The 57,671-nt window shown below is 32.9% G+C and carries 50 protein-coding genes (1 of these 50 running past the window's edge); 1 reads left to right on the top strand and 49 read right to left on the bottom strand.

Annotation, left to right across the window (positions count from 1 at the left end):
• Positions 1–160: 160 nt before the first annotated feature.
• The 3 genes from IDG66_RS02090 to IDG66_RS02100 form a co-directional block, all read right to left on the bottom strand.
• Positions 161–1,027 carry a 2-oxoacid:ferredoxin oxidoreductase subunit beta gene (locus IDG66_RS02090; RefSeq protein WP_000190138.1) on the bottom strand — a complete coding sequence of 289 codons (867 nt, stop codon included), beginning with the start codon at positions 1,025–1,027 and terminating at the stop codon, positions 161–163.
• On the bottom strand, positions 1,028–2,788 hold the full coding sequence (locus IDG66_RS02095) for a 2-oxoacid:acceptor oxidoreductase subunit alpha (RefSeq protein WP_000804317.1): 1,761 nt from the start codon (positions 2,786–2,788) through the stop codon (positions 1,028–1,030). It lies immediately after the preceding gene.
• 139 nt (positions 2,789–2,927) lie between these two features.
• Positions 2,928–3,725, bottom strand: coding sequence for a TIGR00282 family metallophosphoesterase (locus IDG66_RS02100; protein WP_001222105.1), 798 nt, complete (start codon positions 3,723–3,725; stop codon positions 2,928–2,930).
• Between the two features lie 173 nt (positions 3,726–3,898).
• On the opposite strand from IDG66_RS02100, the gene IDG66_RS02105 reads away from it, so the two are divergent.
• Complete coding sequence (locus IDG66_RS02105) at positions 3,899–4,114, top strand: hypothetical protein (RefSeq protein ID WP_000026308.1); 216 nt, start codon at positions 3,899–3,901, stop codon at positions 4,112–4,114.
• A 296-nt stretch (positions 4,115–4,410) separates the two neighbouring features.
• Here IDG66_RS02105 and rny read toward each other — a convergent pair whose 3' ends face one another.
• From rny to ylqF, 46 genes are all read right to left on the bottom strand, one after another.
• A complete protein-coding gene (rny, locus tag IDG66_RS02110) occupies positions 4,411–5,970 on the bottom strand; it encodes a ribonuclease Y (RefSeq protein ID WP_001050913.1) in 1,560 nt (519 codons plus the stop codon).
• Between the two features lie 353 nt (positions 5,971–6,323).
• The gene (recA, locus tag IDG66_RS02115; protein WP_000368166.1) at positions 6,324–7,367 is read right to left on the bottom strand and encodes a recombinase RecA; all 1,044 of its coding nucleotides are present in this window, start codon (positions 7,365–7,367) and stop codon (positions 6,324–6,326) included.
• 164 nt (positions 7,368–7,531) lie between these two features.
• Positions 7,532–8,683, bottom strand: a complete 1,152-nt coding sequence (locus IDG66_RS02120; protein WP_000020361.1) for a CinA family nicotinamide mononucleotide deamidase-related protein — start codon at positions 8,681–8,683, stop codon at positions 7,532–7,534.
• A 226-nt stretch (positions 8,684–8,909) separates the two neighbouring features.
• A complete protein-coding gene (pgsA, locus tag IDG66_RS02125) occupies positions 8,910–9,488 on the bottom strand; it encodes a CDP-diacylglycerol--glycerol-3-phosphate 3-phosphatidyltransferase (RefSeq protein WP_001025093.1) in 579 nt (192 codons plus the stop codon).
• A 33-nt stretch (positions 9,489–9,521) separates the two neighbouring features.
• Positions 9,522–9,914 carry a helix-turn-helix domain-containing protein gene (locus tag IDG66_RS02130; RefSeq protein WP_000859443.1) on the bottom strand — a complete coding sequence of 131 codons (393 nt, stop codon included), beginning with the start codon at positions 9,912–9,914 and terminating at the stop codon, positions 9,522–9,524.
• Between the two features lie 18 nt (positions 9,915–9,932).
• Positions 9,933–10,760, bottom strand: a complete 828-nt coding sequence (locus IDG66_RS02135; protein ID WP_000214890.1) for a YmfK family protein — start codon at positions 10,758–10,760, stop codon at positions 9,933–9,935.
• A 104-nt stretch (positions 10,761–10,864) separates the two neighbouring features.
• On the bottom strand, positions 10,865–11,569 hold the full coding sequence (ymfI, locus tag IDG66_RS02140) for an elongation factor P 5-aminopentanone reductase (protein ID WP_000646231.1): 705 nt from the start codon (positions 11,567–11,569) through the stop codon (positions 10,865–10,867).
• Positions 11,569–12,855, bottom strand: coding sequence for an EF-P 5-aminopentanol modification-associated protein YfmH (gene yfmH / locus IDG66_RS02145; RefSeq protein WP_000664780.1), 1,287 nt, complete (start codon positions 12,853–12,855; stop codon positions 11,569–11,571). Before yfmH ends, ymfI begins: the two co-directional genes overlap by 1 nt.
• Positions 12,855–14,120, bottom strand: coding sequence for an EF-P 5-aminopentanol modification-associated protein YfmF (gene yfmF, locus IDG66_RS02150; protein WP_000089951.1), 1,266 nt, complete (start codon positions 14,118–14,120; stop codon positions 12,855–12,857). The genes yfmH and yfmF overlap by 1 nt, the downstream gene beginning before the upstream one ends.
• Before the next feature lie 30 nt (positions 14,121–14,150).
• Positions 14,151–14,864 (bottom strand): GntR family transcriptional regulator, encoded by a 714-nt coding sequence (locus IDG66_RS02155; RefSeq protein ID WP_001293306.1) that lies wholly within the window; start codon positions 14,862–14,864, stop codon positions 14,151–14,153.
• Positions 14,865–14,868: 4 nt separating this feature from the next.
• Positions 14,869–17,238: an FtsK/SpoIIIE family DNA translocase gene (locus tag IDG66_RS02160; RefSeq protein ID WP_000035773.1), complete on the bottom strand. Its 2,370-nt coding sequence runs from the start codon at positions 17,236–17,238 to the stop codon at positions 14,869–14,871.
• A gap of 256 nt (positions 17,239–17,494) precedes the next feature.
• On the bottom strand, positions 17,495–19,168 hold the full coding sequence (rnjB, locus tag IDG66_RS02165) for a ribonuclease J2 (protein WP_000052590.1): 1,674 nt from the start codon (positions 19,166–19,168) through the stop codon (positions 17,495–17,497).
• Between the two features lie 235 nt (positions 19,169–19,403).
• The gene (gene pnp, locus IDG66_RS02170; protein WP_000076693.1) at positions 19,404–21,500 is read right to left on the bottom strand and encodes a polyribonucleotide nucleotidyltransferase; all 2,097 of its coding nucleotides are present in this window, start codon (positions 21,498–21,500) and stop codon (positions 19,404–19,406) included.
• A 367-nt stretch (positions 21,501–21,867) separates the two neighbouring features.
• A complete protein-coding gene (gene rpsO / locus IDG66_RS02175) occupies positions 21,868–22,137 on the bottom strand; it encodes a 30S ribosomal protein S15 (RefSeq protein ID WP_001018328.1) in 270 nt (89 codons plus the stop codon).
• A 114-nt stretch (positions 22,138–22,251) separates the two neighbouring features.
• A complete protein-coding gene (gene ribF, locus IDG66_RS02180) occupies positions 22,252–23,223 on the bottom strand; it encodes a riboflavin biosynthesis protein RibF (RefSeq protein WP_000864192.1) in 972 nt (323 codons plus the stop codon).
• Between the two features lie 14 nt (positions 23,224–23,237).
• Entirely contained in the window at positions 23,238–24,155 is a 918-nt protein-coding gene (gene truB, locus IDG66_RS02185) for a tRNA pseudouridine(55) synthase TruB (RefSeq protein WP_000282305.1), read from the bottom strand.
• Positions 24,156–24,324: 169 nt separating this feature from the next.
• Positions 24,325–24,675, bottom strand: coding sequence for a 30S ribosome-binding factor RbfA (gene rbfA / locus IDG66_RS02190; protein ID WP_000097322.1), 351 nt, complete (start codon positions 24,673–24,675; stop codon positions 24,325–24,327).
• A 385-nt stretch (positions 24,676–25,060) separates the two neighbouring features.
• The gene (infB, locus tag IDG66_RS02195; RefSeq protein WP_000043632.1) at positions 25,061–27,178 is read right to left on the bottom strand and encodes a translation initiation factor IF-2; all 2,118 of its coding nucleotides are present in this window, start codon (positions 27,176–27,178) and stop codon (positions 25,061–25,063) included.
• Between the two features lie 4 nt (positions 27,179–27,182).
• Complete coding sequence (locus IDG66_RS02200; protein WP_000020853.1) at positions 27,183–27,500, bottom strand: YlxQ family RNA-binding protein; 318 nt, start codon at positions 27,498–27,500, stop codon at positions 27,183–27,185.
• The gene (gene rnpM, locus IDG66_RS02205; RefSeq protein ID WP_000727423.1) at positions 27,497–27,781 is read right to left on the bottom strand and encodes an RNase P modulator RnpM; all 285 of its coding nucleotides are present in this window, start codon (positions 27,779–27,781) and stop codon (positions 27,497–27,499) included. Before rnpM ends, IDG66_RS02200 begins: the two co-directional genes overlap by 4 nt.
• A gap of 20 nt (positions 27,782–27,801) precedes the next feature.
• Positions 27,802–28,977 (bottom strand): transcription termination factor NusA, encoded by a 1,176-nt coding sequence (nusA, locus tag IDG66_RS02210; RefSeq protein ID WP_000097457.1) that lies wholly within the window; start codon positions 28,975–28,977, stop codon positions 27,802–27,804.
• A 20-nt stretch (positions 28,978–28,997) separates the two neighbouring features.
• Positions 28,998–29,465 carry a ribosome maturation factor RimP gene (gene rimP / locus IDG66_RS02215; RefSeq protein WP_000036631.1) on the bottom strand — a complete coding sequence of 156 codons (468 nt, stop codon included), beginning with the start codon at positions 29,463–29,465 and terminating at the stop codon, positions 28,998–29,000.
• A 289-nt stretch (positions 29,466–29,754) separates the two neighbouring features.
• Positions 29,755–34,065, bottom strand: coding sequence for a PolC-type DNA polymerase III (locus IDG66_RS02220; RefSeq protein ID WP_001820550.1), 4,311 nt, complete (start codon positions 34,063–34,065; stop codon positions 29,755–29,757).
• A 263-nt stretch (positions 34,066–34,328) separates the two neighbouring features.
• Positions 34,329–36,032, bottom strand: coding sequence for a proline--tRNA ligase (locus IDG66_RS02225; protein ID WP_000814108.1), 1,704 nt, complete (start codon positions 36,030–36,032; stop codon positions 34,329–34,331).
• Positions 36,033–36,051: 19 nt separating this feature from the next.
• Positions 36,052–37,338 carry an RIP metalloprotease RseP gene (rseP, locus tag IDG66_RS02230; RefSeq protein WP_000121122.1) on the bottom strand — a complete coding sequence of 429 codons (1,287 nt, stop codon included), beginning with the start codon at positions 37,336–37,338 and terminating at the stop codon, positions 36,052–36,054.
• Positions 37,339–37,549: 211 nt separating this feature from the next.
• Positions 37,550–38,332, bottom strand: coding sequence for a phosphatidate cytidylyltransferase (locus tag IDG66_RS02235; RefSeq protein ID WP_000868413.1), 783 nt, complete (start codon positions 38,330–38,332; stop codon positions 37,550–37,552).
• 6 nt (positions 38,333–38,338) lie between these two features.
• Entirely contained in the window at positions 38,339–39,109 is a 771-nt protein-coding gene (locus IDG66_RS02240; protein ID WP_000473705.1) for an isoprenyl transferase, read from the bottom strand.
• 372 nt (positions 39,110–39,481) lie between these two features.
• Complete coding sequence (gene frr, locus IDG66_RS02245) at positions 39,482–40,036, bottom strand: ribosome recycling factor (RefSeq protein WP_001280006.1); 555 nt, start codon at positions 40,034–40,036, stop codon at positions 39,482–39,484.
• An 18-nt stretch (positions 40,037–40,054) separates the two neighbouring features.
• Complete coding sequence (gene pyrH, locus IDG66_RS02250) at positions 40,055–40,777, bottom strand: UMP kinase (RefSeq protein WP_000057330.1); 723 nt, start codon at positions 40,775–40,777, stop codon at positions 40,055–40,057.
• Positions 40,778–40,913: 136 nt separating this feature from the next.
• Complete coding sequence (gene tsf, locus IDG66_RS02255) at positions 40,914–41,795, bottom strand: translation elongation factor Ts (protein WP_000201387.1); 882 nt, start codon at positions 41,793–41,795, stop codon at positions 40,914–40,916.
• Between the two features lie 34 nt (positions 41,796–41,829).
• Positions 41,830–41,943, bottom strand: coding sequence for a hypothetical protein (locus tag IDG66_RS02260; protein WP_001789890.1), 114 nt, complete (start codon positions 41,941–41,943; stop codon positions 41,830–41,832).
• 33 nt (positions 41,944–41,976) lie between these two features.
• Positions 41,977–42,744, bottom strand: a complete 768-nt coding sequence (gene rpsB / locus IDG66_RS02265) for a 30S ribosomal protein S2 (protein ID WP_000268484.1) — start codon at positions 42,742–42,744, stop codon at positions 41,977–41,979.
• A gap of 198 nt (positions 42,745–42,942) precedes the next feature.
• On the bottom strand, positions 42,943–43,035 hold the full coding sequence (locus IDG66_RS02270) for a hypothetical protein (RefSeq protein WP_031788481.1): 93 nt from the start codon (positions 43,033–43,035) through the stop codon (positions 42,943–42,945).
• 50 nt (positions 43,036–43,085) lie between these two features.
• Entirely contained in the window at positions 43,086–43,859 is a 774-nt protein-coding gene (gene codY, locus IDG66_RS02275; RefSeq protein WP_000055337.1) for a GTP-sensing pleiotropic transcriptional regulator CodY, read from the bottom strand.
• A gap of 24 nt (positions 43,860–43,883) precedes the next feature.
• Complete coding sequence (gene hslU / locus IDG66_RS02280) at positions 43,884–45,287, bottom strand: ATP-dependent protease ATPase subunit HslU (protein WP_000379054.1); 1,404 nt, start codon at positions 45,285–45,287, stop codon at positions 43,884–43,886.
• A gap of 65 nt (positions 45,288–45,352) precedes the next feature.
• Positions 45,353–45,898: an ATP-dependent protease subunit HslV gene (gene hslV / locus IDG66_RS02285; RefSeq protein WP_000072681.1), complete on the bottom strand. Its 546-nt coding sequence runs from the start codon at positions 45,896–45,898 to the stop codon at positions 45,353–45,355.
• A complete protein-coding gene (gene xerC, locus IDG66_RS02290; protein WP_103143660.1) occupies positions 45,895–46,791 on the bottom strand; it encodes a tyrosine recombinase XerC in 897 nt (298 codons plus the stop codon). The genes hslV and xerC overlap by 4 nt, the downstream gene beginning before the upstream one ends.
• A gap of 416 nt (positions 46,792–47,207) precedes the next feature.
• Positions 47,208–48,515, bottom strand: a complete 1,308-nt coding sequence (trmFO, locus tag IDG66_RS02295; RefSeq protein ID WP_000195254.1) for a methylenetetrahydrofolate--tRNA-(uracil(54)-C(5))-methyltransferase (FADH(2)-oxidizing) TrmFO — start codon at positions 48,513–48,515, stop codon at positions 47,208–47,210.
• 155 nt (positions 48,516–48,670) lie between these two features.
• Positions 48,671–50,746: a type I DNA topoisomerase gene (gene topA / locus IDG66_RS02300; protein WP_103143724.1), complete on the bottom strand. Its 2,076-nt coding sequence runs from the start codon at positions 50,744–50,746 to the stop codon at positions 48,671–48,673.
• A 173-nt stretch (positions 50,747–50,919) separates the two neighbouring features.
• Positions 50,920–51,792, bottom strand: a complete 873-nt coding sequence (dprA, locus tag IDG66_RS02305) for a DNA-processing protein DprA (RefSeq protein WP_000593192.1) — start codon at positions 51,790–51,792, stop codon at positions 50,920–50,922.
• Positions 51,793–51,964: 172 nt separating this feature from the next.
• Entirely contained in the window at positions 51,965–53,209 is a 1,245-nt protein-coding gene (fmhC, locus tag IDG66_RS02310; protein ID WP_000672867.1) for a FemA/FemB family glycyltransferase FmhC, read from the bottom strand.
• A gap of 27 nt (positions 53,210–53,236) precedes the next feature.
• Positions 53,237–54,355 carry a LysM peptidoglycan-binding domain-containing protein gene (locus tag IDG66_RS02315; protein WP_001041666.1) on the bottom strand — a complete coding sequence of 373 codons (1,119 nt, stop codon included), beginning with the start codon at positions 54,353–54,355 and terminating at the stop codon, positions 53,237–53,239.
• A 226-nt stretch (positions 54,356–54,581) separates the two neighbouring features.
• On the bottom strand, positions 54,582–55,490 hold the full coding sequence (sucD, locus tag IDG66_RS02320; protein WP_000110251.1) for a succinate--CoA ligase subunit alpha: 909 nt from the start codon (positions 55,488–55,490) through the stop codon (positions 54,582–54,584).
• Between the two features lie 21 nt (positions 55,491–55,511).
• Positions 55,512–56,678, bottom strand: a complete 1,167-nt coding sequence (sucC, locus tag IDG66_RS02325; protein WP_103143722.1) for an ADP-forming succinate--CoA ligase subunit beta — start codon at positions 56,676–56,678, stop codon at positions 55,512–55,514.
• Positions 56,679–56,786: 108 nt separating this feature from the next.
• On the bottom strand, positions 56,787–57,554 hold the full coding sequence (locus IDG66_RS02330; RefSeq protein WP_000176387.1) for a ribonuclease HII: 768 nt from the start codon (positions 57,552–57,554) through the stop codon (positions 56,787–56,789).
• Positions 57,538–57,671: the 3' end of a ribosome biogenesis GTPase YlqF gene (gene ylqF, locus IDG66_RS02335; RefSeq protein WP_000236715.1), read on the bottom strand. Its footprint extends 751 nt past the window's final position; only the last 134 of its 885 coding nucleotides appear in the window; its start codon lies off the right edge, out of view — the gene reads right to left on this strand; it ends in the stop codon at positions 57,538–57,540. The genes IDG66_RS02330 and ylqF overlap by 17 nt, the downstream gene beginning before the upstream one ends.

The raw sequence follows: 57,671 nt of genomic DNA on the forward strand, positions 1-57,671 counted from the left end.
AATTGGAGCCGTTCTTATGGACCTACATGATGAATGGATTTATTCTTCAAGAAAATACATCAATTTTGATAAGTAGAAATGGTAAAAACATTGTATAGCATTTTACACAGGAGTCTGGACTTGACTTTATAAATACATTTATACGACTCAGTTTTAATTATTAAATAAATTGTTCAGTTAATGCATTGAAGGTGTCTTCAGTAATTTTGATATCTCTTTTAGCAAGTGGTGTATCATCTAACTCTTTAATTTGAGATTCATATGATGGTGTTTCTTTATCTTGATAAACAATACCAGTTACTAAAGATTCATGTTCAATAACAGTTTTAGTCGCTAATTGTTTATCTGTAGAATCATAATTTTCAATGTCATCAACACTTGTTAAATGTTCTTTAAACCAATCGTATGTGTTAATTTTATTATAAGTCACACATGGTGAAAAGACATTAACGAATGAAAATCCATCATGATTAATTGCATCTTCAATTAGTTTTGTTAATCCTTTAATATCGCTTGAAAAACCTTGGGCTACAAATGTGGCACCAGATGATAATGCTAATTCTAAAGGCGCAACATTTTTTTCTATATTACCTTTTGGCGTTGTTTTAGTAACAAATCCTACTGCTGATGACGGCGATGTTTGTCCCTTTGTCAAACCATAAATTTGATTATCCATGACTATATACGTCATGTTCATATTTCTTCTTAAAGCATGGATTGTATGCCCCATACCTATAGCATAACCATCACCATCTCCTCCAGATGCAATAACAGTTAAATCTTTATTCGCCATTTTTACACCTTGAGCTAAAGGTAATGCACGTCCGTGAATAGAATGAACGCCATAAGAATTAATATATCCTGAAAGACGGCCAGAACATCCTATACCGGTGATGATAGCTACTTCTTCAGGTTCTAACCCTATATTTGCGGCTGCTTTTTGAATTGCAGCTTGTACTGAGAAATCGCCACATCCAGGGCACCAGTTAGGCTTAACATTATTTCTAAAATCTTTAAATGTCGCCATCTATACCATCTCCTTTATTTCAGTAGCAATTATTTTGCCTTTTACTTCGATTTCATGTGGTAGGAAAGGTGTCCCATCATACTTTGTATAATTTTCAATCTTATCATGAATATTGACATTCATTTTTATAATACTAGCCAATTGTCCTTGATAATTGTGCTCCACTACAACGACTTTCTTCGCTTTATTAACTGCATCTTGAATAACGCTTGTTGGGAATGGATGCAATTGTCTAATTTGTATAGTGTTAACTTTTATGCCTTGTTGATTCAAACGGTTACTACCTTCTTGAATTGCACCTTTTGTAGAAATAAAACCGATATAAAGAATATCTGCATCTTCATGTTGTAAGTTAGCTTCTACTGGCGATTCAATTAGTAACTGCTCAATTTTACGCATTCGTTTTTCCATTTGTTGTTGTCTATTTGATGCAGATTCACTAGGTTTACCTTCTTCATTGTGTTCCACACCAGTTATATGATGAATACCTCCTTTAATACCGGGGATAGGTCTAGGAGAAACACCATTGGATGTTAACGCATAACGCTTGAAATAACCTTTATCATCTTCTTCACGTTCAATATCAGATTGAATGATTTCACCACGTTTAATTTCAATGCGATTATAATCTAATTTTTCAACAGTTTGTTTACCTAAAGATAATTGCAAATCACTTAAAACTATAACAGGGCATTGATATTGTTCTGCTAAATTAAAGGCTTCCATAGTTAAATAAAATGCATCTTCTGCATCAGTTGGTGCTACAACTATTTTTGGAATATCACCATGTGTACCATAAATCATTTGCATTAAATCTGACTGTTCTTGTTTCGTAGGTAATCCAGTAGAAGGTCCACCTCGTTGAGTATTAATAATGACTAATGGCGTTTCAGTCATACCAGATAATCCAATTGCTTCCATCATTAAAGATAAACCTGGACCAGCACTAGCCGTAAACGCTCTGACTCCACCATAATTTGCACCAATAGCCATAGTTACAGCAGCAATTTCATCTTCTGTTTGAATAACCGCTCCGTTTACTTTAGATATATTGGCAATCATATATTCCATAACTTCAGACGCAGGTGTAATAGGATATGCCGCCATAAATTGCGAACCTGCAGCAATTGCACCTAATCCAATGGCATCGTTACCAATCATATATAGATGTGGTAGTGCATCTGTTGACTCTAATTCAAAGTCCCCGTCGATTTCAGGTAAGCGGGATTGCATTAATTGATAACCTTCGTTTAATGCTTGGATATTGACTTCAACTACCTTGTCACCTTTTTTAGAAAACATATTAGTAATAAGTTCTTCAAATGTATTTGTATTCAAATTCATCAATGCGCTAGTAGCACCTATTGCAACCATGTTTTTCATTAATGCTGTACCTAATTCTTTAGCGGTTGCTGTAAAAGGTAATTCAATAAGCTGTGCATGACATCCTTCTGGTTTCACAGGTTTAGCCTTGGCATCAGCTAAAATAATACTGTCTTCTCTCATTTCATGATGGTTAACATCAATTGTTTCTTGGTCAAATGCAATCAAAATATCTAAATCATCACTAATTGCATGAACAGGCGTCGTAGAAACTCTAATTTTATTATTCGTATGTCCACCTTTGATACGACTTGAAAAATGTCTATATCCATATAAATAATATCCTTTTCTATTCATAGCCGTAGCGAAGATTTCCCCAGTTGATTCAATACCTTCGCCTTGTTGACCGCCAACTTTCCACGATAATTGTGGTTTCATAGTTATATGCCTCCTATGGATATATTTCATATTAAATGATAACAAAAAGAACCACCGATTTACTATGTAAACAGTGGTACTATATTAAATTCATACTAATGGACGATAGGGTCCAATTCGAATGTTTACTTACGTAATTTTAAAATGTTGAAAATGGATGGTCATCATTTATCAATATACGTTCGATGTGCTTTGTTTTACCTTCTTTGTCTAAATCAATAACAACACCAGATAATACACTTCTACCTTCATTTGGAACAACATGTCTTTGTGGCAAACTAGTGATAAAACGCTCAATTACCTCTGTTTTATTTATTCCTAAAATGCCGTCATAAAAACCTGTCATACCAACATCCGTTATATACCCTGTCCCCTTTGGTAAAATACGTTCATCTGCTGTTTGAATGTGTGTATGCGTTCCAACAACAGCGCTAGCTCTACCATCTAAATGCCATCCCATTGCATACTTTTCAGAAGTTGTTTCTGCATGAAAATCAACAAATATAAACGGAGTTTGTTCTTGTGCTTCCTTGACTAATTGATCTGCCTTTTTAAAAGGATCATCAATATCTGGCATAAACGCTCTTCCTTGCAGATTAATAACTGCAAGTTTAATATCATTAATTTGTATAAATCTCATACCAATTCCCGGCGCTTCATCCGGAAAATTCGCTGGTCTTACTAGACGTTTTGCTTCATCTATAAAATCATAAATTTCACGTTGACCATATGTGTGATTACCCATAGTCATGAAATCTACACCATTTCTTAGTAATTGTTTATATATTTTTTCAGTCAAACCTTTACCATGTGCTGCATTTTCAGCATTTACAATTGTAACTGTTGGTTTATACTTTTGCTTCAGTTGAGGTATGTACGTTTCAATTGCGTCTCGTCCAATTTTACCTACGATATCCCCTATAAACATTATTCTCATGTTTTGTTCATCCTCTCATAAATACTAGTTTAATTCATACGTTCTAATATTTAAAGTAAATATTAAATTCTTTGAATTATTTTTCTTCAATTATAAAGAGACATTACTTTGTCTGAAAACTTCAATATGTTAGTATTAAGACATCAAAATAAATAGGAGTTGTAAATAAATACATGTCTATTAATATTGATCCAGAAAAATTTGCAGAATTAGTGGTTATGTCTAACCCATCAAAATTCGAAGATGCAGAGGATATAGCTAAAGAAAGTTTAAAGCTTTACATTAATGCATATCGTTTAGCAGAGAGATATTCAACAATTGCAACAAATTGTTATGATACTGCAGAAGTTATAAAAGAATTAAAGAAAACAGATTTACAATTAAAATAACTCAACTTAGAAATAAATCCTAATTAATATTGCAGAAGAGAAGATGTGTTACATCTTCTCTTCTTTTTTATTGGATAGAAAAGCAATCATCTTTATAGGTTTACATAATATAAATATAGTAATTACGAAGCCTAAAACATTTTTATTAAAAGCAATAACTTCTTATTTAATATAAGGTCCGTCTTACTTTCAAATAACTACTGTTTAATATAGTTATTACCGATAAAGTGCTGTCTAACTAGATTAAGACTACAACTTAAAAAAGCTCCCTCACTAATTTGTGAGGGAGACAAAAATTATTTCGCATATTCTACTGCTCTAGTCTCTCGAACAACTGTCACCTTGATATGACCAGGATATTGTAATTCATCTTCAATCTGATTTTTAATATCTCTAGCCAATCGATAAGATTTTAAATCATCAATTTCTTCAGGAGATACAATCACTCGGATTTCTCTACCTGCCTGAATCGCAAATGCTTTTTCTACACCATCATAACTTTCTGATAACGTTTCTAAACGTTCTAATCGACGAATATAATTCTCTAATGTTTCTTTTCTTGCACCTGGACGAGCCGCAGACAATGCATCTGCAGCAGCAACAAGGATAGATATAATAGATGTAGGTTCAACATCACCATGATGAGAATGGATTGCATTAATAACTGTTTCATTTTCACCATATTTTTTCGCTAATTCTACACCGATTTCAACATGACTACCTTCTACTTCATGATCAATTGCTTTACCAACATCATGTAAAAGTCCAGCTCGTTTCGCTAATGTCTCATCTTCGCCTAGCTCAGCAGCTAACATACTAGCAAGATGCGCAACTTCAATTGAATGTTTAAGTACATTTTGACCGTAACTCGTACGATAGTTTAAACGCCCTACAATTTTTACTAAGTCAGGATGCATATTATGTGCGTTCACTTCAAATGTAGCTTGTTCACCTGCTTCTCTAATAATATCGTCTACTTCTTTTCTAGCTTTTTCGACCATATCTTCAATTCTGCCTGGATGAATACGTCCATCAGATACTAAGTTAACAAGTGCTGTTCTAGCAATTTCTCTTCTTATTGGATCAAAACCAGATAATATAACCGCTTCTGGTGTGTCATCAATAATTAAATCAATGCCAGTTAAAGTTTCAAGTGTGCGGATGTTTCGTCCTTCTCGTCCAATGATTCGACCTTTCATCTCATCATTAGGTAAGTTAACTACTGATACCGTTGATTCACTTGTGTGATCTGCTGCTAATCTTTGTACTGCTGTAGCTAATAATTCTTTTGCTGTTTTATCAACTTTTTCTTTAGCTTCTTTTTCTTTTTCTTTAACAAGTACTGCAATATCTTGTGACAGTTCTTCCTCAACTCTTTGAAGTTGCTCATTAATAGCTTCTTCTTGAGTGAGACCGGAGATGCGTTCTAATTCTTGTTCATGCTTCATTATTAACGTTTGAACACTACTCTCTTTTGCATCTACTTGTTGTTGTTTTTCTTCAATTTTTGATTCTTTTTGCTCTAAAATCTCATCTTTTTTATCTAATAGATCAGATTTACGCTCTAAGTTTTCTTCTTTTTGAAGAAGTCGGGTTTCTTGTCTTTGAAGTTCACTACGTCTTTCACGTAGTTCTGCTTCAGTTTGTTCTCTTAGGATTTGGTTTTCTTCTTTTGCCTCAAGTAATTTCTCTTTTTTGATATTGTCAGCTTCTTTATGTGCTTGATTTACAATATCTTCGGCAGTTTGTCTAGCTTGTGATTGCTTTTGAAGCAACAAATTTCGGGCAACAACATACCCTCCAACAACTCCTAGAATGATCCCCAGCAAAATGAGTAGGAGGCTTAATAAATTCACACAAACACCTCCTTTTCTAGGGTTTGCTCTTTATATGAAATTCAATATGACTTTATGAAATTATATATAAATCATACAAATTAATTGTACGGTTTATAGGAGATAAGTGTCAAGTTATCAATTTGCACTTTTGCACTATATTGAATGCTATTTCTACTATTTTCTAAAGTTTTGAAGCTCGATTATAAAACTATTGATAATGTAATAATAAATAAAATAAAAAACCTTATAGTCTCGATTTGTAGTGTATCCCATAAAGTTAGATATTATTCTAGCTTTATGAGATGAATATCACTTTCAATCAATCCTATAAGGATATTTGCTAAGTTTAACTATAGATATAAATTTGTGTACTATTCTTCGTCAAATAATGACTTTGGTGCATCTTCTGTTTCTTCAACATCACCATCAGATATACCTAATTTTTCTCTCAATTTACGATCAATTTCTTCTTTAATTTGTGGATTTTCTTTCAAGTACATTTTAACATTTTCCTTACCTTGACCCATTCGTTCGCCATTGTAAGAATACCATGCTCCTGATTTATCAACGATGTCGTTTTCAACACCTAAATCAATAAGTTCACCCTCTTTAGAAATACCTTGTCCATACATAATGTCAACTTCAGCTACTCTAAATGGTGGTGCCACTTTATTTTTAACGACTTTAATTTTAGTTCTATTACCTACAATTTCTTGTCCTTGTTTAAGCTGTTCTGCACGACGTACTTCTAGTCTTACTGAACTATAGAATTTTAATGCACGTCCACCTGGTGTAGTCTCTGGATTACCGAACATAACACCAACTTTTTCACGAATTTGGTTGATGAAAATAGCAGTTGTATTTGATTTAGAAATAGCACCTGAAAGTTTACGTAACGCTTGTGACATTAAACGAGCTTGTAAACCAACGTGAGTGTCTCCCATTTCTCCTTCAATTTCAGCTTTAGGTGTTAAAGCAGCAACTGAGTCTACAACTACAATATCAACTGCACCACTTCTAACAAATGCTTCGGCGATTTCAAGACCTTGTTCACCATGATCCGGTTGCGATAAATATAAATTATCGATATCTACGCCTAATGCTTGAGCATATTCTGGATCTAAAGCATGTTCAGCATCGATAAATGCTGCCACCCCGCCATTACTTTGTACTTCAGCAATAGCGTGAAGCGCTACTGTTGTCTTACCAGAACTTTCAGGACCATAAATTTCAATAATTCGTCCTTTAGGATAGCCACCTACACCTAGCGCATTATCTAATGTAACTGAACCAGTTGATGTAGTTGAAACTCGGCGACCTATATTGTCACCCAACTTCATTACGGCACCTTTACCGAAAGATTTCTCCATATTTTTAATTACTGTATCTAAAGCTTTTTGACGATCGTTATCCAAAGCGAGACCTCCTAATTGAAATTGCTATCTTTTAATTATCTTACCAATACTATACAAGGATTCAAAATAAAATACAAGTGTTTTGCGAATATTTGTTCGTATAAAATCTTGAAATCAAAACGCAAAAACGAACAAACGTGCTTATATTTTTATCGATAATACAATTAATTTGTTGTTCTAAGCCAATTTAATAATCTTATGAGCGCATAATTTTGACTTCTGTTCTTTAATAAATTTCTAGATTTAGACATTTTAAATTGCTCAGTTTTAAATTCAAAGTTATTATCATAGCCTATATGGACTACACCATCATACTCTAATAGAATAATTGCTGATGACACATTAAACAATTTATTAACAAATTGCACTGCATCTTTTAATTGCTGCTCAATAGGTTTATTAATATCAACAAAGTTTTCATTGTGATTAATCATACCCTTTAGAACATCGTTTAAATCCACTTCTTTCAATCGATGATATAAAGCACCATTAGTAATACCATCATATATTACAAAAGGTTCATGAATTTTCTTTATTACAGCTTGCTCAATTAATGTGTCATCTGAACCATAATAATATTCTCCAATACGATCAAGAATTTCTTGTTTAACAGGTTGAATCAATGATTGTGCTTGTTCTTTTGAGTCGGCATTTGCAGTCAATCTAATATATACTTCATGACTTCCCGCCAAAGGCGCAATCGTAGGATTAGTCTGTTTATCGATAAGATCTATTAATATTGTTTCTACTTTAGATTCACCTATTCCCGCAAATCTTAATAGTTCAGAATGTATAATTCGATTATGGTTTATAAAATGTGACAACAATTCATTTTTCACCATTGGTTGCATTTCTTTCGGTGGACCTGGTAATAAAATAATTTGTTTGTTTTCAAAATTCACCATCATTCCTGGAGCCATGCCATGATGATTTGTTAATACAGTTGAACCTTCAATTACTAAAGCCTGTTGTTTATTATTAGGTGTCATTTCTTGTCCTTGTTCCTCAAAATAGCTTTCAATATATTTTAAAGAAGGCTCATCAATAACTAAATCTTTACCAACAATCTGGGCCACTGTATGCTTCGTTAAGTCATCTTTCGTAGGACCTAAGCCACCTGTTAAAATAACAGTATCATATTTTTCTAGCGCATGACGTACACTTGATTCTAAACGTTTTTTATTATCTCCAATAACTTTATGTTCTAATACATTTTGTCCAATTTCATTAAATACTTTAGATAGAAATTGTCCGTTGGTATTAGCGATTTGACCTAGCAATAGTTCTGAGCCTACAGCAATAATGGCAATTGACATTTATATCCCCCTTGTATCGTTTAATTCATTTTTTCATGTATTTCATTTAAAAATTCACATCAATTTTAGATTCAATGTATCAGATGCTACTACAGATTTTCCCTAAAAAAATGAACGAATATTGTTTTACAATATATCATTATAAACAATTGCGTGGCTAATTTCTAAAATTGGGATTAAAAAAACTAGATTCCATATGAAAATGAAATCTAGTATAAACAAATATTTATTTTTGTTTAAAAACATCTCTACCTTTATAAAAGTATTCAATACCAGATAAGATAGTAAAAATAACGCCAATGTATAATAAAATTTGTCCTAATGACAAACCAATCAATGTTGCCAATGGATCACCTAATAACAACCAAGTAATTGCTACCATAGTAACTGCTGTTTTAATTTTACCTAATTGACCAGCTGCACTTACGAATCCTTGTTCAATTTGTAGTAAACGTAAACCAGTTACGGCAAATTCTCTGGCAATAATAATGATTGCTACTACAGAATTTGTTAGTCCTAGTTGCACAAGTACAATTAAAGCACTTGCAACTAATAATTTATCCGCTAATGGATCCAAAAATTTCCCCATATTTGTAACTAAATTCCATTTTCTAGCTAAATAACCATCAACAAAATCGCTAAGGGAAGCCAATATAAAAATAAAACCACTGATTAATAACTCAATTCTTATTTCATATCCTCCTAGAAATGACACATTGCCAAATCCAAAATCAACTAACGCAAACAATATAAAAACTGGTATTAACACTACTCTAAAAACCGTAATCTGGTTCGGAATATTCATTATACATCCTCATTTCTCACTAATTTATTTCTGTTAAAATATTAAAACTAACATGATCCATAACAATAAAGTTATTAAAACTGTAATACCCATGATTACTAATAATTGTATTGGCTCTTTTGATTTACTCTTATAATCTAAGTCTTTATTATTATTGAAAACTGTAATTACTTCGTCCCATTCGGCTTGGTTCGATGGAATTTCATCTTGATGAGCTTGAATTAATTGGTTAGGTTCAATATTTACTACGCTTGCATATTTTCTAATAAATCCTTCGCTGTAATTTTTATTCGGTAGTTGATCGAATTCATTATTTTCAATATGCACTAGCATTTCACGTTTAATTCCAGTACGTTGCTCTAATTCTGTTAAAGTCATTCCTAACCTTTCACGTCTACCTTTTAGCGCTTCACCGACCGTTTTCAATTCATAGCCTCCTTACACTTACTCGAAGAAACCAAAACCACCACCAAACGGATCTCCAAAATCTAAATTATTCTTACTTTGGACTGTCTGTTTCTTCATTTCTTCGTAATGTATTTCTTGATTTTCATTTTCTCTCAATTCGATAATATAGTCAAAATCTTCCATTGTACAAGTACTTGTTTCAACAAATAAATCTGGATGTTCAACGACTTTGATTGATGGTAACGTCATAACTTCGTTAACAAGCTCTTGATGTTTTGGATTAGATTCTCTGGCAGTAACTGCACCATCAATAATGTATACATGATTGGCATCATATTCCCCTTTAATTAGAGAGCTACGTACAGTTTGTTTTATTAAAGTAGAACTAATAAATAACCATCTCTTATGTGCACAAACACTTCCCGCAACAATTGATTCAGTTTTACCAACTCGTGGCATACCTCTAATGCCAATCAACTTATGACCTTCTTCTTTGAACAATTCAGCTAAAAAGTCTACTAACAAGCCTAAATCTTCACGCTCAAATCGAAAGGTTTTCTTATCTTTTGCATCTTGCTCAATATATCTACCATGTCTTACTGCAAGACGGTCTCTTAATTCTGGTTTTTTAAGCTTTGTTATTTCAATTTCATTTATACCACGAGCTATTTGCTCAAAACGTTCAACTTTTTCAAGATTGTCTGTTTTAATTAAAAGGCCTCGTTTACCTTGATCAACACCATTAATTGTAACAATACTTATACCTAACATACCTAATAAACTAGATACATCACCTAAAAGACCCGGTCTATTAATTTCAATTTCGTATTCTAGGTACCATTCTTTTTTCTCTGCAACTGTCATGGTGAACCTCACCCCTTGTTTAATTAACAAATTATGATTCATTGTAATATTCATATTATAACATCAATCATAAAAACATTTGCTCATAAAAATAGTTCTATATTTTAAATATACCAAGCACCATTAACTTTCTGTATAGTTCCAGTAACACTTCTAGCATTTGGGTGATATAAATAGGCGCATGTATGAGCAACCTCACTCGGTAAAATCAATCGCTGTTGTGGTAATTCAGTTATCATTGCTTGAAGTTCATCTTCTTGCCACTCACTTGCCATATTACCGGCTACAAATCCAGGTGCGATAGCATTTACTGTCACTGATGTTAGTGCAAGCTCTTGACTAAGCGCCTTAACGAAACCTAATTGTGCACTTTTCATCGTCGAATAAATAGTTTCCATACTAGCTCCTGTCTCACCCCAAATTGATGAAATTACAATAATTCTTCCATTGTCACTTTGACGTAAAACATCAACGAAATATCTACATAATCGAATTAATTGCAAGACATTTAACTGATAACATGCATCAATATCATGGTCTTTCATATCTTGTAAAACACCATATAAAGACTGACCACTTGCATATATTAAACAGTCTAATGATTTAATGTCACCAAATGTTTTGTCAATATCAATTGTTTGAGATAAATCCGCTTGTATAAAACGAACTTTATCATCATTAAATTTGCTAGTTAATTCATTTATATCAGTACGATAATATTGCACATAAACTTCAAATCCATCAGTTAATAATTGTTTGACTATCTCAGAACCAATTGAACCAGAACCACCTAATACTAATGCTTTCATTACTTTTTAATCTCCAAACGACTATCGACTTGCTGATCTAAATTTAAATATAACGATGACGTTTCGTTAATACTATCTAAGGTGATATTTTCAACAATGTCTAACATGTCAAACACGCTAACACCTTCAAAATACAATTTAGTATATTGATTAGCAATATATTCAGGTGAGTTTAAACTTGATATGAATTCACCTATAAATTGCTTTTTCAAAAGTTCAAATGCTTCTGCATCTTGGAAATTGCCTTTTTTATCACGCAACTCATCTAATAATAATTTTTTTAATTTATCTGGTTCTTCAGTAGCGCTTGTCACGATTGAAAAACTATAAGTCGGCTCTAGTACAAATTGATAACCAAATGTATCATCGATAAGTCCTTCGTTTAATAAATTCTGATAAAAATCTGTTTCTTCCCCAAAAATTAACTCAAAGAATAATGACATTTCTAAATCACGTTGTACATATTTTTGAGGCGCTTCTTGTAATGGTTTATTTTTAAAACCAAGCATTAGTCTTGGTGATTGAATTTTCATAGATTCAGTAACAAATGCTTCTTTAACATCCTCCGGTTCATTAACAAGTCCTCGTTCGATTTTGGGTTGGTTAACTTTATTACGAGCATCCTCGTGTTGTTTTACTATTCGACATATTGCTTCAGGATCCACATCGCCAACAACAAATAAAACCATATTTGATGGATGATAAAACGTTTCATAACATAGATACAAATCATCTTTTGTAATATCGTATATACTTTCTACACTACCGGCAATATCAACACGTATTGGATGTTGTTGATACATTGCACGCAATGTATTAAACATTAATTTATATCCAGGTTGCTCTTGATACATTTTTATTTCTTCTGCAATAATACCTTTTTCTTTATCAACAGTTTCTTTTGTAAAATAAGGCGTTTCAACCATTGTAAGTAAACGTTTAATGTTGTTTTCAATATTATCAGTTGCACTGAACAAGTAGCTTGTACGATCAAAGCTTGTAAACGCATTTGCTTGTGCATTATCTTCAGCAAATGCAGTAAATAAGTCTTCTTCTTCTTTTTCAAATAATTTATGTTCTAAAAAGTGAGCAACTCCATCAGGTACAGTAACAAATTGGTCTTGTCCGAGGGGTTTGAATTGATTATCTAATGAACCAAATTGTGTAGTGTAAGTGACAAATGTCTTTTGAAAACCTGGTTTAGGGATAACAAATAATCGTAAACCATTTTCTAATTCTTGTTCGAATACTCTTTCGTCTATTAATTCATAATAACGCTCTTTCATTATTTATCCCCTCCTTTTGTCAACACATAGATTGTATCTAAAAATGCTTTTTCAGCAACAGAAACAATATCTTCGCGACTTACCTTCTGTATATCATTTATAAATGTTTCTTTGCTTTGTGGTTGCTCTAATAATATTTGGTTATGCATAATCTCTATAATACTTTTCGGACGATCTTCAGATTCATATCGATGAGAAATGATTACTTTTTTAGCTAACTCTAATTTTTCTTCAGTGAAATCTCCTGCTTTTATTTTTTCAAATTCACTTATAATAGTGTCTTTTGCAGTTTCGTACTTATCACTTGAAACCCCACTCAAAACAAATAAATAGCCATTTTTGCCATCAATTTGTGAATGTATAGAGTACGCTAAACTTTGCTTTTCTCGCACTTCATTAAATAAAACAGATGAAGGATCTCCTCCAAACATCATGTTAAATACAACAAAAGCAGCATATCCACTTTGTCCATATTGTGTTGGAAAACGATATCCCATATTTAATTTAGCTTGATCCACGTCATCATATTCAACAATATAATCAACTTCTTCATCGTGTAAATGATGTGTAGAATGTTGGAATTGATGTTTATCGAATGGTTTAAGTGCAAATTTTTCACGTATTTGTTTCTCAACACTTTCAGGTTCTACATTGCCGACAACATAAACAGAACATTGATCATTATTAATCATTGATTGATATGTATGATATAGTGTTTCAGCAGTAATATGTGGGATTTGTTCTAGTTGTCCTGTAGATAAGTATTTGTATGCTTCATTTTCAAACATATGGTCGAGTAATTTTAAAAACGAATATTGTGCTTTGTTATCTACCATTGCTTCTATTTTTTTGGCTAATAATGTTTTCTCTTGGTTAACAAAATTATCATTGAATGCTTTATTTTCAATTAATGGATTCCAAATGATTTCTTGTAATAAATCTAATCCTTGATTAAATAATGATTCACCGTTTCTTAAATAACGTTCATTTACAATTTCTAATGAAAATGTAATGACATGCTGATCTTTGAATTTTGAAATTGTACTATTCACATATGCACCATATAAATCGGCTAAGTGATTATTAAACGACTTATCGGTTGGCCATTTCTTAGTTGCTCGAACTAATAATTTGCTTAATAATGATCTAGCTGTAGTTGTGTCATATTCTAAAGGTGCCATAAATTTAAAAACTATAGTAGTTGTTTTAAATTTAGTTGTTGGTGAAACTTTGATATGTATATTTGGTTGAGATTGTCTACTCAAATATATAGCCTCCTCTATATCTTCTTACATCTATATTTTTCTAGTGATTTTAAATTGAACTAAGCTATTTTTCATATAATTTAATGAATACAAAATAGGTTCATCTAATTCATTGTAGTGCGTAATTTTTAATAAAATCAAACCTTCGTGTGGCGAAGCATTCAGTACTTCGGATATTCGAGGTTCATAATTTACCGCTTCAATTTCTGTATCAGCGTAACAAATATTATGATTACTTTGTTCTTTTATCGCACTTAGTATCGATCCATTGCTCATTTGATACTCTGTACATGTTAATTCTTTTTTAGCAATTTTATCTAAACAATAGACGACCGGTTCTCCATCGGCAGTTCGTAATCGTTCTATAATGGTTACTGGATATCCTTCTTCAACGCTCAACAAATTTGCATCTAACATAGTTGCTGGTTGCTCATCAAAATTTAAGTATTCAGTTCCGCATTCAAATCCTGCATTTTTAATCATTTGCCCAATACTTATAAGTTCATTCAATGGATAAAAGAAAGGGGGCAGTGACTTAACACTTGTGCCCTCTTCAAAATTATCTTTAATGACTTGTTCAGTAATCAATGCCTGAATTGCTTCATAAACATCGTCGGTTTTTACATTTAATTCTCTGGCAATTGATAAATTACTTGGAAGTTGGTCACCATATTCCAATTTATTTTGCTTAATCAAATTTAAAATGTATTGTTTAACGTTATATACCGCATTCATTTCTGACATTTTTTTACACCTCGTCATTATTAAGATCTATTAAAACTTGTCTAGGCTTGCTTCCTTTTTGTGGACCGATTACCTGATTGCGTTCTAAATCATCCATCAACCTAGATGCTCTATTATAACCAATTCTAAATTGGCGTTGTAACAATGATGTACTTGCCTTTTGTTGTTCAACAACAAACAAATACGCTTCATCATATAAAGCATCTTCACTTTTCATTTCCGATTTATCCACTGGTGCATCTGGTTCCATTTCTTTTACATAATTTGCCTGTTGTTGTTCTACTACATAATTTACAACATCTTGCACCTCTTGGTCACTTAAAAACGCCCCTTGAATACGTGTTTGTGATGAATCACCATTTCCAACGTATAACATGTCACCTTTACCAAGTAACTTTTCTGCGCCGCCAGTACCAATAATAGTTCTTGAATCTGTTTGAGAACTTACAGCAAAAGCAATTCTAGATGGAATATTATTTTTAATGATACCTGTAATTACATCCACAGAAGGTCTTTGTGTCGCTACAATTAAATGTATACCTGCTGCACGTGCCATTTGTGTAATACGTTGAATCGCATTTTCAACTTCTTTACCAGCTACCATCATTAAATCTGCAAGCTCATCTACAATAACAACGATATAAGGTAATTCTGGTTGCTTCTCATCTAATTCTTGATTTTGCTTACGGATTAATTCGTTATAACCTTTAATATTTCTAGTTGATGAATGTTGGAATAAATCATAACGTCTTTCCATCTCAGCTACAATTTTTTCTAAAGCTTGAGCAGCTTTATGAGGATTTGTAACAACCGGAATTAATAAATGTGGAATTCCGTTATAAACATTTAGTTCAACCATTTTCGGATCGATTAACATAAGTTTAACTTCATGCGGCTTAGCATTTAATAAAATACTTGTAATAATACCATTTATACAAACAGATTTACCACTACCCGTCGATCCTGCCACCAATAAGTGTGGCATTTCATTTAGTGGAACAGTAATTGGATCACCTGATATATCTCTTCCTAATCCAACTTCTAGTTTATTATTAGACGGGAATTTTTCATCTAAAACTTCTTTTAGTGAAACTAATGAAATTTTCTCATTTGGCACTTCAATACCTACTGCAGAGCGACCAGGTATTGGCGCTTCGATTCTAACATCTTTTGCTGCTAAAGCTAATGCAATATCATTATGCAAGTTTACAATTTTACTCACTTTAACCCCTTGAGCTGGTTGAATTTCATATTGAGTTACTGCAGGACCAATTTTAATTTGTGTCACTTTTGCATTTACCCCAAAATCTTTTAATGTATTCTCTAGTACTTGTCCTTTACGTTGCACTTCAGCTTTAGATGTTGCTTTTTGTTTTGCAGGTTGATTAAGTAAAGTTAACGGTGGAACAACATACGATACATTCGTAACTTCACCAGCTTCTTCAATAGTGTTTTCACTTTCAACACTGTTATGAGTTTGTTCTGTTAATTGTTCTTGCTGATCTGCTTGATGATGATTTACGATGTTATTCGAACTATTCTCTGCATCAAACACTCGCTTTTTCCGACTTGGTTGACTCTGACTTTTACTTTCATTTTCAGTATGCCCATAAATTGGAATATCTCTTTCTTGAGGCACTTCCGTAAAATCACTCACATCTTTTATTTGTGGCTGTTCATTTTGACGTGCCTTTTGTTCTTCTTTAAGTCTCGCTTTTTCTTCACGCTTCAATTGTTTTTCTTGGTTTCTTTCCGACATTTTTTCATTAAATGAACCAAACCAAGCTTTTATATTTTCCAGTACAACTTTTGCGACTTCACGATGTTGATGGTTTGTTAATAAAATAACACTTGAGCATAATAATAAAATAGTAATAATACATACACCAAATAATGAAATTAAAGGTACGCTTAACTCTAATAAATAAAAGCCTAATACACCGCCACCAAAATTTGGGAAATGACTGTGTTGGTATGACTGATACACATAAGAAAGTACAGGTTCTCTTTCAGCTTTGATACCACTATTAAAATGAAAAACTAACTGTGATACAAATAGCAATGCAATTTGCAATACAATCGAACCAGCCGTTCGTCTAGTTTTAGGAATACGTTTAGAGTATGTAATAAAACCAGTTGCTAAGAGTACTAAAATATATGTTAAATATCTACTGTACCCAAATAAATAATTAAAGAAGCTGTCAATTAGACGACCTATTATTCCTAATTGGAAAACACCCAACACCATTAATACAACTACTAAAATAGCTATGACATAACGTATCGGATTATCATTCTTCTTTTTCCTCGAATTTGTTCTTTTTTTTGATGTTGTTTTTTTCTTAGCTGTCGATTTCTTTTTTGCTTGTGCCAATTGACGCACCTCCTTATGTTGCCTTAGTTAAAACGACGTTATTATATATAATTTCCTATTTGATGTTTAGAATATGTAGTCCAAACAGACGATGAAAGAGGTTAGAACAATATCATCTATGTATCAATTTACTTAAGATAACAGATTAATCGTTACCCCTTTCAATTGACCATCATAAAATATAAGTAAATTGTCCATGACAACCATTATATTTCAGTGACTTGTTCTGACCTCTTTTATGTTAATGACTTTTTGATTAAATTTCAGAAATTACTGGAATAATCATAGGACGACGTTTTGTACTTTCGAATAATAGTTTACTAATTTGATCACGCATATTTTGCTTAATTTCAGACCATTCTATGCGTTTTTCTTGTAAACCAGCCTCTACTATTTCACGTACTTTCTCTTCTGCTTCACGTAATAAGTCTTCACTTTCACGTACATATACAAACCCACGAGATTGAATTTCAGGTCCCGCAGCTATACGTCTATTTTTAGGATCTAACGTTACTACAGCAATAAAGATACCATCTTCTGCTAAAAGATGACGGTCTCTCAACACGATATTTCCTACATCCCCAATACCAATACCATCTATTAAAATATTTCCTGAATTTACCTTTTCATTTAATATCATATCTTTACCGTTGTAATTAATGACATCTCCTTTTTCCACAAGGAAAATCTTTTCTGGTGCAACACCTGCTTCAGCTGCTAGCTTCGCATGTGCTATCTGCATTTTAAATTCACCTTGTACAGGAATAAAGTATTCAGGTTTCATAATATTAATCATCATTTTTAATTCTTCCATGCAACCATGACTTGAAGCATGAATCTTCTTGTTATTTGGAATAATATGTGCGCCAGCACGTACAAGCTCATTTAATGTATTCGCAATGATAACTTCCATATTTGCAGAAGCCGTAATTGCTAAAAATACAGAATCGCCTTCTTCGATATTCATAATTTTATGCTTATGTTGCGCCATTTGACTTAAGGCTTCTACAGGTTCTCCTTGCATACCAGTAGCTATAATTATCACTTCATTTTTAGGATAATTATCAACTTCTGTTATAGGAATTAGCAAATCTTTAGGAATGTCGAAATACCCCATTTTACGAGCAATATTAAATGAACTTTCAAGTGATCTTCCTAAAAATGACACTTTACGATTTAGCTTGCTAGCAATATTTAAAACTTGCTGTATACGTATAAAGTTCGAAGCATAACATGAAACAATCAAGCGACCTCGCACTTTTGCAAAAGCGTCATACATATGATGTTCAATCACATTTTCCGGAGTATTATATCCAGGTTTCTCTGCCTCAGTAGAATCACTGATTAAGACAAATACACCTTCTTCACCAATCTCTGCCATACGTTTAATATCTGGTGCATAATGTCCATGTAAACTTTGGTCAAACTTAAATTCACCTGTATACACAATGGCACCATATGAAGTGTGAATACAAACACCTAGACTATCAGGAATACTGTGTGTCGTATTAAAGAAACTAATATTCACGTTTTTGAATCTCATAATTGAATCATTATTAACTGTGTAGTAGCGAACTTTTTTATCAATATTACGGGCTTTCATATTTTCTTTAATTAACGCTATTGTCAATTTAGATCCATATACTGGTGCATCTAATTGTTCTAAAACATAACTCACTGCACCAATCGCGTGCTCATGTCCGTGTGTAAGGAATATACCCTTCAATTTATCTTTATTTTCAAGTACGTATGAAATGTCTGGTATAACAATATCAATACCTAGCATTTCGTCTTCTGGAAACATAAGTCCAGCATCTAACATAAACATTTCATCGTCTACTTCAACGATATACATATTTTTAGCAATTTCGCCAACACCGCCTAATGGTATAATGCGAATATCTTTATTCTTTTTCTTTATTAAACTCAAAATCTTACCTCCTAAATTTGTTACCCGTCCATATATAAACTCACTATTCATTATAAGTTAAAAAACACTTGATGTACACTATTAATCACTATACATACAGGATAATTAACAGTTGCACACAAAATAATAAAGCGTTTTAAAATGTTCAATACAACAAATTCAAATTGGATCACTTCGTAAAAAATGGCATAAAAAAATCACATGACGATACATTGTCGTCATATGACTTTAAATATTATTCTTCTAATGCTCTGTGTGAAGCATTTACTCGACCTTGTTTATCAATTTCAGTAATCTTAACTTCAATTGTGTCACCGATTTTTAATACATCTTCCACTTTTTCAATTCTATTTTTTGAAATTTGTGAAATGTGAAGCAACGCATCTTTACCCGGGAATAGGCCTACAAACGCACCGTATTTTTCAATACGTTTAACAGTGGCTTGATAAGTTTGACCTACTTCCGCTTCACGTGTAATTTCCTCAATGATTTCACGAGCGCGATTTATCATAGCTTGATCAACGGCACCAATAAAGATAGTACCATCTTGTTCAATATCTAATTTAACGCCTGTTTCATCAATAATTTCGTTAATTTTTTTACCACCAGGTCCGATAACATCTCTAATCTTATCTGGTTTAATTGTCATAGTTACAACTTTTGGCGCGTAAGCACTTAATTCAGTACGTGGTTGATCAATTGTTTGTAACATATGATTCATTATTTCTAAACGACCACGTCTCGCTTGTTCTAGAGCCTCTTCGATAATTTCACGCGTTAAACCGTCAATTTTAATATCCATTTGGATTGCTGTAATACCTTCTTTAGTACCAGCGACTTTAAAGTCCATATCACCTAATGCATCTTCCATACCTTGGATATCAGTTAAAATCGTATAGCTATCTTCACGTGTAACAAGGCCCATAGCAATACCAGCAACTGGTGCTTTAATCGGTACGCCCGCATCCATTAATGCTAATGTTGATCCACAAATTGACGCTTGAGATGATGAACCATTTGATTCAAGTACCTCACTTACAATACGAATTGTATATGGGAAATCAGCAGTATCAGGAATAATATATTTTAATGCTCTTTCACCTAACGCACCATGTCCAATTTCACGACGACCTGGCGCACGTACTGGACCAGTTTCACCTACTGAAAAATTCGGGAAGTTGTAATGATGCATGAATCTTTTTTCTTCTTCAGGTCCTAAACCATCAATTAATTGATAATCGCCTAAAGCACCTAATGTTAAAACTGAAAGTGCTTGAGTCTGACCACGTGTAAATAGACCTGAACCATGCGTTCTAGGTAAAATACCAACTTCAGAATCTAATGGACGGATTTCATCAGGTTTACGGCCGTCTGGTCTAATTTTTTCATCTGCAATTAAACGTCGAACTTCTTCTTTCACTAATTCATTTAAAATTGCATAAACTTCTTTAATAAGTAATTCATTTTCTGGATCTTCTTCATCGATAAATTCATTGACGATTTCTTCTTTTAAGTTATCAAGATTTTCATCTCGTTGTTGTTTATCAAATGTTAAAACTGTTTCTTTAAGTCCCTTTTCTTCGGTTAAAGATTTTACACGTTCAACTAGCGCTTCATCACGCTCTACTGGAATAAATTCTTGTTTAACAGGTTGAATGTGGTCGACGATTTGTTGTTGGAAATCAACTAAACGTTGAATCTCTTCATGACCAAAGAAAATCGCCTCTAACATTTCTTGTTCAGTAATCTCACTAGCGCCTGCCTCTACCATGTTTACTGCATCTTTATGACCAGCTACTTCAAGGTCTAAGCGAGAAACTTCTTTTTCTTCTACTGTTGGGTTAATGATATATTTACCGTCAATATAACCCACATTTACACCGGCGATTGGCCCTTGGAATGGAATATCCGACACACTAAGCGCCATAGATGAACCAATCATTGCAGCCATTTGTGGTGAACAATCAGGATCTGCACTTAATACCATGTTCATAATTTGAACATCATGCTTATATCCTTTAGGGAATAAAGGTCTAATTGGTCTATCAATTAATCGCGCAGTTAATGTTGCATCGTCACCAGGACGTCCTTCTCTCTTTTTAAATCCACCAGGAATTTTACCCGCAGCGTACATTTTTTCTTCATAGTTCACTGTTAATGGGAAGAAATCTCCATCACGAGGTTCTTTTGATGCAGTTGCCGTCGATAACACGACTGTATCTCCATAACGAACCAATACAGCGCCATTTGCTTGTTTAGCTAATTGCCCTGTTTCAATCGTTAAAGATCTTCCTGCCCATTCAGTTTTAAAAACTTTCTTTTCTTGAGACATTATAAATCTCCTCTCTTGAATCTAATAGTTATATCATATCATTTATTATCGTATTTTAATATTAGTTATAAAATATTGAATTGGAAAAAAAGAGAGCGGGATATCCATCTATTATTTACAAAATAGACTTATCGTCCCACCCTTATCAGTATAAATATAAGTTATATTTTTTTAAAACATACTTTATTTTTAATATCTTGATTATTACTCTAGGTGTACTTATATCATATTTATCTCATTGTAACCTTATTATTCACTCAATATTAGCTTAACATATAATAAATGTTAATATTTGTAAAAAGCTTTTTTAATATAAATTAAGGTTGGAACATAAATATGCCCCAACCTCAAAGACGTTATATTAAGATTAACGACGGATACCAAGTGATTTAATTAATTCACGGTAACGTTGAATATCTTTACTACGTAAGTAGTTTAATAAATGTCTACGACGACCTACCATTTTTAATAATCCACGACGTGAATGGTGGTCTTTTTTGTGTGTACGTAAGTGTTCGTTTACTGCGTTGATTTCTGCAGTAAGTACAGCGATTTGTACTTCTGGTGAACCAGTATCAGTTTCGTGTACACGGTATTCTTTAATGATTTCGTTTTTACGTTCTTGTGAAATTGCCATAATCAATTTCCTCCTTAAAATGTTTGAATACTCCTTAATCCGAGTTAGGCGTTGGAGATTCGACCTACTAAGAAAAAGGTGTGGTATAGATTGTTTATATAACTATACGCAACTCTAGATATTATAAGCTACTTCATCACCAAAATCAACTGCTAATAAATATTTAGCACGCGATTTATCATCGTTCATTTGTTTAACTAATGGGTCGATACCATCAAATTTAATCTCAGGACGTAAGAAATGATGCCAATTCACGGTCACTCGTTCACCATAAATATTATCCTCAAAGTCAAAGATATTCACTTCGATGACAACTTCTGCTTTGTTAGGATCATGAAATGTTGGCTTTACACCTATGTTAGCTACCCCTCGATATAATTTATTTTCAGTGCCGATTTCAATACTAACAGCATAAACACCTTTACGAGGTAACAAATAATCATCACTAGGTTGAATGTTAGCTGTTGGGAAGCCAATAGTTCTTCCCCTTTTTTCACCTTGCACTACAGTGCCTTTAATAGAATATATATAGCCTAAAGCATCATTCGCTTTTTGCAACTCACCATTGATTAAATCTTGACGAATAGAAGTTGTAGAAATTTTTTCATTTTCAATTTCTTGTTTACTCACAATTGTCGTATTAAACGCATCATATTCTTGAAGTACAGTCATATTACCTTTTCCAAATTTACCAAAAGTAAAATCAAAACCAGCAATGACTTCTTTTACATTATTTTTAATTATATAATTTTCAACAAAATCTTCTACGCTCACATTAGCAAACCTAGATGAAAAATTAACCACTATACAATAATCAATATCATGTTGGCTAATTTTTTCGATTTTATCTGAAAGTGGCGTTAAATACGTTGTTCGTTTTCTTTTAGGATTCAACACGACAGACGGATGCGGATCAAATGTCATCACCGCTTTTTTTAAACTGCGTGCCTCAGCTATTTCGTTTAATATATCAAAGACTTTGTCATGACCTTTATGCATGCCATCGAAAAATCCGAATGCCATTGCAACATCCTCTGTATTATACTGTTTTGATTGTATAGGATGTGTCACTTCTATGACTTTCATAAATTCTATCTCCTTTAATTAAAGACTTTTTTAGGTTTAATTTCTGATTCTTTTGTAGGGTGTACCATATAAATTGCTAATACTTTTTCTGAATCATCATCAATAAATACAATTTGGTCTTTAATTTTGTTATCAAATTCATTTTTATTAAATTTCTGCCCATTTAAAATACGTTTTTTTATGTGCGAATCTTTAATTTTAATGCTTGGCAAACCCTTTAATCCATATTCTAAAGGAAACAATTTATTTTGCAATGAATCCTGCTCATGAAGTTCTTTTATTTGTTCTAATGTAAGGCTATCTTTCAACACAAATCCACCAGACTCGATTCGTGTTAATTTCGACATATGTGCCGGAAAGCCTAATTTCACACCAATATCAGTTGCTAGCGTTCTAATATATGTACCTTTACCACAGATGACGCGTATTTTAAAATGACACTCATTTTCTTTAAAATCTAATTCAGATATACGCCCAATGTCTTTAATATTAACTTTACGCTTTGGTCTTTCAACTGTTTCATTATTACGCGCATATTCATATAATTTTTTACCATTTACTTTGACGGATGAGTACATCGGCGGAATTTGTTCAATGATACCTTTAAAACTTTCTAACAATCGGTCAATATCGTCCTTATTAAAATCTGCTGAGTGTACACCTTTTGTTTCCAATGTATCACCCGTTTGATCTTCAGTCGTTGTACTTCTTCCTATCGATACAGTTGCTTCATAAGCTTTGCCCATATCCATAACATAATCACTAACTCTCGTTGCATTACCTATACATACCGGTAACACGCCTGCAACTTCGGGATCAAGCGTACCCGTGTGACCTATTTTTTTAGTTTTTAATATTTTACGCAATTTGAATACAACGTCATGACTTGTTAAACCGCGCTCTTTATATACTGGTAATATCCCATTATACATATAGTCACCTTCTTTTTTTAAAATATATTTTAATAGCGTATCAACTGAATTTATTCATAAAAAAACTGGAAAATGTTAACTATTTCTACACATCTATGTATTAACTGTTTAATGTTAATATACCGATATTAAGAAATTATCAAACATTTTCCAGATACCTAACACTAAATTATCTATCTTGTTTGTGTAAATCTTGAATCATTCGTTCAATTTTATTGCCATATTCGATTGATTGATCATATTCATACATTAATTCCGGCATAATACGTAATCGCATTCTAGAACCTAATTCAGACTTAATGAAGCCTTTTGCTTTATCAAGTGCTTTAAATGTATTTTCTACTTCTTTATCGTTACCTAATACAGTTAAAAATACTTTAGCCTGCGATAAATCATTTGTTAAAACAACATCTGTAATTGTAATAAAACCAACTCGAGGATCTTTGACTTTATTGTTGATGATATCCATTAATTCCTTCTTCATTTGTTCACCAACACGCTCTGCTCTCATACTGCTCATTCTTGTCACCTCTTTATCTTTAAGTTCAATTGTTATTTGCATTTTTTAGTGTAACAATGCTTAAACAATTATTTTAGCTCACACGTTATTTTAATAAATTAAGCCTATAAAATCAAATAAAGTTTGCCGTAAGATAGGCATTTCAACAGAAAATTTTCCAATAATAGTCGACATTATATTTTGTCATTAAAAATCATTCTAGGCCACCACAAAATTTTATACAAAATCATGTCCATATAACGTAACTTTTAATAGGTAATCTATTCTAATAAAAAACCAAAAGCTAGTATCAAATATGCTCCCTATAAAGTAGACACTTAAAAAGTGCAATATTTATAGGGAGCATATCAATCTTAACTATACTTTTAGCTTGTAATTTATTTAATTAACGCTTAATTTCAACCATTTCAAATGCTTCGATAACATCGCCTTCTTTAAGGTCATTGTAGTTTTCAATTGTAATACCACATTCATAACCTTTTGCAACTTCCTTAGCATCATCTTTGAAACGTTTAAGTGTATCTAATTCGCCTTCATATTGAACAATACCATCACGAATAATACGTACACCAGCATTTCGCGTAATTTTACCTTCAGTAACATAACATCCAGCAATAGTACCAACTTTAGAAACTTTGAATGTTTGACGAACTTCAGCTTGTCCGATAACTTGTTCTTCAAATTCTGGATCAAGTAAACCTTTCATCGCTGATTCAATTTCTTCGATAACATTATAAATAACTCTGTGTAAACGCATATCAACATTTTCAGCTTCTGCAGCACGTTTTGCACCACTGTCTGGACGAACATTGAAACCAATGATAATACCATTTGAGGCATTAGCAAGTGTCACGTCTGACTCATTAATTGCACCAACCGCTGTATGAATGATACGAACATTTACGCCTTCAACATCAATTTTCATTAATGATGCAGCTAAAGCTTCAACAGAACCTTGAACATCACCTTTAATAATAACGTTTAAATCTTTCATTTCACCTTGTTTCATTTGTTCAAACAGGTTATCTAATGAAACATTTTTACTTTCTTGACGTTGTTGAACAATGCTAGCTTCGTGTCTTGATTCACCAATACGACGAGCTTGTTTTTCATCACTAAATACAACAAAGCGATCCCCAGCTTGTGGCACATCATTAATACCTGTAATTTCAACAGGCGTTGATGGACCAGCCATTTTGATTCTTTGACCTAAGTCATTAACCATTGCACGAATACGGCCGTAAGTATTACCAACTACAATCGCATCCCCAACATTTAATGTACCGTTTTGTACTAATAATGATGCAGAAGGACCACGTGATTTATCTAATTCAGCTTCGATAACTGTACCAACAGCACGGTTTTTAGGATTTGCTTTAAGTTCTTGAACTTCTGCAACTAATCCTATCATTTCTAATAAATCGTCGATACCATCACCACTTAATGCAGAAAGTGGAACGAAAATTGTTTCGCCACCCCAATCTTCAGGAATTAAACCATATTCAGTTAATTCTTGCATAACTCGATCAGGATTTGAAGTTGGTTTATCAATTTTATTTACTGCAACAATAATTGGTACTTCTGCTTCTTTAGCATGGTTAATTGCTTCAATTGTTTGTGGCATAACACCATCGTCAGCTGCTACTACTAAAATTGTAATATCTGTTACTTGTGCACCACGCGCACGCATCGTTGTAAATGCAGCATGTCCCGGTGTATCTAAGAAAGTGATTTTTTTGCCATCGTTTTCAATTTGATATGCACCAATATGTTGAGTGATTCCACCTGCTTCACCTGCTGTAACTTTTGTATGACGAATTGAATCTAATAAAGTAGTTTTACCATGGTCAACATGTCCCATAATTGTTACAACTGCTGGTCTCTCAATTGCTTCTGGATCATCTTTTTCGTCTTCGAAGTAGATTGATAAATCTTCTTCATTAATCACAACTTCCTCTTCAACCTCAACGCCATAATCATCGGCAATTAATTCGATTGTTTCTTGATTTAATGATTGATTGATATTAGCAACAATACCAAGTAAGAATAATTTTTTGATAATTTCTGATGATTCAACATTTAATTTATCCGCAAATTCGCCTACTGTAATACCTTCTTGATATGTCACTTTTGATGGTATTTCTTTTGGAGCAGCTGGTTGATTTTGTGGTTTATTATTCTTGTTATTTTTCTTATTATTTCTATTATTCTTTTTATTGCCTTTGTTGCCTTTATTATTTTGTTGTTGATTCTTTTTGTTATCTTTTTGTTGCCCTTTATTTTGGTTTTGATTGTTTGATTTTTGGTGATTATTTTGAGTGCTTTGTTTATTGTCGTTCTTTTGTTCTTTTTTGAACTTTTTATCTAATGCTTTAATTTGGTCATCTTCCAAAGCTTGCATATGATTTGAAACCTCAATATTCATGCTTTTTAACTCATCTATAATCTCTTTACTCTTTAGATTTAATTCTTTCGCATATTCGTAAATTCTTTGTTTACTCATATAATCACTCCTTATGATATTCATCTATCATTGATAGCAACTTTTTAGCAAAGCCTGGGTCAGTAATCCCTACATTAACACGCTCACCTTTTCCAAGTGCTATTCCCAATTCATTTCGATTTCCAAACTTTCTGAATGGAACTTTGTAACTCTTACATTTATCTGTAATTAATTTAGCTGTATTATCAGACGCATCATTTGCAACAATAACGAGCTTTAAATTTCCTTTTTTTATCTCATTAACAATGACTGATTCACCTGTTTTTACTTTACCAGCTCTCATTGCTAATCCTAAAAAGTTTAATATTTGATCTATACTCATTTTGGGATCTCTTCTCTATAAATTAATCTAATAATTTCTTTATAAACAGGATCCAATTGCTCTTTAGATGCTTTAAAATATTTTTCTAAAATTTCTTTTTGTTGTGCTTTTTCAACCATAGCAACATCTTTAGAAACATATGCGCCACGGCCTTGTTTCTTTCCAGTAACATCCGCAAAGATTTCGCCTTCTTTATTAACAACAACACGAATCATATCTTTTTTGGGATGCATTTCATTTGAAAGAATACATTTTCGCATCGGAATTTTTTTCTTTTTCATAGATACTTCACTCCAACCTATTATTCAGATTCTTTCTCTACATTTGTTTCAACTGAAACATCATTTACCTCTTCGGTTGATTCTGTTGTGTCAGCATCTTCTAAAGCAACATCTTCTTCAGTTACTTTTTCAGCTTCAACTACTGGATAGATACCCGCTTCGCGCGCATCTGTTTCTGATTTAATATCAATTTTCCAGCCGGTTAATTTAGCAGCTAGACGTGCGTTTTGTCCTCTTTTACCAATCGCTAATGACAATTGATAATCAGGAACAACAACTATTGTAGATTGATTTGTTTCATCAACAATAACTTCTAAAACTTGAGAAGGGCTTAAAGCATTTTTTACAAATACTTTTGGATCTTCATTCCATTGAACGATGTCGATTTTTTCGCCACCTAGCTCTTCAACAACAGCTTCAACACGTGCGCCTTTGGCACCAACACATGCACCAACAGCATCTATATCATTGTTTTCAGAGAAGACACTAATTTTAGAGCGATCGCCAGCTTCACGTGCTACTGATTTAACAATTACAGTACCATCGTAAATTTCTGGAACTTCTTGTTCAAATAAACGTTTTAATAAACCTGGATGGCTACGAGAAACATAGATTTGAGGACCTTTTGTCGTTTGTTCCACTTTGTTAACATATACTTTGATACGTTCGTTAGGAATATATTTTTCGTTAGGACTTCTTTCTGCTTCAGATAAAACAGCTTCGATACGACCTAAGTTCACATATACATAACGATGGTCAACACGGTCAATAATTCCAGTAAGTATGTCTTCTTCTTTGTCTATAAATTCTTCAAATAAAATTTCACGTTCAGCATCACGAAGACGTTGCATTACTGCTTGTTTCGCTGCTTGAGCACCTACACGACCAAAATCTTTAGGTGTTACATCTTCTTCGTATATATCACCAATTTCATATGCAGGGTTTTTAACAAGCGCTGTACTTAAATCCACTTCATCTCTGTCGTCAAATACTTCTTCAACAACATCTTTACGAGCGATAACTTTGAAAGTACCTTGATCCATATTTAATTCCACACGGACATTTCTTGCACTATCATAATTCTTTTTGTATGCAGTAATTAAAGCTGCTTCAATAGCATCAATTAATACTGCTCTAGGAATCTTCTTTTCTTTTTCTAAATACTCAGTAGCTAATAATAATTCATTACTTGACACGTTTTTTCCTCCTCATCACGTTAAATCATAACTGCGTGACGTGCTTTTGCTATTTTGTCTCTCGGTATCTCTATATCTTTCGTTCTTGCTTTGATTTTAACTTGTACTACAATTGTTTCATTATTGACTTCTTGTAAAATGCCTAACCATTCCTTTTCACCTTCAATTGGTACATATAAAGAAACAAATACAGGTTTAGTTATTGCATTTTGGAAATCTTGTTCTTTTTTAATTGGACGTTCTGCACCAGGTGACGCTACGTCTAAATAATACATTTCAGGAATAGGATCATTTGCATCCATAGCTTCACTTATTTTTTCAGAAGCTAGCGTACAATCATTTAAATCTACGCCACCTTCTTTATCAATAGAGATTCTAAGAAAATGATCTCTACCCTCTTTGACATATTCAACGTCTACAAGTTCAAAATTCAAGTCTTCCATAATTGGTTTAACAATCACTTCTACTTGTTCTGTAATTTTACTCATACAGGCCTCCCTTTTTGGCAAATAGAAAAGAGCGGGAATCTCCCACTCTTCTGCCTGAGTTCACTAATTTTTAAGCAACTTAATTATAGCATAAGTTTATGCTTGAAACAAATGACTTCACTATTAATCAGAGATTCTTGTAAAAGTTTGTTCATTTATTTCACCATTACATTCGAATAGACTCGTAAGACGTTGAAAAGAAATACAGGCATAATTTTATGTCCAGCAACAATTTTGTATTTCTTTAACTACGCCATACGCATTAAATAAATACCTTGATTATTTCATTTTACATATCAAATATCGAAAGTTGAGCTTTATCTGGTAAATTCGGTAATGAGCCTAACTCATCTAAATACTCAATAATTTTCTGAGATAATCCAGCTTTTTTGTTTAAATCTTCTTTTGATAAAAATGGGCCATCGTCACGAGCTTCAACAATTCGTTTCGCAACGTTTTCGCCAAGCCCAGGCACTGATATGAACGGCGGAATAAGTGTATCGCCTTCAATGATAAATTCGAACGCCTGACTCTTTTCTAAACTAATCGGTTGCATGCGATAACCTCGATGCGCCATTTCATTCATAATTTCCAAGACTGTTAATACGTCTTTTTCTTTTTTACCTAGATCCATATAGCGAGAATACATGTCTTTTACAGTATTTCGAATGCTTGTTTTATCTTTAATCATCGTGATTAAATCAAAGTCTGACGCACGAATTGTAAAGTAAGATGCATAGTAATAAAGTGGATGATGTACTTTGAAATATGCGATACGTACTGCCATTAAAACGTATGCTGCTGCATGGGCTTTAGGGAACATGTACTTAATTTTAAGACATGAATCTAAATACCAATCCGGCACTTCATTTTCTTTCATCGTTTCAATCATTTCTTCAGTTAAACCTTTACCTTTACGTACTGACTCCATTATTTTAAAAGCCATTGATGGTTCTAAACCAGCATACATTAAATAAACCATGATATCATCACGACAACCAATTACACTTGATAAATCACATATACCGGTTTTAATTAATTCTTGAGCATTGCCTAACCACACATCTGTACCATGAGATAATCCTGAGATTTGAACTAATTCAGAAAATGTTGTTGGCTTTGTATCTTCTAACATTTGACGCACGAACCCTGTACCGAATTCTGGAACCCCAAACGTACCTGTTTTACATAAAATTTCATCTTCAGTAACACCTAAACTTTCAGGTGTACTAAATATTTGCATGACTTCTTTGTCATCTACAGGTATCGTTTTTGGATCAATGCCCGATAAATCTTGAAGCATACGAATCATTGTTGGATCATCGTGTCCAAGTATATCAAGTTTTAATACATTATCATGAATAGAATGGAAATCAAAATGTGTCGTCATCCATGCTGAATTTTGATCATCGGCAGGATATTGTATCGGCGTAAAATCATAAATATCCATGTAATCAGGTACTACAATAATACCCCCTGGATGCTGTCCAGTTGTACGTTTAACACCTGTACATCCTTTAACGAGTCGATCTATTTCAGCACCTCTTTTGTGGATGCCTTGATCATTCAAATAACCTTTAACATAACCAAAAGCAGTCTTTTCAGCAACAGTACCAATTGTACCTGCACGGAATACTTTATCCTCACCAAATAATACTTTTGTGTAGTTATGGGCATTCGGTTGATATTCACCACTAAAGTTTAAGTCGATATCAGGAACTTTATCTCCCTTAAATCCTAAAAATGTTTCAAACGGAATATCTTGTCCTTCTTTAATAAGTGGCGCTCCACAAGTTTCACACGTCTTATCAGGTAAATCAAATCCTGATCCTACTGAACCATCATTGAAAAATTCACTCGTTTTACAGTTCGGACAAATATAGTGTGGCGGTAACGGGTTTACTTCAGTAATCTCAGTCATTGTCGCTACAAAACTAGAACCTACTGAACCACGGGAACCAACTAAGTATCCATCATCTAATGATTTTTTAACTAAACGTTGCGAAATTAAGTAAATTACCGCAAATCCATTACCGATAATACTTTTTAATTCTTTTTCTAATCGATCAATTACGATTTGAGGCAGGTCTTCACCATACAGTTTACGCGCATTTGCATAACTTAGTTCTCTAATTTCTTCGTTAGCACCTTCCATACGCGGTGTGTATAATTCATCTTTAATAGGAACAACACGTTCAATTCGATCTGCTAATTCGTTTGTATTTTTCACAACAATTTCATGCGCTTTTTCTTCACCTAAAAAATGAAACTCGTTTAACATTTCATCTGTAGTTCTAAAATGTGCTTCCGGTAAAGTTGAGCGATTAAGTGGATTGCCGGGTTGTGATGCTATTAAAATTTTACGTGCGATACCATCATGTTCAAACAAATAGTGTGCATTTCCTGTCGCAATAACAGGTATACCCGCTGTGTCACCTGCATGTATTAAACGTTGATAAATTTCATGTAATGTTTCAGTATCTCTAATAAGCTCTCTATCAATTAAATCTTGATAAAGTGCCGGTGGTTGAATTTCAATAAAATCATAATATTTGGCAATTTTTTCAACTTGGCTCTGGTCCTTCTGCATAACTGCCGTAAATAATTCACCTTCATCACACGCTGTACCTACCAATAATCCCTCACGATATTCATCTAACAATGAACGTGGAATTCGAGGTGTACGGTAGAAATACTTCACCAATGATGCACTTACAATTTTAAATAGATTTTTAAGACCTTGTTGGTTTTGTACAATTAATGTGACATGACTAGGTCTTGCACGTTTATATGCATCTTCATTACTGAGTTTTTTGTTGATTTCGTTATGATTTAATACGCCTAATTCTTTCATTTGTTGAACCATTTTTATGAAAATGTAAGCTGTTGCTTCTGTATCATAAATGGCACGGTGATGTTGCGTTAATTCTACGCCATATTTTTTAGCTAAGAAATTCAAACCATGTTTACCATATTCAGTATTAATCGTACGAGATAATTCTAAAGTATCGATAACACCATTCGTTGATGGTCCAAACCCAAGACGTTCATATCCCGTATCGATAAAGCCCATATCAAACGAAGCATTATGCGCTACGAATATCGCATCGCCAACCCATTCTTTAAACTCTGTAAGTACTTCTTCAATCTCAGGGGCATCTACTAACATATCATCAGTAATATGCGTCAAATTGATAATCGTTTCCGATAATCGTTCATGCGGATTACTAAACCTTTCAAACTTATCGATGATTTCACCGTTATGAACTTTCACAGCTGCAAGCTCGATGATTTTATCATACTGATTTGATAAACCAGTTGTCTCAACGTCGAACACAACATAAGTAGCATCTTTTAATACGACATCTTGTGGTTTGTATGCAATCGGAACACCATCATCAACTAACATACCTTCCATACCGTATATCATTTTAATGCCATGTTTTTCCGCTGCTGCGTGAGCATCTGGAAATGCTTGCACAACATTATGGTCTGTAACCGCAATGGCTGGATGTCCCCAGTCTGCTGCCTGTTTAACATACGCACCAATATTGGGTATACCATCCATTTGGCTCATTGCAGTATGCAAGTGGAATTCTACACGCTTTTCTTCAGCCTTATCTTTTTTTGTCGCTTTTTTAATCTCTTCAATATCAGACATCATCATAACTAAATCTCTAATAAATGTATCTTCTTCAATACGACCTTGAGCCCTAACCCATTTACCAACACTTAGCGCTTTAAAATGTTCTAAATCATCTTTGTTTTTACGAGTAAACATTTTTAAAACTAAAGAGTCCGTATAGTCAGTCACTTTAATTTCTACGATATGGCGACCACTTTTAAGTTCTTTTAAGTTTATATCAAAAATGACACCCTCTATTGCAACTTTAAACTCTTCCTCAATAATAGATTCAATTGGTTTAATATTTTCAATTTGAATCGGCTTACCAATTTGACACTTATCAACAGCACTTTCGTTGTTATCTTGTTGTTTCGCTTTTTCAGCTTTCATTTTTTCAAGTTTCTCTGTTGCCAATCGTGCACTTTGTTCGTCTTCTTCTTGAATATGTGCTTCTAAAGAAGCTAAGTTTTGTTCTTGATCATTATCATTTGTTTCGAAGATGATTTTATCGATATCAAAACCACAATTTCTAAACGCTTTGATAAGACTTCCATTGCATGCCTTATCAAAATGATTACGTTCAATGTCATTTGATACCATTACTTTTAATACTTTTCCAGACATAATAAGCTTTTTCTGTTTCAATTGACCTTTAACTTTTGGAGATAAAGCTGTTTGGTCAATACAGTGTCCAAAGTATTTAATTGCATGTTCATCTTGATTCGTGCCATTTGTTACCGTAAAACGACATGTAACGTTGGCGATATCTTTAAACTCTTGCTCTATTGCATTTATAAATAATAAATAATCTTCATGAGCTAAGAATTGTGGTAATGTAATATGAAATTCCCATGTTCTGTTTTTGTTAGAAACATCTATACGTGTCAGTTCACCTGAATTTAAAATTTCAGCATCTAATTGATTTGAAATTTTAATTTGATCAGCAAGCACTTTAAATTTTTGTTGCTCTGTCATTGCCAAGACAATTACCACCTTAAATAGAAATTACTTTTACGTGTTCGAACAATATTTAGATTATGTAGGCATAGTAATGATAGAAAATTAAATGCTTTATATTTGGCTAATCATAATATTGTTAAAACAAATTTATCTTTAATTATACTATGTCTTCAGTCATTTTTCATCGAATAATCATTATATCAAAAATAATAAGAGCAGGACATAAGCATCTGATTTCTTTCAGCTTTTTCCTACTCTTATAATTCATTCGATCTTAATTATTTTAAGTTATCATATTTATTTGTAATGACAGTCATTAAGTCATCAATGTGAACTTCTTCGCTATCACCTGTTAAACGTTCTTTAACTTCTACAATACCTTCCGATGCACGTTTACCAACAACAATTCGCAGTGGTAAACCAATTAAATCGGCATCATTAAATTTGACACCCGCACGTTCCTGACGATCATCGTACAACACATCAAATTTAGTATTAAATTCAGCATATAGTGCATCCGCTAGTTCTCGTTGATCATCTTTCTTAGGATTAATAGAAATTAAATGTAAATCAAATGGAGTAACTGATTTAGGCCAAACAATTCCATTATCATCGTGATTTTGTTCAACAATCGCACTCAGCGTTCTAGAAATTCCAATACCGTAACAACCCATAATTAAAGGTTGGGCTTTTCCTTGGTTATCTAAGAATGTAGCATTCATTGATTCTGAATACTTAGTACCCAATTTGAATACTTGACCAACTTCAATACCTTCAGCAAAATGTGCAACGCCTGAACCATCACTTAACTTTTCGCCTTCTAAAATAAAACGGAAATCGCCATATTCATCAACGTTGAAGTCTCTACCTACATTTACATTAATTAAGTGATAGCCATCTTCGTTAGCACCGACAACTAAATTATTTAAATCTTGCACAAAATTATCTGCATAAATTTTGATTTCTTTATCAATAACAGGACCTAGTGAACCCGGATTTGCACCAACTAAATTAACAATTTCGTCTTGTGTTGCTAATTCAATATTATCTGTGCCGAAATAAGATTTTAATTTAATGTCATTAATTTCATGATGGCCACGCACTAAAACCATAATATATTCGCCATCAACTTTGAAAATCATCGTTTTAACGATTTCATCTACTGGTCTACCTAAGAAGTCTGCCAATTCTTGTGCAGTCTTAACATTTGGTGTTTCAATTTTTTCTAAAGGTTGCACAGTAGAATACTTATGATTTGGTTCGTAAACGACTTCTGCTTTTTCGATATTAGCAGCATAGTCACTTTCTTTACTGTAAACGATTGTATCCTCACCGATAGCACTTAATGCCATAAATTCATGTGTATGGCTACCGCCTATAGCACCTGAATCTGCAACTACTGGTCTTGCGTTAATGCCAACTCTCTCAAAAATACGGCTATACGCTTGATACATATCTTGATACGTTTGATCTAATGATGCCTCGTCAGCATGGAATGAATACGCATCTTTCATAATAAATTCACGCCCACGAAGTAAACCAAAACGTGGTCTCTTTTCATCACGGAATTTAGATTGAATTTGGAATAATGTCATCGGTAATTGTTTGTATGATTTCAATTCATTTCTTACTATTGATGTAACTAATTCTTCATGTGTTGGACCTAATGCAAATTGTCTTCCATGTCTATCTTGTAAACGCATTAATTCTGGGCCATATGCACCCCAACGTCCTGATTCTTCCCATAATTCAGCTTGTTGTAACGCTGGCATTAAAATTTCAACAGAATCGATACGTTCCATTTCTTGTCGCACAATTGCAGTAATATTATTTAACACACGTGTTGCTAGCGGTAAATAACTATAAATCCCACTTGTACTTTGTTTTATCAAACCCGATTTCAATAATAAACGATGACTTTGTGCTTCTGCTTCTGATGGCACATCACGCATCGTTGGTATAAAAACTTTGGATTGCTTCATAATTATTTATCCTCCTAAATTATAAGAAATATCGTCGAATATCATTCCACGTTACTAATATCATAATAACGACCATGAAAATGGCACCAATAGCAATAATCGTTGTTTCCGCTTTTTTATTAACTGGTTTTCTGAAAATCGCTTCATATATAACAAATAAAATACGACCACCGTCTAGTGCAGGAATAGGAATTAAATTCATAATACCTAAGTTTACACTTAATAACGCAGTGTAACCAATTAAGCTAATGATACCCGCTTTAACAACTGAGTCGACGTTATGATAAATACCAACCGGACCATTTAACATATCAAATGAGAATCCGCCCGTAAATATACTAGCCAACATACCGACTACAGCTGTAAAAATTAGTGTACTACCTTTCAAAAAGCTTTCAAATCCATATACAATTGGTTTGAAGAGCGTACGTTCACTCGCTGGTTGGAATCCGAGAACATACTTCGTCTCTGAACTTACTTTAGTCAGTTTTCTTTCAGTCTTTTTAGGTGTTAATTCAACTGACTTTGTTTTACCATCACGTTCAAATTTAACAGTCGTCTTATTATCTTTAACTTTATCTAACGCCTTATCAACATCATCAAATTCAGATATTTTATATTTGCCAATTTGGACGATCTTATCACCTTTTTGTAATCCTGCTTGTTGAGCTGGATACTTATCTGCGACTTGTTCTACAGTAGACGTAGGCGTGCCTTGATAATATGCAAGACCAATAAATAGGACTAAAGCTAATATAAAGTTAAATAACGGTCCCGCAAATAATGTTAAAAATTTCGGCCATGGCTTTTTATGTGCAAATTGTCTGTCTCTCGGAGCAATTTGAACTAAGCTACCATTTTCAACAAAGAAAGACTTTCTAGCAATTTTAAAATGATGTCTTTCATTATCATAAGCAGTGATACCTTCTATGAATAAGTCATCCTTAAAATCACATTTTTTAACTTCGATTGCTTCAATTTGTTGAAACTTATGATGATCATCTAATATGATATGTGTTATTTCATTTTCTTCATTCAGTTTAATTTTAACGTTCATACCGGGCTCGACTGGTGGCTCTTCTAAGCCATCTCCTGCCATACGAACATATCCACCAACAGGCAATAACCTAATAGTGTAAAGTGTTTCGTTTTTTCTAAAACTAAAAATTTTCGGTCCCATACCGATCGCAAATTCTGGACACATAATGCCTGCTCTTTTCGCAAAAAACATATGGCCATATTCATGAACAGTTACTAGTACACCAAAAACAATAATAAATGCAATTATTGTAACTAAATAGCTCACTCGCTACACCTCGATTGTTTATAAATTTCTTTTATTTTAAAAATGATTGCTGTATACGTAACATAAGTCATTATAATATGATACTGACAAATCACAAAATATAACGTCTAATTTTCAAAGTTAATATTGCGTATAATTTTCAAAAGGAGTTCTGAGATTCATTAAAATATCTCAGCAACTCCTCTTTACGTTTATTGATTTGTTCTCAGCATTAAGATTGTATTAATAAAATATTTAATAATGGTAACACAAACATAAAGCTGTCAAATCGGTCTAAAATACCACCGTGTCCAGGTAGTATACGACCTGAGTCTTTAACGCCGAAATGACGCTTAAATCCTGATTCCACTAAATCACCTAATTGACCAAATAAACTTAAAATCAATGTCACTCCAAGTAATATCCATACATTCATATTGAAATCTACAAAATATAACATTGCAAGTGGTACTATCAAACTACAGAACAAGCCACCTATGAATCCTTCGATTGTTTTATTCGGACTTATTACTGGCCAAAGCTTATGTTTACCCATCATTTTACCAAACAAGTAAGCCCCTGTATCTGTAAGCCAAACAATTAAAAAGGCATATAATATGTAATGTAATCCTTCTGATCTCGTTTCATAAAAGAACATAAAACCAATGCCTACATAAGCCACAGACATTAAGCAAAATGCAGCATCCATAAAACTAAATCTGTTTTTAGATAAGACAGTATAACTTAATACAATAAAGCTCATTGCAATTAAACTTTTTAATTGAATTACTTGTACCCATGGCCCTGCATGTTGTGGCAACATAATGATGATAAGACCAACTGCACTAATTAAACCAGGAACTGAAACAAATTTAATCATATTCATATTCAACAATTCTTTTAATGCAATCAATGCTAATATATTAGCAAATATCATTAACACAAGGCCGCCTTTTAACAAGATAGGCAAGAATACGATTAAGGCAATAATAGCTGTCAGCGTTCTAACTTTCATACTATACTACTCCTCACTCAATCCGCCAAAGCGTCTTTGACGTGACTGATAAATTTTTATACATTTAATTAATTCATCTTCGTCAAAGTCAGGCCATAATTTTTGATTAAAGATAAATTCACTATACGAAACTTGCCAAATCAAGAAATTACTTATTCTTTGTTCTCCTGAAGTACGAATTAACAACTCTGGATCAGGATAGTCTTTTGTCATTAAATGATTGTTTATATATGTTTCATCTATGATATCACTATTTAAACCTTGTTGATGAAGCTCGTCAAACATATTTTTAATACTATGAACAAGTTCTGCTCTGCCACCATAATTAATTGCAAATATTAATTTTAAGCCGGTATTATTAGCTGTCTTTTCTTTAGCATTATTAATTGCTTCTATCGTTGATTTTGGCAACTTATCAGTAAATCCAATTGTTTCAACTTTGACATTTTTTTCAATTAGTTCCGGTAAGAATGTCTTTAAGAAATTGACAGGCAAATTCATAATATAATTTACTTCACTTTCAGGTCTTGACCAATTTTCAGTGGAAAAGGCGTATAAAGTTAAGTACTTAACACCAATATCACTAGCTACCCTAGTAATTTTTTTTATTGTTTGCATACCTTCGTAATGACCTTTAATTCTAGGCATTTTTCGCTTCTTAGCCCATCGCCCATTACCATCCATAATAATAGCGATATGTTCAGGTATATTAGACGAGTCTAATTCTTCATTATAATTATTTATAGTGTTCTTTTTATTTATTAGCTTTTTAAACATGGTCTTTCCTCCGAGCCTGATCATCTCTGTCATATAGTATAAGTTACTAAACAATCATTATCATTTTATCATACTCATTTAATGCATTGAATAAGCAAATAAAAAAACTGTACCAAAGTCTGACTCGGTACAGTTTACACCAGAAATGTGACATACATACTGAGGTTAAAAATTACATAACTTTATTATAGCAATATACCTAATGCCTATTATTTATAAAGTATATGTTTAATTAACTTGTTTAAACACCATTTTTATGCTCATTGTGAATTTAAATCATCACATGCATCTTTGATTTAATTAAACATGCCCATTTTAAATGTTACATTATCGTTTAATACTGGCATTTTAATATGTCATTGTATATTAGTTTTATACTGACATAATATCTTTTTCTTTATCAGCAATCATTTGATCAATTTCTTTTATTGAATTGTCTGTTGCTTTCTGAACATCTTCAGTACCACTTCTCAACTCATCTTCAGTAATGTCGCCATTTTTTTCATCTTTTTTCAACTGATCATTCATATCACGACGAATATTTCGAACAGATACTTTAGCTTCTTCACCAATTTTCTTAACATCTTTAACGCGCTCTTTTCTACGCTCTTCTGTTAAGGCAGGTACTGCAATACGTATCACTTCACCATCACTTGTTGGGTTGACACCTAAGTTAGCCGCTATTATCGCTTTTTCGATGTCAGCTACAGAAGTTTTGTCGTATGGAGAAATAACAAGTAAACGTGCTTCTGGAACATTGATGCTTGCTAATTGTTGTACAGGTGTTGGTGCACCATAGTAATCAACTGTTACGCCGTTTAATAAATTTGAATTAGCTCTTCCTGCACTGATATTAGCTAATTCACGTGATAAGCTTTCGATTGATTTTTGCATTCTTGATTTAGTTTCATTAATAATGTCACTCATTATTTTACACCTCTAAATTTATTTTGTAATTAACGTACCTATCTTTTCACCCATAACAGCACGTTTAATATTTCCTTCTTCCATAATAGAGAAAACAGTTAACGGAATGTTATTATCCATACAGAATGAGGATGCTGTTGAATCCATTACTTGTAAACCTTCTTGAAGCATTTGAATATGCGTTAAATGTTCATATTTTACCGCATCTTTGTTTACTTTAGGATCTGCAGAATATACACCATCTACATTATTTTTGCCCATTAAAATAACATCTGCTTCAACTTCTGCAGCACGTAATGCCGCTGTAGTATCTGTAGAGAAGTATGGGTTTCCAATACCTGCAGCAAAAATAACTACGCGTTTCTTTTCTAAGTGTCTAATTGCACGACGACGAATATAAGGTTCAGCCACTTGCTTCATTTCAATAGATGTTAATACTCGTGTATCACAATCCAATTGTTCTAAACTATCTTGTAATGCTAAGGCATTCATTACAGTTGCAAGCATACCCATGTAATCAGCAGTTCCACGGTCCATACCTAAGTCACTACCTGTTTTACCTCTCCAAATGTTTCCGCCACCAACGATTACTGCGATTTCACAGTCCATTTTAGCAACTTCAGCCACTTGCTCAGCAACACTTTTAATAATTACTGGATTTATGCCAAATCCTTTTTCTCCAGCTAACGCTTCACCACTTAGTTTCAAAACTACACGTTTATATTTAGAAATTTGAGCCATTTTCTTATCCTCTCTATCGTGAATATATGTAACATATACAAGTAAAGAAGACACAGTTGTCGTTTTATTAGAATGATTTACATTTTAATAAAGCAACATTAAAGGTGTCTTCTTCCTTGTTTTACTTTATGACAGATTATTTCATTTGTCCTTTAACTTCATCCGCAAAGTTTTCTTCGCGTTTTTCCATACCTTCGCCTACTTCATAGCGTACGAAGTCAACAAGTTTTCCACCTTTTGTTTTTAAGAAAGCTTCAACTGTTACATCAGGGTTTTTAACGAAGTCTTGATCTACAGCACAAATTTCTTGTAAGTATTTACGTAAACGTCCTTCCACCATTTTTTCAACGATGTTTTCTGGTTTACCTTCATTTAATGCTTGTTGTTTTAAAACTTCTCTTTCGTGGTTGATTTCTTCTTCGCTAACTTGTTCAGAAGAAACATATTTAGGGTTGATTGCAGCGATATGCATAGCAACGTCTCTTGCTGCTTCTTCGTCAGTTGAACCTTCAACAACTGTTAATACACCAATGCGTCCACCCATGTGTAAGTAAGCGCCGAAAGCATCGTTATCAGTTTTAGTTCTGATAGCAAAACGACGAACACTTAATTTTTCACCGATTGTTGAAATTGCTTCTTTAATTCTTTCATCAACTGATTTACCATTTGGTAAAGTTGTTTCCATTAAAGCTTCAACAGTTTCAGCTTTTGTATCTAATACTTGATTAGCGATTTCTTTAACTAACTCTTGGAATCCTTCGTTACGAGCAACAAAGTCTGTTTCAGAGTTGATTTCAACGATAACTGCGTCGTTACCTTTAGTTTCTACATGTACTAAACCTTCAGCCGCAATACGGTCTGCTTTTTTAGCTGCTTTAGCAATACCTTTTTCACGTAGGTAATCAATCGCTTTATCGATGTCACCATCAGTTTCAGTTAGCGCTTTTTTACAATCCATCATACCCGCGCCAGTTTTTTCACGTAATTCTTTAACAAGTTTTGCTGAAATAGTTGCCATTCATTATTCCTCCAATAAGTTATCATTTTATATATTATGATTTTAGCATTATTATAGGCAAGATTGCTAATACTCTAATTGAATATTTGTAATTTGCCTCGATTTTCTTTTTAAAAAAGGTGATAAGCATTAATATCTTATCACCCATTTAAACTATATCTAAGTCAGATTCAACAGTTGATTATTCTTCAGTTGCTTCTGTTTCTTCTGATTTTTCTTTTTCATCTAAATCGATGTTTTGTTCTGCAGCTACTTCTTCATTAGAAACGCCTTGTTGACCTTCTAAGATTGCATCTGCCATTTTAGCAGTTAATAATTTAACCGCACGGATAGCATCGTCGTTTGCTGGGATAACGTAGTCAATTTCGTCAGGATCACAGTTAGTGTCAACGATACCTACGATAGGAATATTTAATTTACGAGCTTCAGCAATTGCATTACGCTCTTTACGTGGGTCAACTACGAATAATGCTTGAGGCATTGATTTCATATCACGAATTCCGCCTAAGAATTTGATTAAACGGTCGTATTCTTTTTTAAGTTCTACTACTTCTTTTTTAGGTAATACTTCGAATAAACCATCTTCTTCCATTTTTTCAATTTCAGAAATACGTTTGATTCGTTTTGAGATCGTTTTATAGTTAGTTAATAATCCACCTAACCATCTTTGGTTAATGTAGAATTGACCAGCACGTTCTGCTTCAGATTTAACTGATTCTTGTGCTTGTTTTTTAGTTCCTACGAATAAGACTTGTCCACCATCTTCTGAAACTTGTTTCAAGAAGTTGTATGCCTCGTCTACTTTTTTCACTGTTTTTTGTAAGTCGATGATATAAATACCATTTCTCTCAGTGAAGATATATTTTTTCATTTTTGGGTTCCAACGACGTGTTTGGTGACCGAAGTGAACACCCGCTTCTAGTAATTGTTTCATTGAAATTACTGCCATTATAAATTCCTCCTATTGGTTAATTACCTCCATAGCAAACTATTGTAAAGACAATATACAAATATTGCACCCTTTACACAATCACGTTTGATATGTGTGTATTGGCTTTATAGCCGAAAATAAATATAACATAATGCCGTGTCTAAAGCAAATGTTTTTCAAGAATTTTTTCATAAATTTAAAGGTAATTCTATCATGTTAATGTGGAATATCAATTTGATTGAAAATTAGACAAAAATAAAGAAATGACTTCAACATAATCATCAAAGTCATTTCGTTGACTACCGCCAAGATAACATCGTCACGACTAGGACATTGAATTATGTCCCAGACTCATCGACTTATTTACTTTTTTCTAATTCATCTAAGAATTTTTCTTTTTTAACTTTAATGAAAGTACCTTTCATTCCTAAAGAACGTGATTCAATTACACCAGCACTTTCTAATTTACGTAGTGCATTTACAATTACAGATCTAGTAATACCAACTCTATCTGCAACTTTTGATGCGATTAATAGGCCTTCCGTACCGCCAAGTTCTTCAAAGATATGTTCAATCGCTTCTTTTTCAGAATAAGATAATGAATTAATTGCCATTGTAATAGCAGCTTTATCGCGCGCTTCTTTTTCTACTTCACTATGCTTCTCACGTAAGATTTCCATACCAATAACTGTAGCAGCATATTCACCTAGTACCAAATCATTTTCATTAAAATCATCATGTACTCGACCAAGTACTAATGTACCTAATCTTTCTCCTCCACCTAAAATTGGGAAGATAGTTGTACGACTATCTATGAATAATTCTCTGTTTTCAGGTGGAAAAACTGTTAATACATTGTCGATATCAATATTTGATTCTGTTTGTTTAACTTCCATTAATCGTTCTGTATATTCACTTGGGATATGTCTTTCTTCCAACATTTGAATAATTCTTTGACTTTTTAATAATTCATTTAGACTCGACCCTAAAATTTTACCTCGACGCGATACAATAAATACATTTGTTACAGTTACGCTACTAATCGTTTGTGCTACATCTTTAAAATCAACCGCAATACCTTTGTGTTTTTGAAGTAACGTGTTTAACTCTCTCGTTTTAGATAATAAGCTCATGAATTTTTCTCCTTTTGTATATTTTTATAGAATAAATGCACTTAAATCTTTATTTGTTGAAATTGATTTTAATTTATCATCAACATATTGTGGGGTAATATCTACAACTGCATTCGGCATACTTGGTGCTTCGAATGATAAATCTTCTAACATCTTTTCTAAAATTGTATGAAGTCGACGTGCACCAATGTTGTCTGTATCTTGATTTACTTGATAAGCAATCTCAGCTAAACGAGTAATTGCTTCATCGGTAAAGTTTACAGTAACTTCTTCTGTTTGAAGCAATGCTTCATATTGTTTAATTAATGACAATTTTGGTTCTGTCAAAATTCTTACAAAATCTTCTACCGATAAACTATCAAGTTCAACTCTAATCGGAAAACGACCTTGCAATTCTGGTATCAAGTCACTCGGCTTAGATACATGGAAAGCTCCAGCACCTATAAACAGCATATGTTCAGTATTCACAGTACCATATTTGGTTTGAATAACGCTACCTTCAAGTATAGGTAAAATATCTCTTTGAACACCTTGTCTTGAGACATCTTGACCACTATTATGATTATTCGTCGCAACTTTGTCGATTTCATCTATAAAGATGATACCCATTTGTTCTGCTAATTCAAGCGCTTCTTGGTTAGCGCTTTCTTGATCAATTAGTTCATCCGCATAACTATCAGCTAAGATTTTCCTTGCCGTCTCAACAGCAACTTCTCGCTCAACTTTCTTTTTAGGCATTAATTGATTCATCATCTCTTGCATTTGCTGATTTTGATTTGTACCTAGCATACCTAAAGCACCAGGATCTTGTTCGACTTTAATTCTTACCTTTTCTTTTTCAAGTTTGCCTTCTTCTAGCTGTCTCTTAATTTCAGAACGTTTTGTTTTAATTTCCTCAGTAGGTGGTTCTTCTTCATCTTCGTTATTTTGTCCGAAATTTGGAATTGCACCTCCGAAAAGTGACTCTAAAGGATTATTCGTTTGAGACGCTTTCTTTTTCATACTTGGAACTAATAACTTAACAAGTTTTTCATTGGCCTTAGCTGTTGCTTCATCTTGTACCAATGATTTTTTCTGTGCCTTGACTAATCTTACTGAAACATCAACAAGATCTCTAACCATACTTTCAACATCTCGTCCTACATAACCTACCTCAGTAAATTTAGTAGCTTCTACTTTTATAAATGGCGCGCCGACAACTTTGGCCATTCTTCTTGCAATTTCAGTTTTACCAACGCCAGTTGGTCCAATCATCAAAATATTTTTAGGTGAAATTTCTTGCTTTGATTCCTCATCTAATAAACTTCTTCTGTATCGATTACGTAAGGCAATTGCCACTTTACGTTTAGCATCATTTTGTCCAACGATGTATTCATTTAATTTAGATACGATTTCTTTTGGAGTTAATCTTATTCCAGCTGTATCCATTAATTTCATTCCTCCGTCTTTTAACTAAAATTAATTGCTCGTAATTATTTATCGTGCTCTGATTATTATAGTGTTTCAACAACAATATTATCGTTGGTAAAGACACAAATATCAGCCGCTACTTTCAAGCTCTCATATGCCATTTCTTCAGCAGACAAATGCGATGCATGGCGTTTCAATGCACGTCCTGCGCTTAATGCGTAGTTGCCTCCTGATCCAATAGCGATAAGGTCATCATCTGGGGCAATAACTTCGCCAGTTCCACTGACAACTAAAATAGCATCTTTATCCATTACAATTAGCATAGCTTCTAATTGACGTAATTGTTTATCGCCTCGCCATTCTTGTGCCAATTCAACAGCAGCTCTTTCTAAGTTACCACTAAACTGTTGTAATTTTGTTTCGAATTTTTCAAATAACGTAAACGCATCTGCTACACTACCTGCGAAACCAGCTAACACTTTACCTTCATATAAACGTCGCACTTTTCTTGCCGTTTGTTTCATGATGACTTGTTGACCAAGCGTTACTTGCCCATCTCCAGCCATAGCTGCTTTCCCATTATGTCTTACAGCATAAATTGTTGTTGCATGTAATGTTGTATTACTCATGTTTCATTCTCCTTTTTCGCTCGAGGATGTGCATTTAGATACACTTTTCTTAATTGTTGGTTAGATACGTGTGTATATTTACCAGTTGTTGACAAATTAACATGACCTAATAACGATTGTACTGTTCTTAGGTCTGCACCTTGATTCAATAAATGCGTTGCAAATGTATGTCTGAGCTTGTGGGGATGAATCTCACTTACGCCTGCTGTTCGTTTAACAATATCATTTAAAACATATCGTACACCGCGTTCAGTGATTGCTTCACCCTTCATATTTACAATAAGAAAATCATGATTGCATGACTGAATTGGTTTGAAATGTTCTAAATAATTTTCGATGTTTTGTCTACAATAAGCACCAAACGGTACAAAGCGCTCTTTGCTCCCTTTTCCTAATACGGTAACACCATTCGCGTAAAAATCTATATCTTGTTTTTTAATATTAACTAATTCCGAAACACGGATACCTGTAGCATATAACAATTCAAGAATAACTCGATCCCGTAAACTTTTTGAAGTGTCCTCTTCTACAGTTTTAAATAACGCTTCCATTTCTTCTTCGTAAAAGAATTGCGGAAGATATTTTTCTTTTTTCGGATGTACTAATTGAACAAATGGATTAATAATGTTCTCATCAAGCGTCATCCAATATTCATAGAAAGTTCTTAACGTTGAGATTTTACGAGAAACAGATGTTCTTTTCAAATGATTTGAATATAAATAGCTCAAATAATTTCTAGCATCTCTGTATTCAAAAGTTTTCAACTGTAAATGTTCTTGTTCTAAAAATTGATTAAACTGAATTAAGTCATCTTGATATGATTTCAATGTATGTTCCGAAAAATTCCGTTCAACTTTCAATGTATTTAAAAACGCTTCTTGAATATGATTCAATACATTTACCCTCCATCAATAAGAATTGTAGCATATACAGCAAAGGGCTTACAGTAATTTGATAATCAATTCTAAATCTTTTGAGAATTAAATAATTGTAACTAATCGGAAAACCTGTTAATTAGAATACCTCTTTTTTAAATTAATTACTAAAAGTCTTTATTAATAGCCTTGCCATTTATTATTTCATTGCCTTTTAAATAAAGTTTATTTAAAACATTCTCTTACATGTTACATCAATCAACTTATTGCGTGTTATTTATTTAGATATTTTTTGAATGCGAATTCTAAATTGTCAGAAATACGTAACAATTCCAAAATTAAAAAGACTAGGATAAGTATTTTCCATTTAGAAAGTCATTACTTACTCGTTGATGACTTAAGAATGAATAGCATATCTAGTCTTTCTAACTATTTTATAAAGTTTTTTTGAAATTTTCTAAGTAATCCAAAGCTCTATTAGCTTGTGCTTCATAGCGTTCTTTTTTATCTTTAATTCTAGTTTCTAAAGATGGTAATAACCCGAAGTTAGCATTCATAGGTTGGAAATTCTTATTATTTTTAGCATGAGAAATATAGTAAGCCATACTTCCAATCATCGTTTCTCTAGGAAATACTACCTCACCTTTGCCTAATATTTTATGCGCAAGATTGATACCTGCAACTAAGCCGCTAGCTGCGCTTTCTACATAACCTTCAACACCAGTCATTTGTCCCGCAAACTGTATGTTTGGTTGTGAAATCAATTCATATTTCTCGTTTAATACGTCCGGTGAGTTAATGAAGGTATTTCTATGCATCACACCATATCTAACAATATCAACATTTTCTAAACCTGGAATTAATTTAATAACTTCTTTTTGAGCTCCCCATTTTAAATGCGTTTGGAAGCCGACAATATTGTAGAGTGTGCCAGCAGCATCATCTTGTCTTAATTGAACCACTGCATAAGGACGTTTCCCAGTCTTTGGATCTTCTAATCCTACTGGTTTCATTGGTCCAAATAGTAATGTCTTGCGTCCGCGTTCTGCCATTACTTCAAAAGGCATACAACCCTCGAAATATTTTTCTTTTTCAAATGAATTTACAGGCGCAACTTCAGCTTCTAATACTGCATCATAAAAGCGATTAAATTCATCCTCAGTCATAGGACAGTTTAAATATGCAGCTTCACCTTTATCATAACGGGACTTTAAGTAAACTTTATCCATATCAATAGATTCTTTTTCAATAATTGGAGCAGCCGCATCATAGAAATAAAGTTGATCTTTACCAGTAATGTCCACTATTTCTTGCGCAAGGGTTTCTGTAGTAAGTGGTCCTGTTGCGATAATTGTGTATCCATCTGGAATGGCATTAATTTCTTCATTAATAACTGTGATATTTTCATGATTTTTAAGTGTTTCAGTAATATAACCTGAAAAATCGTGTCTATCAACTGCTAATGCACCACCAGCTGGAACTCGTGCCTTATCAGCCGCTTCAATAATTATAGAATTCAATCTTCTCATTTCTTCTTTTAAAACACCCACACCATTAGTTAAAGCATTTCCTCGTAATGAATTGGAACATACAAGTTCCGCAAATTTATCAGTATGGTGCGCTGGTGTTTGTTTAACAGGTCTCATCTCTATTAGATTAACTTTAATTCCTCTTTCAGCTAATTGATATGCCGCTTCTGAACCGGCAAGACCAGCACCTATTACATTTACAGTTTGAGTCATTTCTATACTCCTTTTATTGTCATTTATGTCTTTTAATTATGTTGTTATGTTTATATTATCCGCACTTATTTAGATTAATCCATTACTATCTTTAAAATAAGATTCACTAATGATTCTATTTAACAACCTTAAAATGTATCTAGGAAATAAAAATATTATTTCTGCGCTGCCTCTTTATAATCGCAATTTGAACATATTACTTGTGTTGTCTTGCCTTTTTTATTTTCAACAAGATATTGGTTACATTTTGGACAATCTCTTCCAATCGGCTTATCCCAAGAGATAAAGTCGCATTCAGGATATTTCGAACATCCATAAAAGACACGATTCTTTTTAGATTTTCTTTCTACGACGTCACCATCATTACATTTTGGACATTTAACACCAATAGACTTAACTATCGCTTTTGTATTACGACAATCCGGGAAGTTTGAGCAAGCCATGAACTTACCATAGCGTCCCATTTTTATAACCATAGGAGAACCACAAACTTCACAGTCTTCACCGGCTGGCTCATCTTTGATTTCAATCTTTTCCATCTCTTCTTCAGCACGTTCAACATCTTGTTTAAAGCTACTAAAGAAACCGTCGATTACTTTTCTCCATGTAATGTCGCCTTCTGCAATCTTATCAAGTAACGTTTCCATATTCACTGTGAATTCCACATCAATAATCTCTGGGAAGTATTCTTTCACTTGTTCATGAACTATTTCTCCCAACTCAGTAGGAACAAAACGCTTACTTTCTAATTTGACATAGTTACGCTTTTGAATCGTATCTATTGTCGGTGCATAAGTTGATGGTCGCCCAATTTTCAATTCTTCTAGTGTTTTTACTAATCTCGCCTCAGTATATCTTGGAGGTGGTTGTGTATAGTGTTGAGCTGGTTCAATTTGAGTTGCTGTGACTTTATCACCTTGCTCTAATTTAGGCAGTTTATTTTCCTTTTCGCTATCACTATCATCTTTAGTTTCTACATAAAGTGTCATAAATCCTTTAAACTTGATTGTTTGACCATTCGCTCTAAATTTAATGTCACCTTGTGTTATGTCTAATGAGACTGTATCAAGTATTGCTGGAGCCATTTGACTAGCAACAAATCGTTCCCAAATTAATTTGTATAATCGGTATTGGTCTTTCGTCAAAAATGACTTCATATCATCTGGCGTACGCATAGTACTTGAAGGTCTAATAGCCTCATGGGCATCTTGGTCACCTTGTTTCCCTGATGCTTTACGTTTAGAAGTGTAAGATTCACCGTATTTATCAGTTATATACTGTTTTGCTTCAGCTTTGGCAGTATCTGAAATACGTGTAGAATCGGTTCTCATATATGTTATTAAACCAATCGTACCTTGTTTTTTCAAATCTATACCTTCATATAATTGTTGTGCGACCATCATTGTTTTTCTTGCTTTAAAGTTTAATTTACGTGCCGCCTCTTGTTGTAATGTAGAAGTTGTAAATGGGTTTGCTGGATTACGCGTTTTTTCTTTTTTAGTCACGTTTGTAATTTCGAATTGATCTCCATCTAGTGCAGCTGTAATTTTCTCAACATCTTTTTTCGTTTTTAATTTAAAAGGTTTATTTTTATAATGAAGGAATTTAGCATTGAATTTTGATTTTTTGTATCTAAATTCTCCTTCAATAGTCCAATATTCTTCTGGTTTAAAGTTTCGAATTTCATTTTCACGGTCAATGACTAAACGAAGTGCAACAGATTGAACTCGACCCGCTGACAAACCTTTTTTTACTTTTTTCCATAGAACTGGCGAGATGTTATAGCCAACCAATCTATCTAATATTCGACGCGCTTGTTGTGCATCGACTAAGTTCATTTCAATTTCTCTAGGATTTTTAAAACTTTCTTTAACAGCGTCTTTAGTTATTTCGTTGAAAACAACGCGATTTTCTTTAGAATCTTCAAGCTCTAAAATTTTTGATAAATGCCAAGCAATTGCTTCACCTTCACGGTCGGGGTCACTTGCGAGAAAGATGTTTTTCGCTTTTTTTGCATGTTTTTTCAATTCTTTTACAACAGGACCTTTTCCGCGTATTGTTATATATTTTGGTTCGTAATTATCTTCAGTGTCGACACCCATTTGACTTCTTGGTAAGTCTCTGACGTGTCCCATTGAAGCTATAACTTTATATTTCTTACCTAAATACTTTTCAATGGTTTTTGCTTTTGCAGGCGATTCAACAATGACTAAATTATCTGCCAATGTCATTTCCCCCTCGCTAATCTAATTACTAAAGATAAATGATAAACGCTTAATTTTGCTTTTGTCAACGTTTTATATCTAAACAAATCATTTTCCCTGTCTATTTTTTATAGATTTTATTAAAAAATAAATTACAAAGGGTAACAAAAGAAATATGAAGCAACTCATTATTTTTAGTTTTAAATATAGTAGTCTTCAAATATATCATTAGCGTTTAATACTACCTTAGCACCTTCTTGGATACGTAATAAATTACCTTTTGTCATAGGATTAAACATAGATCCAGGTAAAACATAAACATTTCTATTTTGCTCTAATGCAAAATCTATCGTGATGTGACTGCCACTTTGTTCCTTAGCCTCAGTAATTAAAACCCCTTTTGACAAACCGCTGATAATTCTATTGCGCTCAGGAAATCTATATTTAGCAATTGGTGTATGTGGTGGATATTCGGATATAACTAAACCTTTTTCTTCTATTTTATTTCTTAATGCTAATGTACTTTTGGGATAATGTGTTTGATGGCCAAAGGCTAAAACTGCAATTGTAGGGAGATTGTATTTTAAAGCTATTTGATGTGCCATTGCATCAGCTCCTTGAGCAAGGCCGGAAACAATTGTTAAATATTTGCTTTTATCATTTGATAATAAAAATTCTAAAGACTGTTGGGTATAACTTGTAGAATCTCTTGCACCTACTACTGCCAAATGATGCATATTATTTATTAATTTGATGTTCCCTTTATAGAAAAGAAGTAATGGAAATTGATATATTTCTTTTAATAGCACTGGGTATTCAGAATCCATATATGTAATGTAACTTACTTTTAATTTCTGCAGTTCTTTAATAATATCGTTATGATCAAGTTTTATAAAAGCATAGTATTTACGTAATAAATGAACATTTTCTTCCCTATTCACCCATTCACATAAATAACTATCTTTTTTTCTTCCCTCCTCTTTAATTACATTAGGATATGCCATTAAAAATTGATGAATTTGTTTAGTCGAAAAGTGTGCCCAGTATAACTTAAGCAAAAATAGTTTAATCAATAAATCAACTCCTTTTTGTAATCATACAAAATCATATTCTATTTTTGTTTTACATTTCTAATACAAAAACATTGTCGATGTAATGTTATTTTAAGGAGTAAAAATACTGACTTAAAAAGTGAAAAGTATGTTGGAAAGAATTTAAAATTTCAATTTCCAACATACTTTATAATTAAACCTTATAAATAAGTTTTGCAAATTTATATAGAATTGGTCTTACTGGTTTGATGAAATCACCAATTAATTCTTCAACATGTGCATTAAAACCCTTTTTAAATTGTTGAACACCAAAATCATCCGCCTCATTACTAAAGACGCCTGTTATTCCATAAAAATTATACCTATTAATATTATGTGATTTTGCATATTTTATCATATGCCATTGTAGATGATATGCACCCATATACTGATTATATTTCGGATTTGATCCACTTGATAGATAATAAACTTCATCATCAGTACATATAAATAAAGCAGCAGCTAAATCCAAAACAGGTCCATCTTCAAATATTAGTTCTTCGGTTTTACTAATTCTATTATTAATACTAGATAATTGCATATTTAACTGATTTAATTTTGATTTATTTTTTTTAGAATTTGGATTTTCATTTAATGCTCTGTTCACAGTCATCATTTCATTTTCGATTTTCAATAATTGTATTTTTAATTTATCTTGATATTCATTAAGATTTATACAAGCTATCTTTAACATTGCCTTATCTTTATATATTTCTTGCATTCGTTTAAAATAATCTTCATTCATGAAATGAAAACCATGTTTTTCTTCAGCCATTTGAAATAATTTATAAAATCGATTTGTTTCTTCAATAGATAAATCTTCAACCTTAACACCAATCTCAATAGTCTTTTTTATATTTCTTCTAGTTTGGTATTCCATTTCTTTTAAAAGTTGATTCTCATCTTTATCTTTTAAATCCAATACAGAAATCCACCTAATTTGACTTTTATTTGAATATCCTGTTGTATAACCTTGATGGAGATACCCAATTTTCCCTAGCATCTTTACTATCACTGAATTATTATAATTCTTTATTATCCTACCATTTGCATCTCTTAAATTCTCTATTAAATATGGATCAACAAGAATAAATACTCCTCTATTTTTATAAATGAATTTAGATAATTCTTTAAAAAAGTAACAAACTAATTTAGCATCGAAATAATCAAGTAAAGGACCTCTATGAGAGTAGAAATATTTGTAGAATTTAAAAATTCGTGCCTCTGTTAATAAACATGCAGCTATAACTTCATTTTTATCATTCTTCACTCCCACAATATGTGCTTCATGATTTATTTTATTTCTATAATTATATAATTCTATAGACTGTGTATAATGTTTGAAGTGCTTTTTGGTGTAGTTGGTAAATTCTTCTTCACTTAAAGTTGAAAATTTCATATTTCAATGTCCTGCCTTCGATTTAAATTATGCTTTTTTAAATGGTCTAATAAAAATCATATCATTTTCATAATTATGAACAACTTTATGTGCAACCTCTGCTTTACGCCATCCACCATTATTCCAGTTTTGATCTAAACTTTGGAACTTCATTAATTTTCCATCATAATCACCATTTAAGACAATAGCTGTATGACCATATCCTCCACCAAATCTTCCACTAAAAACCACTAAGTCCCCAGGTTCAGCTTTGAAAGTTGGTGTGTTGTGATAAATTTTAGCTTCACTATTAAAATTATTTGCATATGGTATATCTTTAGCTCCATATCCTTTTAATCCATGACCATAAAGATGATTCCAATATACATTAACTAAATCGAAACATTGCCATCCATAACTACCGTCGAAATCCCATCCTCTATTCTCTAATGTTTTCAAATAATTTAATGTACTGCTATTACTATTACTTTTATTATTTGAAGACACTGTTTTTGGTTTTGGTTCTACTAATGGTGTCATTGGCACTTTTAATTTTTGACCAATAAATATTAAATTAGGATTTGCTATATTATTTGTATTTTGAATATTTGAAACTGTAGTTTTGTATTTTAATGCTATAGCACTAAGTGTGTCTCCTTTTTTTACAGTATAGATTTGTGTTTTTGGAGCTTCTCTAAAACTGTAGTAACCAAAGTAATTATTAGTAACTTTATTCGTTTTCTTCTGATTAGAATTTTGAGCTTCCAAGTTTGCAATTTTAATTTCTTTAGTAGGTTCATTGTTATTAATAACTAGATTGTTACCTTGGCTTGAGTTTTTCGGAGTATTTGAAATCTTTATATCTTGATTAATTTCATTTCCGTTTGAAATTGCTGATTTGTTGTCTAACTTTAAACTTGTGTCCGATGTTTTAACAGCACCTTCATTTTTTATTTTGTCTTTTGTCGTATTTTTATTAGCATTTAACTCTGATTTCGCGAATACATTTTGCTCATACCCTCTTGTAAAATCTTTAGATTTATCAATTTCATCTGCATATGCTTTGTTCGACATACCCAATGCCAAAAACATACCTATTGAAATTGACAAAATTCCAATACTAACTTTTCTAATTGAATAGCGTACTTTACTTTGTTGTTTATTCATGATGAAACACTCCTTACAATAATATACAAACATTATAACATAGTGCGCTATATATTTTAATTAAAATTTTCTTTGTTTTGTAAAGCTATTGTAGGAGGTAAAATAATTAACTTGTCTTTCCAAAATATGAAAAGTGTACTAAAATTCATCGCACGACAAATAGCCCATTTCCAATACTTTTATAAAGTATGGAATGGGCTATAGCCATTTATATCATCTTTTAACTTTATTTATTAACAGTTAATAATGCTTCATAAATACCTGCTTCTTTAGCAGCTTCAATTAATGTTGAACCAATTTCTGAAGGTGTTGCCGCTGTTTTCACACCACAACTATTTAATGTTTTAATTTTCTCTTCAGCAGTACCTTTACCACCTGAAATGATTGCACCAGCATGTCCCATACGTTTTCCAGGAGGTGCTGTTTGTCCACCGATAAAGCCTACAACTGGTTTTGTCATATTCGCTTTAATCCATTCAGCTGCTTCTTCTTCAGCCGTACCACCGATTTCACCAATCATAACAACTGCTTTCGTTTCGTCATCTTCATTGAATGCTTTTAAAACATCAATAAAGTTTGTTCCGTTGACTGGGTCTCCACCAATACCAACAGCTGTAGTTTGACCAATACCTTCTTCAGTCAATTGGTGCACTGCTTCATATGTTAATGTACCTGAACGAGATACTACACCAACATGACCTTTTTTGTGAATATAGCCAGGCATAATACCAATTTTACATTCATCTGCTGTAATCACACCTGGACAGTTTGGACCAACTAAACGTGTTTTTCTACCTTGTAAGTAGCGTTTAACTTTAACCATGTCTAATACAGGAATATGTTCAGTGATACAAATAACCATATCTAAGTCTGCATCAGCTGCTTCTAAAATTGAGTCTGCAGCAAATGGTGCTGGAACGTAAATGACTGAAACCGTTGCCCCGGTTTCATTTTTAGCTTCTTCAACAGTGTTGAAAACAGGAACGCCTTCAACAACTTGACCACCTTTACCAGGCGTCACACCTGCTACTATTTTCGTACCATAATCAAGCATTTGTTTTGTATGGAAAAGGGCAGTAGACCCTGTAATACCTTGTACCATTACTTTAGTATTCTTATCTATAAATACACTCATCTTAGTGCTCCCATCCTTTCCTTATGCTTCTTTGACTAGTTTAACAATTTTTTGTGCACCTTCAGCCATTGTTGCTGCTGGTTCAATTGCTAATCCTGAGTCTTTTAAGATTTTTTTACCTAACTCAACATTTGTACCTTCTAAGCGTACAACTAGTGGTAAAGTTAAATCTACTTCTTTTACAGCTTCAACGATACCTTCTGCGATAACATCACATTTCATAATGCCACCGAAAATGTTTACAAAAATACCTTTAACATTTTCATCACCTAAAATGATTTTAAATGCTTCAGTTACTTTTTCTCTAGTAGCGCTTCCGCCTGCATCTAAGAAATTGGCTGGGTTTCCACCGAAATGATTAATCGTATCCATTGTTGCCATGGCTAAACCTGCACCATTAACCATACATCCGATGTCACCATCTAATGCAATGTATGATAAATCATGTTTAGACGCTTCAATCTCTTTCGGATCTTCTTCTTCTAAATCACGTAATTCTACAACATCTTTATGTCTGAATAATGCATTATCATCAAAATTAATTTTAGCATCTAATGCCAATACATCACCATCAGCTGTTGTAACTAATGGGTTGATTTCTACGATTGAACAATCTTTTTCAATGAATACATTATAAAGTGCTAATAAGAATTTAGCTGCTTTGTTAACAGATTCTTTAGGAATATTAATATTAAACGCAATTCGTCTTGCTTGGAATGGTGAAAGTCCGATTACTGGATCGATAGTTTCTTTGAAGATCTTTTCAGGAGTCTTCGCAGCAACTTCTTCAATCTCAATGCCCCCTTCTTCAGACGCCATCAATGTTACTTGGTCAGTCGCACGATCAATAACGAATCCAACGTAATATTCTTTTTGAATAGCACAACCTTCTTCGATATATAAACGCTTAATTTCTTTACCTTCTGGACCAGTTTGATGTGTCACCAAAGTTTTCCCTAATAATTCTTTTGCATATGTTTCTACCTCAGATAAAGATTTAGCAATTTTTACTCCGCCTGCTTTACCTCTACCTCCAGCATGAATTTGTGCTTTTACAACATAAACATCAGAATTTAATTCTTTTGCTTTCTCCACCGCTTCTTCAGCAGTAAATGCTACTCGTCCTTCTGGAACTGCAACGCCCATTGAACGAAATATTTCTTTACCTTGATACTCGTGGATATTCATCTTCCATCCTCCTGTTACTTAGGTTAAGTTCCCTTACAATTATAAAAAATGTAAGCGCTATTGTAAACTTAAATGCTACTTTTTTATCATTTAATTGAATTTTACGATTTACAGTAACGATTTTATAGGTTCAAAGCTTTTTCTATGCTCTTTCATAATGCCAATATCATCGATTGCTAGTAAATGTTGTTTGGTACCGTAACCCGCGTTTTTTTCAAAACCATATTCAGGATAATCTTTAGATAACTGTGTCATATAATCATCACGAAAAACCTTTGCCATGATACTTGCCGCTGCAATAGATACACTTCTTGCATCACCCTTGATTAAAGATACTTGAGGCAGTGCATTATCAAGCGTCATCGCGTCTATCAATAAATGCGTTGGTTGTACTGATAATCCATCAATAGCTCGCTGCATGGCGATTTGAGTAGCTTTATAAATATTAAATTCATCTATTTCTTCAGCTGTCGCGATACCATATGCAAAAGCAGTAACTTCATTTTTTAGTGCTTCATTTAATTCTAGACGTTTCGTAACAGGTACTTTTTTCGAGTCATCAAGGCCCAAATAATTGTGATTTGAATTTAAAATTGTTGCGCATGCAACGACTGGACCTGCTAAAGGTCCTCTTCCAACTTCATCAATACCACAAATAATTGCATTAGGATGCTCTTTTAATATTTCATTTTCAAAGTAAGTCATTTCAACATACTTTTCTTTTAAAGCTTGTTCTTTTTCTAACGCTTTTCTGCGCCTAGCTATGGCATTTTGAACACCTTTTCGCTCATCTAAAAAGCATTCATGATTTTCTAATTCTTCTATTGTATTAACCGCATTAATCAACTGCTTAACTTCTTTAATTGTTAGCGTCATTTGCTAATTCCTCAGTCATATCTTTAAAAATATCAAAACAATAATTTCCTATTTTAGCATTTCGAATATCATAAATAATCAGTTCAATGACTGCTTCGTAATCAATTTCATTACCAC

The sequence above is a fragment of the Staphylococcus sp. EG-SA-18 genome (assembly GCF_017151825.1).
Taxonomy (GTDB): Bacteria; Bacillota; Bacilli; order Staphylococcales; family Staphylococcaceae; genus Staphylococcus; species Staphylococcus aureus.

Bases quoted from the DNA above. Each gene is read 5' to 3' on its own strand.
- fmhC (WP_000672867.1), bottom strand. From the start codon at position 53,209: ATGAAATTTTCAACTTTAAGTGAAGAAGAATTTACCAACTACACCAAA.
- ribF (WP_000864192.1), bottom strand. From the start codon at position 23,223: ATGAAAGTCATAGAAGTGACACATCCTATACAATCAAAACAGTATAAT.
- IDG66_RS02235 (WP_000868413.1), bottom strand. From the start codon at position 38,332: ATGAAAGTTAGAACGCTGACAGCTATTATTGCCTTAATCGTATTCTTG.
- IDG66_RS02120 (WP_000020361.1), bottom strand. From the start codon at position 8,683: ATGTCAATTGCCATTATTGCTGTAGGCTCAGAACTATTGCTAGGTCAA.
- ymfI (WP_000646231.1), bottom strand. From the start codon at position 11,569: ATGAAAGCATTAGTATTAGGTGGTTCTGGTTCAATTGGTTCTGAGATA.
- pnp (WP_000076693.1), bottom strand. From the start codon at position 21,500: ATGTCTCAAGAAAAGAAAGTTTTTAAAACTGAATGGGCAGGAAGATCT.
- rimP (WP_000036631.1), bottom strand. From the start codon at position 29,465: ATGAGTAAAATTACAGAACAAGTAGAAGTGATTGTTAAACCAATTATG.
- IDG66_RS02200 (WP_000020853.1), bottom strand. From the start codon at position 27,500: ATGAGTATAGATCAAATATTAAACTTTTTAGGATTAGCAATGAGAGCT.
- rbfA (WP_000097322.1), bottom strand. From the start codon at position 24,675: ATGAGCAGTATGAGAGCAGAGCGTGTTGGTGAACAAATGAAGAAGGAA.
- hslV (WP_000072681.1), bottom strand. From the start codon at position 45,898: ATGAGTAATACAACATTACATGCAACAACAATTTATGCTGTAAGACAT.
- sucC (WP_103143722.1), bottom strand. From the start codon at position 56,678: ATGAATATCCACGAGTATCAAGGTAAAGAAATATTTCGTTCAATGGGC.
- IDG66_RS02100 (WP_001222105.1), bottom strand. From the start codon at position 3,725: ATGAGAATAATGTTTATAGGGGATATCGTAGGTAAAATTGGACGAGAC.
- hslU (WP_000379054.1), bottom strand. From the start codon at position 45,287: ATGGATACAGCTGGAATAAGATTAACTCCAAAAGAAATCGTATCTAAA.
- IDG66_RS02090 (WP_000190138.1), bottom strand. From the start codon at position 1,027: ATGGCGACATTTAAAGATTTTAGAAATAATGTTAAGCCTAACTGGTGC.
- IDG66_RS02225 (WP_000814108.1), bottom strand. From the start codon at position 36,032: ATGAAGCAATCCAAAGTTTTTATACCAACGATGCGTGATGTGCCATCA.
- IDG66_RS02330 (WP_000176387.1), bottom strand. From the start codon at position 57,554: ATGACGCTAACAATTAAAGAAGTTAAGCAGTTGATTAATGCGGTTAAT.
- IDG66_RS02315 (WP_001041666.1), bottom strand. From the start codon at position 54,355: ATGAATAAACAACAAAGTAAAGTACGCTATTCAATTAGAAAAGTTAGT.
- sucD (WP_000110251.1), bottom strand. From the start codon at position 55,490: ATGAGTGTATTTATAGATAAGAATACTAAAGTAATGGTACAAGGTATT.
- IDG66_RS02105 (WP_000026308.1), top strand. From the start codon at position 3,899: ATGTCTATTAATATTGATCCAGAAAAATTTGCAGAATTAGTGGTTATG.
- rpsB (WP_000268484.1), bottom strand. From the start codon at position 42,744: ATGGCAGTAATTTCAATGAAACAATTACTAGAAGCGGGTGTTCACTTC.
- codY (WP_000055337.1), bottom strand. From the start codon at position 43,859: ATGAGCTTATTATCTAAAACGAGAGAGTTAAACACGTTACTTCAAAAA.
- topA (WP_103143724.1), bottom strand. From the start codon at position 50,746: ATGACATTGGCAGATAATTTAGTCATTGTTGAATCGCCTGCAAAAGCA.
- yfmH (WP_000664780.1), bottom strand. From the start codon at position 12,855: ATGAAAGAGCGTTATTATGAATTAATAGACGAAAGAGTATTCGAACAA.
- pyrH (WP_000057330.1), bottom strand. From the start codon at position 40,777: ATGGCTCAAATTTCTAAATATAAACGTGTAGTTTTGAAACTAAGTGGT.
- rnpM (WP_000727423.1), bottom strand. From the start codon at position 27,781: ATGAAAAAGAAAAAAATTCCGATGCGAAAATGTATTCTTTCAAATGAA.
- IDG66_RS02240 (WP_000473705.1), bottom strand. From the start codon at position 39,109: ATGTTTAAAAAGCTAATAAATAAAAAGAACACTATAAATAATTATAAT.
- truB (WP_000282305.1), bottom strand. From the start codon at position 24,155: ATGTATAATGGGATATTACCAGTATATAAAGAGCGCGGTTTAACAAGT.
- tsf (WP_000201387.1), bottom strand. From the start codon at position 41,795: ATGGCAACTATTTCAGCAAAACTTGTTAAAGAATTACGTGAAAAAACT.
- IDG66_RS02155 (WP_001293306.1), bottom strand. From the start codon at position 14,864: ATGTCAGAAATGAATGCGGTATATAACGTTAAACAATACATTTTAAAT.
- IDG66_RS02260 (WP_001789890.1), bottom strand. From the start codon at position 41,943: ATGGGTGATAAGATATTAATGCTTATCACCTTTTTTAAAAAGAAAATC.
- IDG66_RS02135 (WP_000214890.1), bottom strand. From the start codon at position 10,760: ATGACAGTTGCAGAGAAAAAAGAATGGTACCTAGAATACGAAATTGAA.
- pgsA (WP_001025093.1), bottom strand. From the start codon at position 9,488: ATGAATATTCCGAACCAGATTACGGTTTTTAGAGTAGTGTTAATACCA.
- frr (WP_001280006.1), bottom strand. From the start codon at position 40,036: ATGAGTGACATTATTAATGAAACTAAATCAAGAATGCAAAAATCAATC.
- IDG66_RS02095 (WP_000804317.1), bottom strand. From the start codon at position 2,788: ATGAAACCACAATTATCGTGGAAAGTTGGCGGTCAACAAGGCGAAGGT.
- rpsO (WP_001018328.1), bottom strand. From the start codon at position 22,137: ATGGCAATTTCACAAGAACGTAAAAACGAAATCATTAAAGAATACCGT.
- infB (WP_000043632.1), bottom strand. From the start codon at position 27,178: ATGAGTAAACAAAGAATTTACGAATATGCGAAAGAATTAAATCTAAAG.
- IDG66_RS02220 (WP_001820550.1), bottom strand. From the start codon at position 34,065: ATGACAGAGCAACAAAAATTTAAAGTGCTTGCTGATCAAATTAAAATT.
- trmFO (WP_000195254.1), bottom strand. From the start codon at position 48,515: ATGACTCAAACTGTAAATGTAATAGGTGCTGGTCTTGCCGGTTCAGAA.